This window comes from Pantoea sp. ARC270 (assembly GCF_003236725.1).
Classification (GTDB): Bacteria; Pseudomonadota; Gammaproteobacteria; order Enterobacterales; family Enterobacteriaceae; genus Pantoea; species Pantoea anthophila.
Window position 1 is genome coordinate 1 of record NZ_PUGA01000036.1, and the last position, 52,187, is coordinate 52,187.

Annotated in this window: 37 protein-coding genes, 1 tRNA gene and 1 pseudogene; 28 read left to right on the forward strand and 11 right to left on the reverse strand. The window is 59.2% G+C overall.

The annotated features are described in order from the left end of the window. From CKF42_RS15960 to CKF42_RS15970, 3 genes are all read left to right on the forward strand, one after another. On the forward strand, window positions 1-309 hold a 309-nt coding region (locus CKF42_RS15960; RefSeq protein WP_146239949.1), incomplete at its 5' end, for an aminotransferase class III-fold pyridoxal phosphate-dependent enzyme. 282 nt (window positions 310-591) lie between these two features. Continuing rightward, window positions 592-1,209: a superoxide dismutase [Mn] gene (sodA, locus tag CKF42_RS15965; RefSeq protein WP_009088335.1), complete on the forward strand. Its 618-nt coding sequence runs from the start codon at window positions 592-594 to the stop codon at window positions 1,207-1,209. Between the two features lie 201 nt (window positions 1,210-1,410). Beyond that, window positions 1,411-2,379, forward strand: coding sequence for a VirK/YbjX family protein (locus CKF42_RS15970; protein WP_111208623.1), 969 nt, complete (start codon window positions 1,411-1,413; stop codon window positions 2,377-2,379). Between the two features lie 8 nt (window positions 2,380-2,387). On the opposite strand, the gene CKF42_RS15975 is transcribed toward CKF42_RS15970, so the two are convergent. From CKF42_RS15975 to CKF42_RS16000, 6 genes are all read right to left on the reverse strand, one after another. Then, window positions 2,388-2,750, reverse strand: coding sequence for a YibL family ribosome-associated protein (locus tag CKF42_RS15975; RefSeq protein WP_058957163.1), 363 nt, complete (start codon window positions 2,748-2,750; stop codon window positions 2,388-2,390). 102 nt (window positions 2,751-2,852) lie between these two features. Further along, entirely contained in the window at window positions 2,853-3,398 is a 546-nt protein-coding gene (gene mtlR / locus CKF42_RS15980; protein ID WP_181161962.1) for a mannitol operon repressor MtlR, read from the reverse strand. A 64-nt stretch (window positions 3,399-3,462) separates the two neighbouring features. Further along, on the reverse strand, window positions 3,463-4,611 hold the full coding sequence (gene mtlD, locus CKF42_RS15985) for a mannitol-1-phosphate 5-dehydrogenase (RefSeq protein WP_046100926.1): 1,149 nt from the start codon (window positions 4,609-4,611) through the stop codon (window positions 3,463-3,465). 94 nt (window positions 4,612-4,705) lie between these two features. Next, window positions 4,706-6,640, reverse strand: a complete 1,935-nt coding sequence (locus CKF42_RS15990; protein ID WP_111208624.1) for a PTS mannitol transporter subunit IICBA — start codon at window positions 6,638-6,640, stop codon at window positions 4,706-4,708. Window positions 6,641-7,083: 443 nt separating this feature from the next. Continuing rightward, window positions 7,084-7,800 (reverse strand): DUF3053 domain-containing protein, encoded by a 717-nt coding sequence (locus CKF42_RS15995; RefSeq protein WP_009088346.1) that lies wholly within the window; start codon window positions 7,798-7,800, stop codon window positions 7,084-7,086. A 203-nt stretch (window positions 7,801-8,003) separates the two neighbouring features. Then, on the reverse strand, window positions 8,004-9,602 hold the full coding sequence (locus CKF42_RS16000) for a gamma-glutamyltransferase family protein (RefSeq protein WP_111208625.1): 1,599 nt from the start codon (window positions 9,600-9,602) through the stop codon (window positions 8,004-8,006). 731 nt (window positions 9,603-10,333) lie between these two features. Between CKF42_RS16000 and CKF42_RS16005 the strand changes: the two genes are divergently transcribed. Continuing rightward, window positions 10,334-10,630 carry an HTH-type transcriptional regulator gene (locus CKF42_RS16005; protein WP_009088351.1) on the forward strand — a complete coding sequence of 99 codons (297 nt, stop codon included), beginning with the start codon at window positions 10,334-10,336 and terminating at the stop codon, window positions 10,628-10,630. 37 nt (window positions 10,631-10,667) lie between these two features. On the opposite strand, the gene CKF42_RS16010 is transcribed toward CKF42_RS16005, so the two are convergent. Beyond that, window positions 10,668-11,264: an HD domain-containing protein gene (locus tag CKF42_RS16010; protein WP_111208626.1), complete on the reverse strand. Its 597-nt coding sequence runs from the start codon at window positions 11,262-11,264 to the stop codon at window positions 10,668-10,670. Between the two features lie 61 nt (window positions 11,265-11,325). Between CKF42_RS16010 and CKF42_RS16015 the strand changes: the two genes are divergently transcribed. The 16 genes from CKF42_RS16015 (at window position 11,326) to CKF42_RS16095 (ending at window position 33,744) form a co-directional block, all read left to right on the forward strand. After that, on the forward strand, window positions 11,326-11,790 hold the full coding sequence (locus tag CKF42_RS16015) for a MarR family winged helix-turn-helix transcriptional regulator (protein ID WP_046100928.1): 465 nt from the start codon (window positions 11,326-11,328) through the stop codon (window positions 11,788-11,790). 95 nt (window positions 11,791-11,885) lie between these two features. Further along, entirely contained in the window at window positions 11,886-12,314 is a 429-nt protein-coding gene (locus tag CKF42_RS16020; RefSeq protein WP_009088357.1) for an organic hydroperoxide resistance protein, read from the forward strand. A 306-nt stretch (window positions 12,315-12,620) separates the two neighbouring features. Beyond that, a complete protein-coding gene (gene eptB, locus CKF42_RS16025) occupies window positions 12,621-14,312 on the forward strand; it encodes a kdo(2)-lipid A phosphoethanolamine 7''-transferase (RefSeq protein WP_009088360.1) in 1,692 nt (563 codons plus the stop codon). A 124-nt stretch (window positions 14,313-14,436) separates the two neighbouring features. Continuing rightward, window positions 14,437-14,513: transfer RNA gene (locus CKF42_RS16030), tRNA-Pro, on the forward strand. A 1,135-nt stretch (window positions 14,514-15,648) separates the two neighbouring features. Then, complete coding sequence (gene dppA / locus CKF42_RS16040; protein WP_058957158.1) at window positions 15,649-17,259, forward strand: dipeptide ABC transporter periplasmic-binding protein DppA; 1,611 nt, start codon at window positions 15,649-15,651, stop codon at window positions 17,257-17,259. Between the two features lie 171 nt (window positions 17,260-17,430). Next, complete coding sequence (gene dppB, locus CKF42_RS16045) at window positions 17,431-18,450, forward strand: dipeptide ABC transporter permease DppB (protein ID WP_009088364.1); 1,020 nt, start codon at window positions 17,431-17,433, stop codon at window positions 18,448-18,450. A 9-nt stretch (window positions 18,451-18,459) separates the two neighbouring features. Beyond that, a complete protein-coding gene (gene dppC, locus CKF42_RS16050) occupies window positions 18,460-19,362 on the forward strand; it encodes a dipeptide ABC transporter permease DppC (protein ID WP_009088366.1) in 903 nt (300 codons plus the stop codon). A 12-nt stretch (window positions 19,363-19,374) separates the two neighbouring features. Then, the gene (dppD, locus tag CKF42_RS16055; RefSeq protein WP_009088368.1) at window positions 19,375-20,361 is read left to right on the forward strand and encodes a dipeptide ABC transporter ATP-binding protein; all 987 of its coding nucleotides are present in this window, start codon (window positions 19,375-19,377) and stop codon (window positions 20,359-20,361) included. Beyond that, window positions 20,351-21,373 carry a dipeptide ABC transporter ATP-binding subunit DppF gene (gene dppF / locus CKF42_RS16060; RefSeq protein ID WP_009088370.1) on the forward strand — a complete coding sequence of 341 codons (1,023 nt, stop codon included), beginning with the start codon at window positions 20,351-20,353 and terminating at the stop codon, window positions 21,371-21,373. Before dppD ends, dppF begins: the two co-directional genes overlap by 11 nt. A gap of 453 nt (window positions 21,374-21,826) precedes the next feature. Next, on the forward strand, window positions 21,827-22,441 hold the full coding sequence (gene bcsO, locus CKF42_RS16065; RefSeq protein ID WP_111208628.1) for a cellulose biosynthesis protein BcsO: 615 nt from the start codon (window positions 21,827-21,829) through the stop codon (window positions 22,439-22,441). Then, window positions 22,432-23,235, forward strand: a complete 804-nt coding sequence (gene bcsQ, locus CKF42_RS16070) for a cellulose biosynthesis protein BcsQ (protein ID WP_009088374.1) — start codon at window positions 22,432-22,434, stop codon at window positions 23,233-23,235. The genes bcsO and bcsQ (CKF42_RS16070) overlap by 10 nt, the downstream gene beginning before the upstream one ends. A gap of 52 nt (window positions 23,236-23,287) precedes the next feature. After that, the gene (gene bcsA / locus CKF42_RS16075; RefSeq protein ID WP_009088376.1) at window positions 23,288-25,399 is read left to right on the forward strand and encodes a UDP-forming cellulose synthase catalytic subunit; all 2,112 of its coding nucleotides are present in this window, start codon (window positions 23,288-23,290) and stop codon (window positions 25,397-25,399) included. Next, window positions 25,396-28,470, forward strand: a complete 3,075-nt coding sequence (gene bcsB, locus CKF42_RS16080) for a cellulose biosynthesis cyclic di-GMP-binding regulatory protein BcsB (RefSeq protein WP_111208629.1) — start codon at window positions 25,396-25,398, stop codon at window positions 28,468-28,470. Before bcsA (CKF42_RS16075) ends, bcsB (CKF42_RS16080) begins: the two co-directional genes overlap by 4 nt. Before the next feature lie 11 nt (window positions 28,471-28,481). Beyond that, complete coding sequence (locus CKF42_RS16085; protein ID WP_111208630.1) at window positions 28,482-32,285, forward strand: cellulose biosynthesis protein BcsC; 3,804 nt, start codon at window positions 28,482-28,484, stop codon at window positions 32,283-32,285. After that, complete coding sequence (gene bcsD / locus CKF42_RS16090; protein ID WP_111208631.1) at window positions 32,285-32,728, forward strand: cellulose biosynthesis protein BcsD; 444 nt, start codon at window positions 32,285-32,287, stop codon at window positions 32,726-32,728. Before CKF42_RS16085 ends, bcsD begins: the two co-directional genes overlap by 1 nt. Window positions 32,729-32,736: 8 nt before the next feature. Next, window positions 32,737-33,744 (forward strand): glycosyl hydrolase family 8, encoded by a 1,008-nt coding sequence (locus tag CKF42_RS16095; RefSeq protein ID WP_111208632.1) that lies wholly within the window; start codon window positions 32,737-32,739, stop codon window positions 33,742-33,744. A gap of 82 nt (window positions 33,745-33,826) precedes the next feature. Here the strand turns inward: CKF42_RS16095 and bcsG are convergent, their stop codons facing one another. The 3 genes from bcsG to bcsE are packed head-to-tail and all read right to left on the reverse strand — an operon-like array spanning window position 33,827 to window position 37,213. Then, window positions 33,827-35,491 carry a cellulose biosynthesis protein BcsG gene (bcsG, locus tag CKF42_RS16100; protein WP_111208633.1) on the reverse strand — a complete coding sequence of 555 codons (1,665 nt, stop codon included), beginning with the start codon at window positions 35,489-35,491 and terminating at the stop codon, window positions 33,827-33,829. After that, the gene (locus CKF42_RS16105; protein WP_009088386.1) at window positions 35,481-35,678 is read right to left on the reverse strand and encodes a cellulose biosynthesis protein BcsF; all 198 of its coding nucleotides are present in this window, start codon (window positions 35,676-35,678) and stop codon (window positions 35,481-35,483) included. The genes bcsG and CKF42_RS16105 overlap by 11 nt, the downstream gene beginning before the upstream one ends. Beyond that, the gene (gene bcsE / locus CKF42_RS16110) at window positions 35,678-37,213 is read right to left on the reverse strand and encodes a cellulose biosynthesis protein BcsE (protein WP_111208634.1); all 1,536 of its coding nucleotides are present in this window, start codon (window positions 37,211-37,213) and stop codon (window positions 35,678-35,680) included. Before bcsE ends, CKF42_RS16105 begins: the two co-directional genes overlap by 1 nt. A 195-nt stretch (window positions 37,214-37,408) precedes the next feature. Here bcsE and bcsR point away from each other — a divergent pair, with 195 nt between their 5' ends. From bcsR to CKF42_RS16155, 8 genes are all read left to right on the forward strand, one after another. Further along, window positions 37,409-37,606 carry a cellulose biosynthesis protein BcsR gene (gene bcsR, locus CKF42_RS16115; protein ID WP_009088390.1) on the forward strand — a complete coding sequence of 66 codons (198 nt, stop codon included), beginning with the start codon at window positions 37,409-37,411 and terminating at the stop codon, window positions 37,604-37,606. Beyond that, window positions 37,606-38,325 (forward strand): cellulose biosynthesis protein BcsQ, encoded by a 720-nt coding sequence (gene bcsQ / locus CKF42_RS16120; RefSeq protein WP_111208635.1) that lies wholly within the window; start codon window positions 37,606-37,608, stop codon window positions 38,323-38,325. The genes bcsR and bcsQ (CKF42_RS16120) overlap by 1 nt, the downstream gene beginning before the upstream one ends. After that, window positions 38,322-40,916, forward strand: a complete 2,595-nt coding sequence (bcsA, locus tag CKF42_RS16125) for a UDP-forming cellulose synthase catalytic subunit (protein ID WP_009088393.1) — start codon at window positions 38,322-38,324, stop codon at window positions 40,914-40,916. The genes bcsQ (CKF42_RS16120) and bcsA (CKF42_RS16125) overlap by 4 nt, the downstream gene beginning before the upstream one ends. 9 nt (window positions 40,917-40,925) lie before the next feature. Next, window positions 40,926-43,217 (forward strand): cellulose biosynthesis cyclic di-GMP-binding regulatory protein BcsB, encoded by a 2,292-nt coding sequence (gene bcsB, locus CKF42_RS16130; protein ID WP_111208636.1) that lies wholly within the window; start codon window positions 40,926-40,928, stop codon window positions 43,215-43,217. Beyond that, window positions 43,210-46,677 carry a cellulose synthase complex outer membrane protein BcsC gene (gene bcsC / locus CKF42_RS16135; protein ID WP_111208639.1) on the forward strand — a complete coding sequence of 1,156 codons (3,468 nt, stop codon included), beginning with the start codon at window positions 43,210-43,212 and terminating at the stop codon, window positions 46,675-46,677. The genes bcsB (CKF42_RS16130) and bcsC overlap by 8 nt, the downstream gene beginning before the upstream one ends. Window positions 46,678-46,794: 117 nt before the next feature. Next, window positions 46,795-48,801 carry a biofilm formation regulator HmsP gene (gene hmsP / locus CKF42_RS16140; protein ID WP_111208637.1) on the forward strand — a complete coding sequence of 669 codons (2,007 nt, stop codon included), beginning with the start codon at window positions 46,795-46,797 and terminating at the stop codon, window positions 48,799-48,801. Between the two features lie 225 nt (window positions 48,802-49,026). After that, window positions 49,027-50,316 (forward strand): dicarboxylate/amino acid:cation symporter, encoded by a 1,290-nt coding sequence (locus CKF42_RS16145; protein ID WP_009088401.1) that lies wholly within the window; start codon window positions 49,027-49,029, stop codon window positions 50,314-50,316. 246 nt (window positions 50,317-50,562) lie between these two features. Beyond that, entirely contained in the window at window positions 50,563-52,056 is a 1,494-nt protein-coding gene (locus CKF42_RS16155) for a pitrilysin family protein (RefSeq protein ID WP_111208638.1), read from the forward strand. 2 nt (window positions 52,057-52,058) lie between these two features. On the opposite strand, the pseudogene CKF42_RS16160 reads toward CKF42_RS16155, so the two are convergent. Then, a pseudogene (locus CKF42_RS16160) lies at window positions 52,059-52,187 on the reverse strand (alpha/beta hydrolase); the annotation flags it as partial.

Below are 52,187 nucleotides of genomic sequence, written 5' to 3' on the forward strand. Positions count from 1 at the left end.
CGGGTCGTCGGCGCGAAGCTGCTGGCTGAGCTGAAAACCCTGATGGATCGTTATGAGTGCGTAGGGGATGTGCGCGGTGCCGGACTCTTTATCGGCTTCGAGCTGGTGACCGATCGTCACAGTAAAACGCCGGATAAAACCCTGGCGCTGGATTTAATCGAGAAGCTGCGTGAACATCGCGTGCTGACCTCGGTCGCGGGCCCCTATGGGAATGTGCTGAAACTGCGTCCGCCATTGGCATTCCAGGAAAGTGACATCGACTGGCTGGTCGGCGCACTCGACAGCGCACTGCGCGAGCTGGGCAGGTAGTCCGCAGGTCAGGGCTGACGCGGCAGGCGGGCGGACAGACCGCCTGCTCTGCGTGCGGGATCGGCATCCCGGTCCGGCGGACGGAGAGGGTCAAAAAGGCAGGGTGAGGCACAGCATCTTGTAAAAACAACGGGTTGCTATTGCCGGATTTCTCAATTCCTTAGGTTTTATAGGGCATTGATTACCCTTTTACGCTACATGAATTTAACTATAATGATTCGACTGCTTACGCGGCACGTCCTGAATCCGTCGTGCTGCACCCACTAAATGGAGAGGAAGAACATGAGTTATTCACTGCCATCCCTGCCTTACGCATACGACGCACTGGAACCGCATTTCGACAAGCAGACGATGGAAATCCATCACACCAAACATCACCAGACCTATGTGAACAACGCTAACGCGGCGCTGGAAGGCACTGAATTTGCCAATCTGCCGGTTGACGAGCTGATCACCAAACTGGATCAGCTGCCAGCAGACAAAAAAGGCCCACTGCGCAATAACGCAGGTGGTCACGCTAACCACAGCCTGTTCTGGAAAGGCCTGAAAACCGGCACCACGCTGCAGGGCGACCTGAAAGCCGCGATTGAGAAAGATTTCGGCAGCGTAGAAAAATTCCAGGAAGAGTTTGAGAAAGCGGCAGCCACCCGTTTCGGTTCTGGCTGGGCATGGCTGGTTAAGCAGGGTGACAAACTGGCTGTGGTGTCCACCGCAAACCAGGATAACCCACTGATGGGCGAAGCGGTTGCCGGCGTGTCTGGTTTCCCGATCATCGGTCTGGACGTGTGGGAACACGCTTACTACCTGAAGTATCAGAACAAACGTCCTGATTACATCAAAGCGTTCTGGAACGTCGTTAACTGGGACGAAGCGGCTGCGCGTTTCGCTGCTGCTCAGTAAGTTAACCAAACGTAAACATAATGAAGATAAACCGGTAAATTCTATTTTGCCGGTTTTTTTTATCCCTATTTTATGCAGTCTCAAAGTGAACCAGAAATCGTAAAATATCCGCTTTAATGTTGTCCGATATTAACCTGCCGTTGATATTGGCCATGTTATTTTCAGTGACATCGTTGCTTAACTCTTTGTGTGTCGCTGATTATGTCAATTATAACTACTCATGAATCCACGACCGATTCAACTGCCTCGCTTTTTTTCCAGTTAATCAGTGGGAAATATGTGCCGGATAAACTCTGGCTGAGTAAACGCTTCCGGCTGAAATTTGTGTTAAGAACATTAATATCGCCGCTGACTACGCTGCATTATCTGGATGCGCTGTCGCAATTACCACAGCGCGCCCTGCTGATGAGCACCCAGGGACTGCTGCCAGCCAAGCTGCACCGGCCCTATCTGCGCTCGGGGATGAGCATTGCGGCCCGCGCACAGGCCATTCTCGATCACTACACCCTGATGAATAATCTGGCGAATCCGGCGCTGCGTCAGCTGCTGCAGAGCGCGTCTGATAATCCGCTGGCGACGCTGATCGGTAAAAATGGCGAGAAATTCCTGCTCTCCTGCAGCTCGGGTTATTTCGACCGTGAAGGTGAAGTGACGCTGGTATTGCGTTATAACGACGAAGTGATCGCCTCGCTCTCTTTTTCTATTCTGAACGAGAATAACCAGCGCACCTTATTAATTGGCGGATTACAGGGCCCGCGGAAACATATCAATAATGAGGTGATCCGCGAGGCGACCAAAGCGGCGCAGGGGCTCTTTCCGAAACGCCTGTTAATGGAAGCGGTATTTATTGTGGCGAAGCAGTGCGGCGTGGAAGCTATTCTGGCGGTGGGCGATGAGACGCACGTCTTCCGCAGTCTGCGTTATCGTCACAGCAAAGGGGATAAGTTCTTTGCCAGCTACAGTGAGTTCTGGCTGTCGCTGAGTGGCGAGGCTCGCCCGGACGGGATGTTCAGACTGCCGCTGAGCCTGCCGCGTAAAACGCTGGAGGAGATCGCCAGTAAGAAGCGGGCAGAGTATCGCCGTCGCTATGAACTGCTGGATTCGCTGGCGGAGCAGGTTTATGCCGCCGCCGGCGAACACAAAGCCGATGTCGATCAGGCTGCCGCCTGATCGCGGGCTCAGAATGCGGTTCTGGCGAAGCCGGTCATCACTTTCAGACCCATTTCACGTCCCAGCGCGGTCATTGGATGCACCACGACCAGGCCGCGCACGCTTTTCTTCAGCGCACCCAGATTTGCCTGCTCTTTTTTGGTAATTTCGCGGCTGAAGCCCATCTTTTGCAGCTTCTGCGCTTCTGCACTCAGTTTTTCAACCCGCTGATTGCGCAGACGCTCAATTTCCGTGACCAGCGTTTCTTTCTCTTTCAGCAGCGCGCCCAGTTTTTCGGCATCACCCGATTCCAGTAACTGCGGCTCTTTGCGGTTCAGTGCGTCCAGCTGATCGCTGAGACGTTTGATTTCGTTCTTTTCTTGCTCTTTCATGACAACAACTCGTTGAGGAAAACAGGCCAAGGATACACCAAATCTGGCGCCGGTTCCCGACAGGTTAAGGCAAAAAAGGCGCCGCAAGGGCGCCTGACGGGATTAGCTGCCGGACTTTTTAAACGCCTGCTTCATACTGATGCGGGCGATAAGCTCGGTGAGGGAGAGAACCATGGTGGATCGCACCATCTGCAGATAGCGCTGCTGCTGCATGCTGCGCAGTTCTGCATCGTCAGTGTGAAACACCGGTGCGGGCGGCCAGGCGGTCACGCAGTGCAGCTCGCCAAAGGGGCCCAGAATTTCATCGTCGGTAAAACGATACTCCCCGGTGTCGTGATTCAGCTCTTCGCGGAGCGCCAGCAGCAGCTCAGCATCTTCATATTCGTGCCGGCTGATGACGCCCAGACCGTAGATCAGCTTCAGGCGAACCGAGAGTTCGCCTAAAGGCCCATCGCCCAGCAGCAGCGGTTCTACCGCATATTTGACCGCATAGTCATCTTTGCGGAACACCTGCAGCACCAGCAGATTGACGGCTTCCGCCAATAGCTCAACGGCGGCGATCAGAAAGCTTCTCACCGAACGACCGGCGTTCAGGCGCTCAAGCACCCGGTTCTCAAAAGCTTGCTTCTCTTCCATTATTGCCTGCATGGGTTCAATACCGCCGTTGGGCGCAGGCGAACTGCGCCCGGCTTGCGTCACTAACACGCGCGCATTATGCCATAGCGTGCCAGGCGCTCACCACCGAAGCCACGACCTCGCTGTCAGCATCCAGCCCTGAGATCTCCGCCAGCGTCGCCTGTGGACCTTTCTCTGCCAGCAGCGCAGCCAGCTCCTGCGCCTGCGGGTCCTGGTCGCTGTGATAGTGCATCGCTGCGGCAATTCCCTGCACCAGGCTGGCGTGCGGTAACCCGTACTCCAGCGTCCCCAGCGTCGGCTTGATCAGGCGATCGCCCGCGCTGAGTTTACGCAGTGGCTGACGCCCGACGCGCTCCACCTCATCTTTCAGATAGGGGTTTTCAAAACGGCCGAGGATCTTGCGGATGTAAGCCGCATGTTTCTCTGCGTCAAAACCGTAGCGCTTAATCAGCACGGCGCCGCTCTCCTCCATCGCGCCTTTCACCACGGCCCGGATTTTTTCGTCAAGAATGGCATCGCGAATGGTCTGGTGACCCGCCATCTGGCCGAGATAGGCGGTAATCGCGTGGCCGGTATTCAGGGTGAAAAGCTTACGCTCCACAAACGCCATCAGGTTATCGGTCAGTTCCATGCCCGGAATGGCCGGCAGGTCACCTTTGAACTGGGTTTTATCCACGATCCACTCGCTGAAGGTTTCAACCGTCACCTCCAGCGGATCGCTGCTGCCTGCTTCGGTTGGCGGCACGATGCGGTCAACGGCAGAATCCACGAAGCCAACATGCTGCTCCAGCCAGGCGTGATACTGTTCGGGCAGCGCCTTCAGCACATGCTGTTTCAGCTGGCTGGTGCCGCGCACCATGTTCTCGCAGGCGATGATATTTAACGGACGGGTGTTACCGTTGTCGCTGCGTTTTGCCAGCCCTTTGGCTACGCTACCGGCGATACGCTCCAGGATCTGCGGCCCCACGGCGGTGGTGACCAGATCCACCTCCGCAATCAGGGTGACGATCTCATCACTGGTGCTGTTTACCGCACTGACGCCTTTAACGGTTTCTGTTCTGGCCTGCTCGCCAACCACATGAACGGGATACTCATGACGCGCGTTCAGTGCATCCAGCACCGCCTGATTCACATCAGCAAAAACCAGTTCGATACCTGCATCAGCCAGTAATTTGCCGATAAAGCCGCGACCAATGTTTCCTGCTCCGAAATGTAACGCTTTCATAATTTTTGACCCATATCAAATGACGATGGGGCGGGCAAACCCGCCCCAGGAAATCGGGACGGGCATGACCGCCCCAGGGAAAAACAGCCTTGAATTACGCGAGTGCCGGTTTGCCTGACAGGAGATCCAGCACTTCCTGCACGCTGCTGGTGTTCGCCAGCTTCTCAATCACGCTGTCATCATCCAGCGCATTGGTCAGGCTGGTGATGACCTGAATGTGCTCGTTGTTGCGGGCAGCAATACCAATCACCAGGCGCGCCACATCGTCCGCATCTTCGCCGAACAGGACGCCTGCCGGATACTGGCAGAACACCACGCCGGTTTTCAGCACGCGATCTTTGGCTTCCACCGTGCCGTGCGGCACCGCGATCGACTCGCCGAGGTAGGTCGGCGTCAGTTTTTCACGCGCCAGCATCGCCTCAACATATTCAGGCTCAACGTAACCGCCTTTCACCAGCTGCTCACCCGCAAAGCGGATGGCCTGCTCTTTGTTGCTGGCGCTCAGGCCGAGCAAGACGTTATCCGCGCCCAGCTTAAACAGGTGTGCGTTGCCTTCATCGTAACTGTCAGACAGGGCAGTGTTGACCGTTTCACGATGGAGGTCGCTGCGGTTTGCCGCCACCAGACGCTCGGTCAGGGTGCTGTAGAGCGCGCTGTCGAGGAAGTTGTTCAGCGAAATATGCTGTGCATGCGGTGCCTGGCGAATGGCGCGTTCGGTCAGGTCGCGGTGGGTGATCACCAGATCGACATCGCCCGGCAGAGCGTTGATGGCGGTATTGGTTACCGAAACATTGCTCAGGCCCGCGTCCTGCACTTTCTTACGCAGCACGCCTGCGCCCATGGCGCTGGAGCCCATACCGGCATCGCAGGCGACGATGATTTTACGGACGTGATGCAGATCGACGCTCATGGCATCGCTGGCGATAGCGCCACCCGCTGCACCCTGACCTTTCGACTGCGCTTTCATCTCATGCATGCGCTGGGTTGCCGCTTCGATATCGTCATCTTCTTTGACTTTGCTGGTTTTCAGCAGGATCGCAGAGACCACGAAGGAGACAGCGAAGGCGGCAGCAATCGCCGCGATGTTGGCGAAGTAGGCACCTTTTGGCGTCATCGCCAGCACCGCCAGGATAGAACCGGGTGAAGCCGGAGAGACCAGGCCGCCGTTCAGCACGGTCAGCGTGAAGACACCGGTCATCCCGCCCAGGATCACCGCCAGCAGCAGGCGAGGGGCCATCAGCACATACGGGAAGTAGATTTCATGGATGCCGCCCAGGAAGTGGATAATCGCCGCACCCCCCGCAGACTGTTTGGCACTGCCGCGACCAAAGAACATGTAGGCCATCAGCACGCCCATACCCGGGCCCGGGTTGGCTTCGATCAGGAAGAAAATCGACTTGCCCGCTTCACTCGCCTGCTGGATACCGAGCGGCGAGAAGATGCCGTGGTTAATGGCGTTGTTCAGGAACAGGATTTTCGCCGGTTCAACGAAGATGGAGGTCAGTGGCAGCAGGTTGTTCTGCACCATCAGGTTCACGCCGGCGGCGAGAATGTGGGACAGACCTTCCACCAGCGGGCCGATGGCGAGGAAAGCCAGCAGCGCCAGGATCATCCCGATAATACCGGCCGAGAAGTTGTTAACCAGCATCTCGAAGCCGCTTTTGATTTTGCCGTCGATCGCCCGGTCAAACGAGCGGATGGCCCAGCCACCCAGCGGACCGGCAATCATCGCGCCGAGGAACATTGGCATATCGGCACCCACGATCACACCCATGGTGGTGATAGCACCGACCACGCCGCCGCGATCGCCGCCCACCAGACGCCCGCCGGTAAAACCGATCAGCAGCGGCAGCAGGTAGGTGATCATCGGGCCGACCAGTTTGGCCAGCGTTTCGTTAGGGATCCAGCCGGTTGGAATAAACAGTGCAGTGATGATACCCCAGGCGATAAACGCCCCGATGTTTGGCATCACCATATTACTCAGAAAGCGACCAAAGCTCTGTACTTTGACCTTGACTGATGAGGACATAAACCCACCCCTTATTGAGACGCGCTGCAATAGGAGAGCGCGTTTGTTTTTGTTTAGCCACCCCGACCAGAGCCGGTGGTATTACTGTATGCACGCGGACTCTATCACGCGAATCTGGCACTGCGTAGGGCCCGAAATAAGTGTGATCCACATCACTCATTTGCGGTGGGGACGGGGGCTATTAGCGTGACTTTGATCACAAATACAGAGGCGGGCACGGTGACTTTGCCTGAATTATGACCGGTGCACCGGCTTATCTGTGATGAATATCACATTCGTGATGGCAGGGTTTGTTATGTAAATGTGACTGAGATCACAAACTATTTTTGGTCGAAAATGCGCCAGATCACACTTTAGTCAGCGGGGGATTCAGGGGCAGAAGAGGCGGGGAAAAAAAGGGGCAGGGAGAGGGGCAGGCGATCGGTGCCTGCCCGTAAAAAGCGTTACTGCAGACCCGCCTGAACGGCGGCCTGAGCCTGAGGCAGAGCCTGTGCATTGGCTGACACGGTGCTCATCAGCGCATTGTATTGCGAAGCCTGCTCCTGGGTCGGGAACTGCACACCGCCATCATTGAAGCTGACGCGGGTTCCCTGCGATTGCAGGAAGTCGCCGGCCTGGACCGCGCCCTGACTCAGCGCCTGAAGCTGAGGCAACAGCGGGATCAGCTGATTGGCAGGCACCGTCACCACTTTGTTGTAGGCGCTGTCGTAGACTTTTTTCAGATCATCCTGCTGCTTCAGGGTCGCTTTGCTGCTGTCCGCCTGCATTTTGGCGCTCTCAATCTGCTGCGTGACGATCACCAGGGCGCTGGTGGCCTGGCGGAGTGAGTCACGACGGCTGAGGTAATCCTGCGGCACGCGAATGGCAGACAGCTCATCGACCACCGGGCGCATCCCCTGCTCAACGGCTTTATTCGCCTGCTGCGAGAAGCCATACAGGATGGCGTAGTCGCTGGCGAAGTTGCCAAAACTCTGCTTCTGATTTTCGCTCAGGCTGGGCAGATGCTCGCCGCTGCGCATAACGGTATTCTGGAGGAAATCGATAAATGCTTTGCGCTGCTCGCCTTCTTTATCACCGCACGCGGTGAGTTGCAGCACGATCAGCACGCCAGCGATCATCATGCCGCTGCGTGCCAGGATGCGGGTAAGTCCTGAAGCCATGGGTTCAACTCCTGTCGGTGATACTGTCTGATATCCAGGTAAGAATGGCCTAAAGAATAGAACAATCCCTGGTCACGGCACAATGTGAAACCACACGTGAAACAGAGACTTTCTGCAACCCGCGCCGTCGCATCTCCGCGCCGGGGCGTCGGGGCGTGCCGGGCAGCACGCCCTCAGTGATGCTGAGCAGGCTGAACCTCGCTTCAGAACACCACCGCCTGACCATCTTTGCGGCTCTCGCTGGCCGCAATGTAGAAGCCCTGAGGATCGCGCACGATTGCCTGCGCACCGCCAAAATTGTAATTGCTCAGCGGATCTTCCAGCACCACGTTGTGTCCCATGCGGCGCAGGGTGCTCAGGGTGTTGCGATCGATCGTTGACTCAAACACTACCTCGCGTCCCTGCACCACCCGCCAGCGCGGCGCATCAATCGCCGCCTGAGGATTTTGCCGGTGAAGCATGATGCGCAGCGCCAGCTGGACATGCCCCTGCGCCTGCATCGGGCCGCCCATTACGCCAAACGCCATCAGCGGCTGGCCCTGCTCATCCCGCGCAAAGGCCGGAATGATGGTATGGAAGGGGCGCTTACCCCCCGCCACAAGGTTGGGATGAGAGGGGTCGAGTGAAAACCCGGCACCCCGGTTCTGCAGGCTGATACCCGTGTCAGGCACCACCACCCCGGAGCCAAATCCCATGTAGTTAGACTGAATAAATGAAACCATCATGCCGCTGGCATCGCCGGTGGCCACATAAACGGTGCCGCTTTGCTGCGGCGACCCAAAGCGAAAATCGCCCGCCTGGCCGGGGTCAATCAGCGCGGCGCGCTGGCGGAGGTAGTCTCTGCTCAGCAGGCGGTCAGCCGGAAATTCGAGGTGATCTTCATCGGTGACATAGCGCTCCAGATCGACCAGCGCCAGCTTCATCGCCTCAATCGACAGATGCAGCCACTGCGGAGAATCGGGCGCGTAGCGATGAATCTCCCACTCCTCCAGTATGCCGAGCGCAATCAGGGTGGCGATGCCCTGACCGTTAGGCGGCAACTCCTGAACCGATCCGCCGGCAAACGGATGGGAGAGCAGGGTGACCCAGTCGGCGCGATGATTTTTCAAATCCTCCAGCGTCAGGGCTGCGCCATGCTCGCGGGCAAAGGCTGCCATCTTCTGCGCCAGTTCGCCGCGATAAAAACTCTCTCCCCGGCTCTCAGCGATCGCCTGCAGGGTGGTGGCCTGCGCCGGGTTGCGGAAAATGTCACCCGCGCGCGGCGGGCGGCCCTGCGGCGCAAAGCAGCGGCTGAAGCCAGGCTGATCCCGCAGCTTGTCATAGCCGCGCTGCCAGAGCTGAGCAATCAGCGGTGAAACCGGAAAACCGTCGCGCGCATAATCGATTGCTGGCTGCGCCAGGGTGGTCAGCGGCAGTGTGCCGAAGCGCTCAGCCAGGGTGACCCAGGCCGAGACAGCCCCCGGCACGGTGACGGACTCCCAGCCGGTTTCAGGCATGGTGTCTGAAGCGGCAAAGCGTTCAGGATGCCAGGCGGCGGGCGCACGGCCGGACGCGTTCAGCCCGTGCAGCGTGTGACCGTCCCAGACAATGGCAAAGGCATCGCTGCCGATGCCGTTTCCGGTCGGCTCCAGCACGGTTAAGGCCATGGCCGTGGCGACCGCCGCATCCACGGCGTTACCTCCCTGTTGCAGCATACGAAGACCGGCCTGCGCCGCCAGCGGCTGGGAGGTGGCGACGGCGTTACGTCCCATCATCGGTACGCGATAAGAGGGATAGCCGACATTGAAATCTGTTTCACGCATCGCTTTTCCTTATAGAGATCAGCTCCCGGTCTGGCCGTCATCGGCGTGCCATAGCGCCTGCACTTCTTTCGCGCAGGCGCATCAGCATTGACGGAGCGCTGCACCGGCAGAAGGCAGAGACCGTTTCATCAGGGAGTCTGCTGTTTTATCCGGTGATGTCTGGCCGTGCAGAATAGGTGATTCATCCACAACCTGCTGTGAGCCGCCGCGCGGCCGCGCACAGGGGATTGCCAGGACTATTCTTAATTTCATAAAGGCAGTGAATATAAGTGTTCAGGAAGTAAACCATTGGCGTATATTTTGCACTCACTATCTGAAGAGGCAGAACGCCTCACAAAATTGAGAAGATGTCCGCGAAAAGCATGACGGCACCCGCATAAATAGCAAACAGCATTTGATTTTTTTGTCCGCTATGAGAGCACAAAAACCAGTTGCCTCAGCGTCTTAGAGGCGTCGGAACAACTCCGGCAAAAGATAGTGAAAAAAATAATGAGAAATTGCGCGGCAAATAGTCAGGTCTCTATCCATACTTAGTCTCCCGGCATTTGTTGCATTGAACTGACACCTTTTAAAGCAGTGCACAGCAGGCTGCGTCCCGTAGTGGTTTCAAAAATAACAAAAACAAACCCTTGCGGGATCCAGCCTGTAACAGGCCCGGTTTCAGAGCCCCAGGTTGAGGCTCTTACCTCTCTACTTTCACGTGCTTCATAGCGAGTTTTAAGGAGTTCTCTATGGAATTAAAAGACCCGATGTTTGAATTGCTCAGCAGCCTTGAGCAGATTGTTTTGACACGTGATGATCGCGCCGCCGACTTACTGATTCAGCGTCAGCAACCCGCTCAGCCAGAGCCACAGCGCCTGCGCGAAATGACCGGCATGCAGGTTGATGAGTTTGCTAAAGTGATGGGCGTGAGCGTTTCTTCCGTGAAAAGCTGGGAAGCCCGGCGCACCCGTCCTTCTGCGACGGCACAGAAACTGATGAAGTTGCTACATGCTAATCCCTATCTGGGACGGCAGTTGCTTGACTAAGCCTGTTTCAGAAAAGAACCCGCCGCTGGCGGGTTTTTTATGCGCGTAATTCGCTGTATTTGGCGGCCTGCTTCACGAACCAGCTTTCCGGGACGTTATAGGGTGATTCGCGCAGCTGTGCGATCCCACTCTCTATAATGGTGGAAGCCTGCTGCCATAACTGCGCATCACCCTTTTTCAGCAGCGTAATCTGTATCTGCTTTTCCACCAGATAGACGCGGGCAAAGTCAGGATCGAAGCGCACAATCGCGCGGGTATTGTCGATGATATCGGCCAGTTTTATGGTTTGCGCCTCAGGACTGGCGCTGGCAGTATGGCGAAAGTGCGCCAGTTTACGGGCCGCCCGATTTCTGGCCGTGGCAGGCGCGCTGTCGGTCAGCATTTCTACCAGGCTGGCCACGCGCGCGCCGAAGTGGGCTTCTATATCGCCCGGCGTGGTCGGTGTATCTTCCACGGTGTCGTGCAGCCAGGCGGCTGCCAGCAGGGCATCATCATGGCTGACGCTGCGCACCAGCTCCACGACCGCCGCCGGATGAACGATGTAAGGCTCGTCGGTATATTTGCGGCGCTGACCGGCCCGGGCATGCGCCTCGGTGGCGAAACGACGCGCCTGTTCTTCCAGTGAATTCTGCATGCCTGTTCCCCTGATAAAAGTTTGCTTGCAATTATCTAGTGCGCTACCTATATTAAACACCATGAACAGTGATCAAGATGACAAAAAAGTGAAACCGATGCCACTGTTGGTCGATCAGCAGCTCTGCTTTGCGCTTTACTCTGCCAACCTGGCGATGAATAAAGTCTATCGCCAGTTGCTGAGCCAGCTCGACATCACCTATCCACAGTATCTGGTAATGCTGGTGCTGTGGCAGAAAGATGATGTCACCGTCTCAGAGATCGGCGAGCAGCTCTTTTTAGACTCCGCCACCCTGACGCCCCTGCTGAAACGACTGGAGAGCGCAGGTCTGATTAACCGGCAGCGTACCCGTCAGGACGAGCGTCAGGTTGCTGTGACGCTCACCGAAGCGGGCGAGGCGCTGCGTATTAAAGCCGCCTCTATTCCTGAAGCGGTGAAATGCGCCACAGCCTGTGACGATGAGACCCTGCTGGCGCTGAAAACAGAGCTGGATGGGCTGCGGGATAACCTGAACCAGTCCCGATAAGAATTGCTGACGGGTGCGTGGCACCCGTTAAACCTCATCGCCTGATACCGCACAAATAAGTAGCGGGCGATTAAATAGCGTAACGGAGAAATGTCATGTCTTTAGAACAAGTGGTTTACCGCGCCAAAGCCAAAGCAACCGGTGGTCGTGATGGTCGTGCAACCTCTTCTGACGGTGTACTGGACGTGAAACTGGGTGTCCCGAAAGAGATGGGCGGTGCAGGCGGCGAAGCGACTAACCCTGAGCAGCTGTTTGCTGCGGGCTACTCTGCCTGCTTCATCGGTGCGATGAAGTTTGTGGCGGGCCGTGACAAGATCGCCATGCCAAAAGATGCCTGGATCGAAGGTGAAGTTGGTATCGGTCCTATTCCCAACGGCTTTGGTATCGAAGCGACCCTGAACATCCATCTGCCAGGCATGGATGAAGCAGAAGCGCAGAAGCTGGTTGATGCGGCGCATATCGTTTGTCCTTACTCAAACGCGACCCGCAACAACATTGACGTGACGCTGAATATCATTCGCTAAGCGAACAGCGGGCCTGAGGCTCTCAGGCCCCTCTTTTTTTCCATCCCCGATTCCGCTCTGCCACCCTCTGTTTGCCCGCCACGATCTGTCTTGTACAAAAAATGTGCTAATCAGGTCGACAAAGATTATTTTCTGGTCTATCAAACGCAGCCATGTTTTACTGGGCCACCTCGCGTTATAGCCCATAAACCCGTTCAGAATTTTCCTTCATCTTGTCCGGCCCGCTTATTCAGCGAACTCTGCCGCGATTCGGCAGTCACATTAAAGATTTGTCAGGCGCTTCACACCGGAGAAACCCCCTTTTTCATGAATTACATTAAAACGCTAACGCAGCAAAAGTTATCGCTATTGCTGGCGCTCTATCTCGGTATCTTGCTGAATTTACCGATTTTCTATCGTCGTTTTGACGGTTTTCTGAAGCAATCTACAGTCACGAACTGGCTGACGGCGGTCACCGAGGTCGTGGCGATCGTGCTGCTGACATTCTTCCTGATGCGCCTGCTGTCGCTGGGAGGCAAGTGGTTTTATCGCGTGCTCGCCACGCTGATTGTGCTGATTTCTGTTGCCGCCGCCTATTACATGGCGTTTTTCAACGTGGTGATTGGCTACGGCATTGTGGCGTCGGTGATGACCACCGACACCGATCTCTCTAAAGAGGTGATCGGCTACCACTTCGTTCTGTGGATGGTGCTGGTCAGTGCGTTACCGTTGCTGATGATCTGGCGCAACCGGCTGAGCATGACGCTGAATGAGCAGCTGCGTACGCCGGGACAGCGGCTGAAACCGACCCTGATTATGCTGCTCTGCGTGGCGCTGGTCTGGCTGCCAATCCGTTATTTCGACAAGCTGCAGAAGCATAATGAAGAGATCACGAACATCGATCTGCCGAGCTACGGCGGCGTGGTCGCGCACTCCTATCTTCCTTCCAACTGGCTGGCGGCGGTCGGACTGTTTGCCTGGACCCGCATGGATGAGTCGCTGCAAAGCGAGGAGCTGCTGGATCCGGCGAAGAAGTTTACCTACGTCGCGCCTGCCGGGCTGGATGATACCTATGTGGTGTTTGTGATTGGTGAGACCACGCGCTGGGATCACATGGGTATGCTGGGTTATGAGCGTGACACCACGCCTAAACTGTCGAAAGAGAAAAATCTGGTCGCGTTCCGGGGTGAATCCTGTGATACCGCAACCAAGCTGTCGCTGCGCTGCATGTTCGTGCGCGAAGGCGGCACGATGAATAATCCGGGCCGTACGCTGAAAGAGCAGAATGTGTTTGCGGTGATGAAAGAGCTGGGCTTCACCTCTGAGCTGTTTGCGATGCAAAGCGAAGTCTGGTTCTACGACAACGTTAATGCCAATAACTTTGCCTTCCGTGAGCAGATCGGTTCCGAGAAGCGCAATCAGGGCAAAGCCGTGGATGATATGCTGCTGGTGCCTGAGATGAAGGCGTCGCTGGATCGTTTCCCGAAGGGCAAGCATCTGGTGATCCTGCATACCAAAGGGTCGCATTATCTCTATTCACAGCGTTACCCGCGCAGCTTCGCGAAGTATCAGCCGGAGTGTATGGGGGTGGATGAGACCTGCAGCAAAGCGCAGTTGATCAACGCTTACGATAACTCGGTGCTTTATGTGGATAGCATGCTGGACAGCGTGCTGGATCAGCTGCGTGATAAGAAGGCGATTGTCTTCTATGCCGCCGACCACGGGGAGTCGATCAGCGAGAATATGCATCTGCACGGCACGCCGCGTGAGATGGCGCCGCCTGAGCAGTTCCGCGTGCCGATGATGGTCTGGGCATCTGATAAGTATCTGGAAGACAGCCAGAACCGCAGTAATTTTGAGCGTCTGCAGGCGCAGCAGCGTGTGGGGCGAACCCATCGTCACGTTGAGCTGTTCGATACCATCCTGGGTTGTCTGGGGTATACCTCGCCAGATGGCGGCATTAACCCGGCCAATAACTGGTGCCAGGCACCGGCGAAAAGTCAGGCTAAATCGCTGTAATGGTGTACGAAAGGGGAGGGCAGGCGGCTGATTTCCGGTAACCGCATGCTTTCCAGGCGATCGGCGGCAAAAGCTTAAAAAGCGGTTGACGCTAATCCGGGGTAGCAGTAACATGCGCCCCCATCGGCGAGTAGCGCAGCTTGGTAGCGCAACTGGTTTGGGACCAGTGGGTCGGAGGTTCGAATCCTCTCTCGCCGACCATCTTTAAGAAACCTGTCTGAAAAGACAGGTTTTTTTTCGTCTGTTGAAAGGCAAAGAGTGATTTTTGAGCGGGCTTCAGAATACGTGTTTTCAGCAGCCGCAGATTAACTCAATGCGCAGGTAACCCGGTCAGAAGAGGAAAGCGTCCCACGCCAGGGATGGCGTGGGCCGAGCGTCCAGGGATGGTTTAAGCGACTTTCCGATCTGACCGGGTTTCCTGAGCAGGCTCGATCTCCCTCGCGAATCTGCCCAGTCACCCCGCTGAGCCGGCTTCAGGGAGCATACGCCTTTCGCAAAGACGCAAAACCCGCCATCCCTGGCGGGCTCAGCGCGGGCCATCCCTGGCCCGCTATGCTTTGCTACAGGCGTATGCTCCCTTCGCTTCACGTCCTGCAGTCGCATTCTGTTTCACGAAGGCCGCTGCAGATAAATCCTTAGCAAGCCCAATCTCCCCTACTAACCAGACGCGCTCTCACAGCGAACCGGCTCACCCTGTCCTTCACAGCTTCACGTTTTATCTGTCCTCTTCCAGAAAGTTCCAGAAAAAGGCATTCGCCGCGCCAGATGCTTACCAGCCGTTATTATCGCCGTTTTCCTGCTCGCAGGCCTTGCCACATCAGAGATGCCACCATAATTCGCGACACGTTCTTCTTATGACCGAAAGCAGCAACATGCTGATTTCTTATACATCAAAACCAGCATATTCCGCTGGATGAACGTCATAACGCACGGTGAATCGTTCAGTTATTCAACATTTGCCGGTAAAAGTTTTAAGTTTTTTAGCGGTGAGAATCACTAGCGATAAAGCTGGCATCCAGCACAATGCACGGATATCGGGGCTGCAGCACTGTGCATTGTATGGCTTTTGTGCGGAAACGGTATTTATTACCGTTGCATGCTATTCCTCACACTCTGTGTAAATAAGTAACCCTTGTATTGACGTTCTTTGCAACTGTTGACAAATTGATGCGTCAATAAGCCGCAGTTACGGAATTTTCTGAATGCCCAACCCGCTTCGGAAAAACAAAAAAAACGTAGCGCGATTTAACCACCTGTTCGGTGGTACGCCTGAACCGCATAAAAAAACCAGAGGTCAGGCAATACACACAACATCACATCACAATGGAGCAAAAGCATGATCAACTCCCTGGCTAAATCCGGGATGCTGAAGGTCGGTCTGAGCCTGATTGCTATGACTGTCGCCGCCGGTGTTCAGGCAAAAACCCTGGTCTACTGTTCTGAAGGTTCTCCGGAAGGCTTTAACCCGCAGTTATTCACTTCGGGCACCACCTACGATGCCAGCTCACGTCAGATCTACAACCGACTGGTTGAGTTCACTGTCGGCACGACCGAACTGCATCCTGCGCTGGCAGAGAAGTGGGACGTCAGCGACGATGGCAAAACTTACACCTTCCACCTGCGCAAGGGTGTGAAGTGGCAGACGACCAAAGATTTCAAACCTACGCGTGACTTCAACGCGGATGATGTGGTGTTCACCTTTGAGCGCCAGCTGGATAAAAACAACGCCTATCACGGCGTCTCCGGCGGCAGCTATGAATATTTCGAAGGCATGGATATGCCGAAGCTGATCAGCAAAATCGAGAAGGTGGACGACAACACCGTACGCTTCGTGCTGACCCGCCCTGAATCGCCGTTCCTCGCCGACCTCGGCATGGACTTCGCCTCTATCCTGTCCAAAGAGTATGCGGACAACATGCTGAAAGCCGGCACGCCGCAAAACGTCGACCTGAACCCGGTCGGAACCGGTCCGTTCCAGCTGCTGCAATACCAGAAAGATTCGCGCATCCTCTACAAAGCGAACCCGAACTACTGGGGCGAAAAGCCAAAAATCGACCGCTTAGTCTTCTCCATCACCCCGGATGCGTCAGTGCGCTACGCCAAACTGCAGAAGGGTGAGTGCCAGGTCATGCCTTATCCGAACCCGGCTGACATCGCACGCATGAAGCAGGACAAAAACATCAACCTGTATGAGCAGGCTGGCCTGAATGTCGGCTATCTCTCTTACAACGTTGAGAAAAAACCGCTGGATAACCTGAAAGTGCGTCAGGCACTGACTATGGCCGTCAACAAAAAGGCCATTATCGACGCGGTTTATCAGGGTGCAGGCCAGCCGGCTAAAAACCTGATCCCGCCAACGATGTGGGGCTACAACGACGCGGTCAAAGACTACGCCTACGATCCTGAGAAAGCTAAAGCGCTGCTGAAAGAAGCGGGCATGGCCGACGGCTTCTCCATCGACCTCTGGGCGATGCCGGTTCAGCGTCCTTACAACCCGAACGCACGCCGCATGGCGGAAATGATCCAGAGCGACTGGGCGAAGATTGGCGTGAAAGCCAAAATCGTCACCTACGAGTGGGGCGAATACCTGAAACGCGCCAAAGCGGGTGAGCATCAGACCGTCATGATGGGCTGGACCGGTGACAATGGAGATCCGGACAACTTCCTGGCGACCCTGTTCAGCTGTTCAGCCGCGAAAGATGGCTCTAACTACTCGCGCTGGTGTGATAAATCCTTTGAGGATCAGATCCAGCCTGCGCGCGCCACCGCCGACCAGGCGAAGCGTATCGAGTACTACAAACAGGCACAGGTTGTGATGCATGACCAGGCACCGGCGCTGATGATCGCGCACTCTACGGTATACGAACCGGTCAGCAAGAAAGTCACCGGGTACAAAGTCGATCCGCTGGGCGGACACTACTTTGCTCAGGTAGACATTCAGGAATAATTGTCGCCTTTTCCGGGGCGGCCCTGCGTCGCCCCGGCTTTTTCTCCCTGTTTTACTGGAAACGGTAGAGGCGCAGTCTGACTGCGTCGCGGTCGGACCTACCCGATCGTCAGATGTAAGCAATAACAACCCTCGCGGCGACGGTCGCGCGGAGAAGAGAGAACCCGGATTATGCTGCAGTTCATACTCCGACGTCTGGGCCTTGTCATCCCAACGTTCATCGGTATTACATTACTCACTTTCGCTTTTGTTCACATGATCCCCGGCGATCCGGTGCTGATCATGGCGGGCGAACGCGGGATTTCTCCTGAACGTCATGCACAGTTAATGACGCTGCTGGGTCTGGATCAGCCGCTGTGGAAACAGTACCTGAACTACATCAACGGCGTACTGCATGGCGACCTGGGCGTTTCACTCAAGAGCCGCATCCCGGTCTGGGATGAGTTTGTTCCGCGCTTCAAAGCGACGCTGGAACTCGGCATCTGCGCCATGATATTTGCCGTTGCGGTGGGCATCCCGGTTGGGGTCCTGGCCGCCGTGAAGCGTGGCTCCATTTTCGATCACACCGCCGTGGGCATCTCCCTGACCGGCTACTCCATGCCGATCTTCTGGTGGGGCATCATGCTGATCATGCTGGTCTCGGTGCAGCTCAACCTGACGCCGGTTTCCGGGCGGGTTGGCGACACCGTCTTCCTGGATGACAGCATGCCGCTGACCGGCTTTATGCTGATCGACACCTTCTTCTGGGGTGAGCCGGGCGACTTCCATGACGCGGTCATGCACATGATTTTACCGGCCATCGTGCTGGGCACCATTCCGCTGGCGGTGATTGTGCGTATGACGCGCTCGGCGATGCTGGAAGTGCTGGGTGAAGATTACATCCGCACGGCGCGCGCCAAAGGCCTGACGCGGATGCGGGTGATCGTAGTGCATGCGCTGCGCAACGCCATGCTGCCGGTGGTCACGGTCATCGGTCTGCAGGTCGGCACGCTGCTGGCCGGGGCGATTCTGACCGAAACCATCTTCTCGTGGCCGGGTCTGGGTCGCTGGCTGATTGAAGCGTTGCAGCGCCGTGATTATCCGGTGGTGCAGGGCGGTGTGCTGCTGACGGCAGTACTGATTATCCTGGTCAACCTGCTGGTTGATCTGCTGTATGGCGTGGTGAACCCGCGCATACGTCACAAGAAATAAGGGGGCATCATGTCTGTTGTTGATCCCGGCAGCGTTACCGTTGCACCCAAGCCGATGACCCCGTTTCAGGAATTCTGGCACTACTTTAAACGTAACAAAGGCGCGGTAATTGGCCTGGTGTACATCATCATCGTGTTGCTGTGCGCCATTTTTGCCGATGTGCTGGCTCCGCATGCGCCGGCTGAGCAGTTCCGCGATGCGCTGCTGCATCCGCCGGTCTGGCAGGACGGGGGCAGCTGGAACTTTATTCTGGGCACCGATGATGTGGGCCGCGATGTGCTGTCGCGCCTGATGTACGGCGCGCGCCTGTCGCTGCTGGTGGGCTGCCTGGTGGTGGTGCTGTCGCTGATTTTCGGCGTGATATTCGGCCTGCTGGCCGGTTATCTCGGCGGCCTGGTCGACGTCATCATCATGCGTGTCGTTGATATCATGCTGGCGCTGCCCAGTCTGCTGCTGGCGCTGGTGCTGGTCGCCATCTTTGGCCCCTCGATCGTCAACGCCTCTATCGCGCTGACCTTTGTCGCCCTGCCGCACTATATCCGTCTCACCCGTGCGGCGGTGCTGGTGGAGGTGAACCGCGACTATGTCACCGCCTCCGGCGTGGCCGGTGCCGGTATGCTGCGTCAGATGTTCGTCAATATTCTGCCTAACTGCCTTGCCCCGCTGATCGTGCAGGCGTCATTAGGCTTCTCCAACGCCATCCTGGATATGGCGGCGTTGGGCTTTCTCGGTATGGGTGCGCAACCGCCAACGCCGGAGTGGGGCACCATGCTCTCCGACGTGCTGCAGTATGCGCAAAGTGCCTGGTGGGTGGTGACCTTCCCTGGATTGGTCATCCTGCTTACCGTGCTGGCATTTAACCTGATGGGCGATGGTTTGCGTGATGCACTCGACCCGAAACTCAAGCAGTAAAGAGGCACCGAGATGGCGTTATTAAATGTAGACAAACTGTCGGTGCATTTCGGCGACGACAAAGCACCGTTTCGTGCGGTTGACCGCATCAGTTATCAGGTTGAGCAGGGCCAGGTGGTCGGCATTGTCGGCGAGTCCGGCTCCGGCAAGTCGGTGAGTTCACTGGCGATCATGGGGCTGATCGATTTCCCCGGCAAAGTGATGGCGGAAAAGCTGGAGTTTAACCAGCGCGATCTGAAGCGCATCTCCGAAAAAGAGCGCCGTCAGCTGGTTGGCGCAGAAGTGGCGATGATCTTTCAGGACCCGATGACCAGCCTTAACCCCTGCTACACCGTGGGTTTCCAGATTATGGAAGCGATCAAGGTGCATCAGGGCGGCAATAAACGCACCCGGCGTCAGCGGGCAATCGACCTGCTGACCCAGGTGGGAATTCCCGATCCTGCGTCGCGGCTTGATGTCTATCCTCACCAGCTGTCGGGCGGTATGAGCCAGCGTGTGATGATCGCGATGGCGATCGCCTGCCGGCCTAAGCTGCTGATTGCGGATGAGCCGACCACGGCGCTCGACGTGACCATTCAGGCTCAGATCATCGAACTGCTGCTGGAGTTACAGCGTCAGGAGAACATGGCGCTGATCCTGATTACGCACGACCTGGCGTTAGTGGCGGAAGCCGCGCACCACATCATCGTGATGTATGCCGGTCAGGTGGTGGAGAGCGGTAAAGCGAGCGATATCTTTAAAGCGCCGCGTCATCCTTACACGCAGGCGCTGCTGCGCGCGCTGCCGGAGTTTGCGGCGGATAAAGCGCGTCTGGCCTCGCTGCCTGGCGTGGTGCCGGGCAAATATGACCGCCCGACGGGCTGTCTGCTTAACCCACGCTGCCCCTATGCGACCGATCATTGTCGTCAGGTGGAACCTGAATTGCGCACCATTCCAGGACGCCAGTCCAAGTGTCACTATCCGCTGGACGATGCCGGGAGACCAACGTATGAGTCATGAAACAACCAGAGATCAGTTCCTGTTGCAGGCGATTGATCTGAAGAAGCACTACCCGGTGAAGAAGGGTCTGTTTGGTCAGGAGCGTCTGGTTAAGGCGCTGGATGGCGTCTCCTTTAATCTGGAACGGGGCAAGACCCTGGCGGTCGTGGGCGAGTCGGGCTGTGGTAAATCCACTCTTGGCCGTCTGCTGACGATGATTGAAACCCCGACCGAAGGGCAGCTCTACTGGCACGGTCAGGATCTGCTGAAACACGATCCCCAGGCGCAGAAGCTGCGCCGTCAGAAAATCCAGATCGTGTTCCAGAACCCCTATGGCTCGCTCAACCCGCGTAAAAAGGTGAGTCAGATTCTGGAAGAGCCGCTGGTGATCAATACTCAGCTGACTAAAGCGGAACGCCGTGAGAAGACGCTGGAGATGATGGCGAAAGTCGGCCTGAAAACCGAGCACTACGATCGCTATCCGCATATGTTCTCTGGCGGACAGCGTCAGCGTATTGCGATTGCGCGCGGGCTGATGCTCGATCCGGACGTCCTGATCGCCGATGAGCCGGTGTCGGCCCTCGACGTCTCGGTGCGCGCCCAGGTGCTTAACCTGATGATGGATCTGCAGCAGGACATGGGGCTCTCCTACGTCTTTATCTCGCACGATCTGTCGGTGGTGGAGCACATCGCCGATGAGGTGATGGTGATGTACCTCGGCCGTTGCGTTGAGAAGGGCAGCAAAGAGGCGATTTTCAGTAATCCGCGTCACCCTTACACCCAGGCGCTGCTCTCCGCGACGCCGCGACTGAATCCTGACGATCGGCGTGAGCGGATTAAGCTGACCGGCGAGCTGCCCAGCCCGCTCAATCCGCCGCCGGGCTGCGCCTTTAATGCGCGCTGTCACCGTCGTTTTGGCACCTGTGTGCAGCTGCAACCGAAGCTGAAAAACTACGGCGGACAGGAGATTGCCTGTTTTGCAGTGGATCAGGATGAGAATCAGCCGGTCGGTGTGGCAGAAAAGGTCAGTTAAGGATCGGCAGGCCCCATCGGGGGCCTGCGTTTCCTGATATCGCACGGGCTCAGCCCTTTTCAGCCTGAACCGGCAGAGTCATGGCCTGACGATCAGTCCCCCCGCTTTATTTTCCCCCTCTCTTATCACAGCCCGTCGCTGTTATTCGCCAGCAGCGCTGCATCTTCCTTTAGCGGTGTCATCCTGATATGAGTGCGGCTGGCTGTACCAGGCAATGTCTGAGCCCTCGCTGCTGAAACATTATTCAGACAGGAATAGCCAGTTTAACTTAAGTTTAATTTATTAATTTTAAGTGCCGGTTGGCTATGGAAGGCGTATTTTGAAGATTAGCGAATCTGTATGATTAAAAAAGTTAATTAAATATGCTTTTTTTATAATCAGGTTTTCCTGACTGCGAATAAAAGGATGTGGTATATTCCAGGAAAATTCCCCCCTTGTGGCAGGCCACCTCAAATGAAGAATTATGATGATTTGCAGCGTTTTAAAGAAAAAACACAAACGCTCGACATCGCCTTTAAAGATATGTCTGGCCAGACGCAGGAACCGGCGGAACAGAGTAAATGGGCACTGCTTCGTCAGCTGGCGAAGGAGGAGCATCACACGCCGTTCGGTGGCGGTCAGCGAATAGACCTGCCACAACCGCAGCCGCTGCGCGGTGATGAGTTTACGGCACCTCCGCCAGAGCCACCGCGCCCCGCAACGCTCTCTGCGTCGCCGACAGAGGCACAGCCCCGTTACGCCGCGCTCAGTGCGCAACCGGCGGCGGCCCGCAGTTCGATTCTCGACAGCCTGGCAGGCAGCAGCGTCCCTGCGGCCACGCCAGCGGCTGAGCGGGGCCCGTCGGCCTTATTTCCACCACCCCCGCCGCCACAAAAAGCCATCGTCGCGGAACCTGTCGCCGCGCCGGTCCGGCCCGCCAGCGTGGCCGGACTTCAGCCCGCGGTGGCACCGTCTGCGCCTCATGCTGAGCCGGGACGGTTTGGCGCGCTGTTCCGCTCACGCGAAGTCAGCCTGCCGAAAGAAACCTTACTGAAACCGTTACTGGAGAAGATTGCGCTATGCCGTTAGTTTGTGTGTGCTCGCCGAAGGGGGGCGTGGGGAAAACCACGCTGGCGGCGAATCTGGCCTGGAGCCTGGCGCGATCCGGTAGCAAAGTTCTGGCCATCGATTTTGATGTGCAGAACGCATTACGTCTGCATTTTGGCGTGCCGCTCCACGATGGCCGCGGATTTGTGGCGCGTTCAGAAGAGCAGGCAGACTGGAGTCAGTCGATTCTTACCACCGGCGGCAATATCTTTGTTCTGCCTTATGGCGACGTCACAGAGCCGCAGCGCGAACGGTTCGAAGAGAACCTGATGAAAGATCCCCACTTTATTCAGCGCGGTCTCGACACGGTGCTCAATTATCCCGGCCTGGTGATTGTGGCTGATTTTCCGCCCGGCCCCGGTCCGGCCCTTAAAGCCATGACGGCGCTGGCCGATATGCATTTAGTGGTGATGTTAGCGGATACCGCATCGGTCTCACTATTACCGCAGATAGAAGAGAACCGGATGATCGGTAAACCGCTTAATAATAAACAGGGGCACTATTTTATCCTGAACCAGTGCGATAACCGCCGCAATATTAATCGCGATGTGACGGCCTTTATGCAGCAGCGGCTGGGGGATAATTTACTGGGCGTGGTTCACCGTGATGAAAGTGTTGGCGAAGCCAACGCGTCTCAGCAGTCTGTTTACGATTTCAGCCCCGCTTCCGCCGCGGCATTTGATATTGAACTGATCGCGAAACGCGTCAGCAGCATTCTCAATATCACCGTAGGCAATGGCGAAGTTCAGGCACCTATCCGTACTCACCATTTTTAACCGGCTGGTTTCGCCAGACAGCTGATTTACACAGCGCTTCTCAGGGTGAATCATGAGTAAAATCGGGTTTTACCTGCTGCTGCTGGTGCTTGCACCCGTTGCGGCGGTGATCATAACTACGCCGATGGACAGCCAGAAACAGTATATTTTTGGTCTGATCAGCATCGGCATGATGTTTTTATTGGGTTTCAGCAAGAGCCGCAAAATTACCGTGGTGATGGTGATCCTCTCGGCATTAATGTCCAGCCGTTATATCTGGTGGCGGACGACAGAGACGCTGCATTTTAATTCCGAAGTCGAGGCTATCTTAGGGATTGGCTTATATCTGGCGGAGCTTTACGTCTGGCTGATTTTAATTCTGGGCTTCCTGCAAACCACCTGGCCTTTAAAACGCACCATCGTTCCGATGCCGGACGATACCCGGTTGTGGCCGACGGTGGATATTTATATCCCCTCCTACAATGAAAGCCTGGAAGTGGTGCGCGACACCGTGCTGGCGGCGCAGTGTATTGATTACCCGCGCGACAAACTCAGGGTCTACCTGCTGGATGATGGCAAGCGCAGCGAATTTGCCCGCTTCGCGGCCGATGTGGGGGTGGGCTATATCACCCGCGACGACAACAGACACGCCAAGGCCGGTAACCTTAACCATGCCATGAAAATCACCAAAGGTGAGCTGATCTGCATTTTCGACTGCGACCACGTTGCAACCCGCACCTTCCTGCAGGCGACGGTCGGCCCCTTTCTGAACGACCCAAAACTGGCGCTGCTTCAGACGCCGCACTACTTCTACTCACCCGATCCCTTCGAGCGTAACCTGCGCGCCGCGCGCAGCATGCCAAACGAAGGGTCACTGTTTTATGGCCCGGTGCAGCAGGGCAACGACAACTGGAACGCCACCTTCTTCTGCGGCTCCTGTGCGGTGATCCGCCGTTCCGCGCTGGAAGAGATTGGCGGTTTTGCCGTTGAAACCGTGACGGAAGATGCGCATACCGCCCTGAAAATGCAGCGGCTGGGCTGGGGTTCGGCCTTTCTGTCGATTCCGCTGGCGGCCGGTCTGGCCACAGAACGTCTGGGGCTGCACATCATTCAGCGTACCCGCTGGGCGCGCGGCATGACGCAGATTTTCCGCGTCGATAACCCGCTGTTTGGCCGGGGTCTGAAGTGGCAGCAGCGTCTCTGCTATCTCAACGCCATGCTGCATTTTCAGTTTGGTCTGCCGCGCGTCGCCTTCCTGACCGCGCCGCTGGCTTACCTGCTGTTTAACCTCAACATTATTCACTCCTCGGCGTCACTGATTTTCGCCTACGTGCTGCCGCATCTGGTTATGTCACTCTACGTCAACTCCCGCATGAATGGCCGTTTCCGCTACACCTTCTGGGGCGAGATTTATGAGACGGTGATGTGCTTCCACCTGGTGATCCCGACCATCCTGACCCTGCTGTCGCCTAAACATGGCAAATTTAACGTGACCGATAAAGGCGGCGTGCTGGATCAGGGCTTCTTCGACTTCCATATTGTGCGTCCGCACGTGATCGTGGCGCTGCTGCTGAGCATCGGCATTGTGGCTGGCGTGGTGCGGGCGGTGATGCATGACTACTTTGGCGTCGATCCCTACGTGATTGCCCTGAACGTCGGCTGGGCGATTTTCAGCCTGATCATTCTGATGGCCGCAATTGCCGTGGCGCGCGAAACCAAACAGGTGCGTAAAACCATCCGTATTGAGGTGCAGATCCCGACGATTATTCACTACGCCAGCGGCATTTCATCGCGCACGCTGACCAGTAACCTCTCCATGGGGGGCGCGCAACTCGACGCTCCCGACGGGCGTCACGAGTCTGATGAAATCGAAGAGATCGATCTGCTGCTGAAGTCAGGGGCGATTACGCTTCCGGTCACGAAGATTTCCGGCGATGCGGAGAGCATTCGTCTGCGCTTTGAAGCGATGCCGCTGGCGCGCCGTCGCGAACTGGTGCGCGTGGTGCTGGCGCGTGCCGATGCGTGGATTCAGCCGGAGTATAAACAGGACAACCCATTGATCTCGCTGGGCACCATTATCCGTACCGTGTTTGAGCTGTTCTGGCTGACCTGGAAGGGCCGCCACGATAAACGTAAAAATGTCGACCCGGTTGCCGCGGCGGCAAAAGAGGATGGCGCGGCATGAAGATCCTGACGCAGACATTGCTGGCCAGTTCACTGACGGCGGCATTGTGGCTGACGCCTGCCGGCGCGGAAACGCCAGCGGCGGTGGACAATAGCGGCGCGACCCCGTTAAACAGTTCAGCCCCGACGCCGCCCGGGGCGGCTTCGGTCACGCCGTCTGTCACAGAGGGTACGGCGTCTGCCACGCCGGGAACCGATTCGGCGCAGGCTCCGGCCAGTGAGACGCCGTCAGCCGCGCCAGCTGCGCCAGCCGGGAACAGCGCAGCGTCAGCCGCGCCGGGAACCGATTCGGCGCAGGCTCCGGCCAGCGAGACGCCGTCAGCCGCGCCAGCTGCGCCAGCCGGGAACAGCGCAGCGTCAGCCGCGCCGGGAACCGATTCCGCGCAGGCTCCGGCCCGCGAAACGCCGTCAGCCGTGCCAGCTGCGGCAGCCGGGAACAGCGCAGCGTCTGCCACGCCGGGAACTGATTCCGCGCAGGTTCCGGCCAGCGAAACGCCATCAGCCGCGCCCTCTGTGGCACCAGCGACCGGCGCGGCCCAGCCATCCGCCAGCGATGCGCCCTCTGCCGCACCGGTGAACAGTGCGGCCCCCGCCAGCGGAGCGGTTCCCTCTGCGGCACCACCATCCGCCTCACCCGGTGACACGTCAGGTGAGGCGCCAGCCGCAGCGGTTCCTGCCGCTGAGGCGACAGCCGCTCCGCAGAATCCTGCCGCGACGGGCGATGCTGCGGTCCCGACGACGCACAGCGGAGCCGTCACGCAGGACAGCAGTGCGCTGTCAGCGGTGCCGTTGCCGCAGGGGCTGAGCAGTGCGGACCCGGCGCTGGAAGCGGCCGCCAGCGCGCTGCCCTATGCGCCAGGCCAGGCGACAGCACCGGCGGCAGACGTGCCGTTACCGGTCATGGCGGCGATCAATCAGCCGATCAGCAGCACCCTCTCCGTGGCGCAGATGGGCCAGACGCGCGGCATCACGCTGACCGGCGGCCAGTTGCAGTCAGGCATTACCTTTACCCTGCCCAGCGATGAGGTGATTACCAATGCGCGGCTCAATCTGTCGCTGCGCGTCTCAGCCGCACTGGCAGCGCGGAATACGTCGCTGCAGCTGATGCTGAACGGTCAGCCGCTCGGCACACTGCCGCTGGGCGCGACCGACAGCGATGTCAGCGACTATGAGCTTGAGATCCCGGCGGCGATGGTGGTCTCTGAAAACAACCTGAGTTTTAAAATCAACGATGCGGACAAGTTGCTGTGTGAGAAAGAGAGCGCACAGCAGTATCAGGTCACCATCCTGCCGCAGACCTCCCTGCACCTTGAGGGGCAGCAGCTGAATATCGGCACCCGCCTGCGCAATTTCCCGCGACCGTTCCTCGATCCTCAGCGGATGACCGCCGCCACCGTGACCATCGGCTTCGCCAGCAACCTCTCTCCCGATGCGGTGAGTGCGGCGGCGCTGGTGGCATCCTGGCTCGGCATCCAGAGTGATTATCGCGGGATTCGTTTCCCGGTGGTGCGCGGTGAGCTGCCGGAGAACAACGGCATCCTGTTTGGTCATCCCGGAGAGCGCATCGGCACGCTGACCTTCCCGGCCAGCAACGGCCCGATGCTGCAGCTGGTGGATAACCCCATCAATCCGGTCTACAAACTGCTGCTGGTCAGTGGCAACAACGCGGATCAGCTGCGTCAGGCGGCAAACCGGCTGACGCAGCCCCTGGCGACCGATGAGAGCCAGCTGCCGGTCTCTTCGCCGCTCCCTGACAGCCGTAAGCCTTACGATGCCCCGCGCTGGATCAACACGGACCGCCCGGTGCGCCTGAGCGAACTGCTGCGCAAAGATCAGAGCCTGACCAGCAGCGGCATCTGGCACGACGCCCTGCGCGTGAACTTCCGCGCCGCGCCTGACCTTTTCCTGTGGGATGGCGACACGGTGCCGGTCAATCTGCACTATCGTTTCCCGTCGGAAACCTGGATTGATGAGGAGAATTCGTTTCTTAACGTTATGCTTAACGGCACCTTCCTGCGCAACCTGACGGTGAACAAAGTCGGTCTGCTGGAGAACGCCTGGCACCGTTTAGGCGGGGATGCGCGGCAGGAGCAGTATCGGCTTAATCTCGAACCCTATCTGATCTACGGCGATAACCAGCTGGCGCTCTACTTCAATATTAAACCGCGTGCGGACGCGCCCTGCGGCGTGCTGCTGAATAACAACATCAAGAGCCGGATTGAAGAGGACTCGTGGATCGATCTGAGCCATACCCGCCACTTCAGTATGCTGCCGAACCTCTCTTACTTTGTCGGGGCCTCATTCCCGTTCTCGCGCCTGGCCGACTTCGGTCAGACCACGCTGCTGCTGCCGGAAACCCCCAGCAACGCCGAGCTGTCGACGCTGCTGGATCTGGCGGCGCGCGCCGGGAATGCCACCGGCGTGGCGCTGACGCAGAATCAGGTCATGTTTGGTCTGCCCGCAGGTGGCACCCATCTGGCACGTTTACAGCAGAGCGATCTGCTGGCGGTCAGCACCACCGGCAACAGCGCCTTTAATCAGGCGATGCTGGCGGCGTCACCGTACGACGCCAGCGGCAACACCTTTGGCGTGAAAGAGCCGGATACGCTGGAACAATTACGCGGCTGGCTGACCGGCGACTGGAGTCGGCAGCAGCTGGATGCCGATCGCTACTTCTCCTCCAACGAGGCGTGGCGCGGCTTCCTCAGCTATCGCTCGCCGTGGAACCCCGATCGACTGGTGGTGATGACGGTCGCAACCAGCGACGACCAGCTGCTGCGACTGCACAACGATTTAAGTTCGGCGCAGATCAACGCCGCCGTGCGCGGCGATACCGCGATCATTACCGATGAAAACGGCATTCGCAGTTTCCGCGTCGGCGCACAGTTCCCCAGCGGCGAGATGCCCTGGTACATGATGGTGGTGTGGTACGCCAACCAGCACTCGGTGCTGCTGGCACTGGCGGCGCTGCTGGTCTCTGCGCTGGTGGGCAGTGCGGCCTGGGTGATGCTGAAGCGCCATGCCTGGCGGCGTCTGCATCCAAAGCAGGACCGTGATTCCGGCAGGAAGTAAGGATAAAAAGAATGAAAAAGACTCTGATAAGTGCCGGAATCCGCCATACGCTGCTGCTGGGCAGCACGCTGATCTTCTCTTCGCCGCTGCTGGCGGCGGAAAGCAGCAACCCGGCGTTGCAGGCGCTGTTCGACCAGGCTTCTTACTGGCACCAGAAGGCGCATGACGATCTGGCGAAGGCTTCGCTGCAGAAGGTGCTGATGGTGGAACCCGGCAACACCCAGGCGCTCTACCTGCTGGCGCTCTATTCCCAGCAGGGCGGCGATACGGCGGCGGCGGCGCAGTATCGCGCCCGCCTGAGTCAGGTTGCCCCTGGCGATCCCCATCTGAGCGAGCTGGATAATGCGCGCCAGATGCAGACCATTCCGCAGGCGCAGCTTTCGCTGGCGCGTCAGCAGGCGCGCAGCGGCAATATACCGGCGGCGTTACAGACCTGGCGCAACACCTTCAGCGGCAATGAGCCGCCCGCCAGCGTGGCGGCGGAATATTATCTCACCATGGCCGGCGACCGTACGCTGCTGCCGCAGGCGGTCGAGGCGCTGCGGCAGTTTGCGGCGCAGCATCCGCAGGACACGGGTGCGCAGCTGGCGCTGGGGAAAGCGCTGACTTATCAGGAGTCGACCCGCCGTGAAGGCATTGAAGTGCTGAGCGCGCTGGCGAGCGGCAATCAGGATGCTGACCGTTCACTGCGTCAGGCACTGCTGTGGCTCGGCCCGCAGCCCGCCGATGCGGCGCGTTATCAGACCTGGCAGCAGCGTCATCCGCAGGACACAGCGGTCATGGACTACTACCGTAAGAATGTGGGTGGCGCAGAAAAAGGGGCGGGCTTCAGCGCGCTGAACAGCGGGGATGTCGGCGGGGCGCAGGCCAGCTTTGAAAAAGTGCTGGGTGCCAATCCTCAGGATGCGGATGCGCTGGCGGGCATGGGCTACGTGGCCCAGCGTGACGGACGTTATCAGGAAGCGGCCGATTATCTGCAGCGGGCGGCGCAGCTTGGCGGCGATCAGAGTGCGTCGCGTCAGCAGCAGGCCGACGATGCACGCTTCTATGCGCAGCTGGCCAGCGCGCAGCAGGCGCTGAAAAACGGCGACAGCGCACAGGCGCTGACATTAAGCGAACCACTGATGCAGGCGCAGGGCGAAAAAGGGCTGGCCGCCAGGCTGTTCCGCGCCGACGTGCTGCGCCGCACGAATCAGCCCGTCCAGGCAGAGCAGATCTACCGCGAAATCCTGCAAAGCGATGCGGATAACCGCAGCGCCAAAGAGGGGCTGTTCTACGTGCTGCGCCAGCAGAATCGCACGGCTGAAGCTGGCAGCCTGCTGGGCTCTCTGCCGGAGAGCGTACGCCAGAGCGTCGCACCGCGGGCGAATGAAGCCGATGCGCTGCGCCAGCAGGCGAAGCGTCAGCTGGCCGCCGGTAACAGCGCCGCGGCGATGGCGACGCTGCAACAGGCTATTCAGCGCTATCCCACGGAGGGGTGGCTGCGGCTCGATCTGGCCCGGCTCTACCGCCAGCAGGGGGATACGCTGCTGGCCGCTAACGTGATGCAGCCGGTCATGCGCAGCGGTGCCAGCAGCAGCGAGCTGTATGCCGGCGCACTCAACGCCAGCGAAAGCGGCGGCTGGCAGCAGGCCAGCACCTTACTGTCACGCATTCCCGCCAGCGCACAGACCGCAGCGATGCGTGAACTGGCGCAGCGGGTCAATTTCAACCTGCAGATGAGCACCGCCGATCGCTATCTGGCGCAGGGGGCCACGGCCGCCGCTGCCAATACCCTGAAAGCGCTCACGGTCAATCCGCCCGCGAATCCGGTTGATGCCGGTAACCTGGCGCAGAAGCTGGCGCAGGCGGGCGATCTCCCCAGCGCCGTCTCGCTGGTGCGGGCGAACCTGCAGCGCGGCGTGCAGGGGAATGCGGGCGACTATGCGGCGCAGATGGCGGTGCTGAATCAGGCGGGCCTCGGCAGCGAGGCACAGCGCTTCCTCAGCAACCCTGAGCTGCAGGCGCGCAGTACCCCGACCCAGCTGGCCGGCATTCGCAATGGCTATCTGATTAATGAAGTGGATCGCCTGCGGCAGCAGCGGCAGTATGCGGTGGCCTATGACAAGCTGATTGGTGCCCTGCAGCAGGATCCACAGAACCGCGATCTGATGTTCGCGATGGCCCGTCTTTACCAGGACGGTAAGATGAACCGGGATGCCGGTGTGGTGTATGACTACCTGATGACCCAGGATACTCCGACTCAGGATGCCCGTGTCGGGGCCATCAACGTGGCGCTGGCGCAGAACGATGTGCAGCGCGCCAGTGCGCTGAGTCGTGGCCTTAACCGCACCGCGCCGTCGGCCGATCGCCTGCTGCTGCTGGCGCGCGTCGCGGAAGCCAACGGCGACCATACGCAGGCGATGGGCTATCTGCGTTCCGCGCGTGGTCAGCTGATCGGCCTGCAGGGCGCGCAGCCCGGCAGCGTGCCGACGATAGGCGGGCTGGCGCTGGCGGATAACCCCTTTATCAATCGCCACACTTCGCCGGTAGGACGCACCGCGTCCAGCTACGGCACCGTGCTGCCGTGGCAGGCAGCGCCTGCCGGGGTGACGGCACAGGGCGAACCGGCTGCGGGCAGCGAAACCGCGTCCCGACAGGCGCAGACGCTGCACGAGATCGACACCATGATGGATTCGCTGCAGGAGAAAACCGGCACCTGGAGTCAGGGTATGGTGCAGGTGCGCGGGCGTGATGGCGAGTCAGGCCTGAGCAAACTCACCGAAGCCAAAGCGCCGCTGACGTTCTCTACCGTGCCGTTTGAAAAGGCGCGCTTTGACTTTACCGCCACGCCGGTCTCGCTCACGGCGGGCAGCGGCGCGGCCGATGCGTGGCGTCGTTTCGGCACCAATGCGCTGAGCCAGGGCAATGTGGTCGCCGCAGGCGGTGCTACGGTCAATGATCTGCCGAATGCCACCACCGATTCGCAAACAGCGTCGGGCGTGGAGCTGAATCTGGCGCTGAAGGGCGACCGTTACAAGGTCGATCTCGGCAGTACGCCGCTGGGGCAGGATCTCAGTACCCTGGTGGGCGGCGTTCAGTGGTCACCGAAGCTGACCGACTTCCTGACGCTGATCCTGACCGGCGAGCGCCGCGCCATTACCGACAGCCTGCTCTCATATGTGGGCGCAGAGGATAAGGCCAGCGGTAAACGCTGGGGCCGGGTCACGAAGAACGGAGCTAACGCCCTGTTAAGCTATGACAATGGCGATGCGGGCTTCTATGCCGGGGCAGGCGCTTACAGCTATCTGGGCGAAAATGTTGCCAGCAACAACAGTCTGCAGGCGACGGCAGGCGCTTACGTTCGTCCGTTCCACAGCGACGACCGCGAGCTGAAAGTGGGGATGAGCCTGTCGTGGATGGACTTCTCGAAAAACCTCAGCTATTTCAGCTACGGGCAGGGCGGCTACTTCAGCCCGCAGAACTATGCGGCGGTCTCTTTCCCGGTGGAGTTCTCTCGCCGGTTTAACGATCTGAAAGTGAACATCGGCGGTTCCGCCGGTTATCAGAGCTACAGCCAGGATAAGAGTGCGTACTTCCCGGCCGATGCCCGGCTGCAGTCGCAGCTGGAGGCGCTTGCCGCCGGTGGCAGCGTGAAAGAGGCGTACTATTCGGGTGGCAGTAAAAACGGCGTCGGCTACAACCTGCACGCGGGGGCTGACTATAAACTCAATAAAGATGTGACGATTGGCGGCCAGCTGGGCTATGACACCTTTGGTGACTACAACGAAAGCAGTGCGCAGCTCTATGTCCGCTATCTGTTCGGAGAGAAGTAATGAGTGAGCATTCGGGCGGTTCGCATCCCTGGCAGCCGGGCTGGTTTGACCTGGTCAGCGTGCTGATTGAGGGGATGATCGCCAACGCCGGTCAGCAGGAGGCGGAAGCCTTCCTCTACCGCATGGGGGAGTCGCTGGCGACACGCTATCCGTTGCCAGCGGCACGCACCGTGCAGGATCTGGAGCGCGAGTGTAATCTGCAGCTGGCGCGCTTTAACTGGGGATTTGTGCAGCTTCAGCCGGAAGAGGCGGCGCTGCAGATTACCTGTCACGCTATACCGGCAGGCGACAACATCCTTTCACCGGCTGAGTGGCAGTCGGCGTTTGGTGCGGTGCTGGCCGGTCTTTTTTCGGGCTGGCTGCAGGGGCAGGGCGGCAGCAACCGGGTGCCGGTGACGGCTGAACGCAGTGAAGGCAGTACGCTGTACTATCGATATCAATAGGATCAACTATGAAACGTAAGCCATTCTGGCTGGGCTGGATCTGCTCAGTGTTACTGCTGGCCTGCAGCGCGCAGGCCAGTGCCAGCGGCTGGGACACTTTTAAAAGCCGTTTTGTCACCGCTGAAGGGCGGATCATCGACACCGCCAATAACAATGTCAGTCACACCGAAGGTCAGGGGTATGGCATGCTGCTGGCGGTCGCTAACGATGACCGCGCCACCTTTGATCGGCTGTGGCAGTGGACGCGCACCCAATTGCGTAATCCGCAGACCGAGCTGTTCTACTGGCGCTATGTGCCGGGCAGTGACAATCCGGTTGCCGACAAAAACAACGCCTCGGATGGTGATGTGTTGCTCGCCTGGGCGCTGCAGCGTGCCGCGCAGAAGTGGCAGGCTGAGAGCTATCAGCAGGCCTCTGACCGTATCCAGCGTGCCATCATCCGGCTGGATGTGGCGAATTTTGGCGGGCACACCGTGCTGTTGCCCGGGGCGCAGGGCTTTAACAAAGGCAGCTTTGTGGTGCTGAACCCCTCCTACTTCCTGTTTCAGGCCTGGCATGAGTTTGGCGAGCGCAGCCATCTCCAGGTCTGGGATAAGCTGATCAATGACGGTTTCGATCTGCTGGGTAAGCTGAGCTTTGGGAAAACCGGCCTGCCGCTGGACTGGGTGGCGCTGAATGCTGACGGTACGGTTGCCCCGGCCGTCGGCTATTCCAGCCGCTTCAGCTACGACGCCATTCGCGTGCCGCTGAACATCTGGTGGTATGACCCGCACAGTCTGGCGCTGGTGCCGTTTCAGCGCGTCTGGCAGGGTTACAGCCGGATGCTGACGCCAGCTTGGTTTGACGTGCTGGCGAATACCCCGGCCCCTTACCATCTTGAGGGCGGACTGCTGGCAGTTCGTGACCTGACGCTGAATGAGACGGGCTATCTGAGCGATACGCTGGCGGCGGATCAGAACTACTTTTCGGCCAGCCTGCAGTTACTGACCTGGCAGGCCTTTCAGGAGAAGCGCTGATTGCTCAGCGCCCTGTTGCGGATAGCAGCGGGTTCATTCCGGTTCAGGCGCGTCGCCGCGCCTGAACCCCTCCGTCGCTGCGCTACTGCGGGTAGGCGACCCAGTCGCCGCCGTTAAGCCGGATCCAGGGTTTGCCCTGATACATCATCACCACCGCACCATCATTCTCCGATACGACAGGCGTCTGAGGCAGCTTGTCCGTCAGCACCGACATGTTCACATTCGGCGCATTAAACACCTGACCATCGACCACGCGCGAGACAAGCTCTGAGACAGCCAGCAGGCTGGTTGGTGCATCGATATTCAGGGGCTGCCCCTGATGCGGTGCCTTCATGCCGACAAACTTGATTCCCACCGGCACGTGCGTGATGTCGGGGCTGGGGATATCGCGCAGGCCGGACATCTGCATTTTATCGCCCTGCAGCGCGGCACCATGCTCCGGCACCACCAGAACCATCACCCGGCGGCCCGATTTCTCCAGCTGCGTCAGGAAGGCGTCGATCTGGTCAAACAGCAGCTGAGCGCGCGGCTTCCACGGGGCCGTTTTCGTGCTGCCCAGGTCGCGCGTGCCGTCGTGCAGCGGGATCAGATTGTAGAAGGTGGCGCTGCGGGCATCGCTGCTCTTGCTGCGATCATCCAGCCAGCGCTGCATCACCTGGGCATCGTTAAGCACCGGCGAGCCGTCGAACGAGGTCAGTTCCGGCGCAATACCCGCCTGGGACATCAGCGGAGCCTGAATATCGCCTGACTCGCGTAACTCCTTGAGATAGTTACCGAATACACCGGTATGATCCATCATCAGCTGCTCTTTAAAGCCCAGTTTCGCCAGATTATCGAACAGATAGCAGCGTGAATCGGTGGGCTTATAGAGGTCACTGTGCGAGGTCTGACCGCAGCTGGCACGCAGCAGGCGAATCCCCGCCGGGCCGCTGTAGCTGGTGGCCGAGTTGAAGTTGGTCAGCATGATATCGAAGTGCTGCCACAGCGGATGATTCCGCAGCTGGGACGCATCCATATCAGACCAGGCGAGCGAACAGATATTGATCACCAGAATGTCGAACGGCTGCGAATCGGCTGGCAGGCTGTCAGGGAAGTGGGTGACGCGCTTGCGTTCACTCTCATAAAAGCGGCTGAGCCAGGCGGTCAGGCTGGCGCTGGTGGGGGCAGCCGACTGATCGAGCCCCTCCGGTGCCGCCGCGGGCTGGCTGGCGGCGGCGGGCGTCTGATTCAGAACCACCTGCGGCGTGGCGGCGCGCGTGGGCAGCAGCGACATCGCCGGGCCGGCGATAGTCAGCACGTTGAGCCAGATCATCATCAGCGACACCAGCACGGTGATGCGGATCCAGGGCGAAACAAACAGGTAGATAACCAGCAGCACAAACAGCGCACCTAACATCTGCCAGTTAATAAAACGGTCAGCCAGATCGAGCAGGTAAGCGGCGGAGAAGCCCGCCAGCTGGTCGCCCTGGCTGAGCAGGCTGCTGAGCCCGGGCAGCCAGGTGTCATGCCAGAACAGCCCGATCCCGATGGGGAGGGAGATCCAGTGACGGAGGCGATGCAGGCGCAGCGACGGCAGCGGGAAGAGGAGCCAGGCGAGAAACACCAGATTGCTCAGGGCGTGAAAATTAAGATAGCCGTACCACAGCAGGGCAAACTTCACTAAGAAATAGAAATTCCAGCCGCCCAGGCCGCGCCAGCAGGACCACAAACGGGAAGCGTGGGCTGCAGCGGGTTGATCATTTTTCATTAATGTTGGCATCCGTTTTTGAAGATTGACGCTGCCAGTGCCCCTCAGACTTCAGCGCACGTGCAGGTAACAGGCGATTCAGCAGACCGTTCCAGCGGCGCGGCAGCCACTGCTGCCACACGGGTCTGGCGATCAGCAAAATGAACAGCAGCAGCAGCGCAATCTGCACCCAATCCATCAGGTTCATCAGGACTCTCTCTCCGGCAGTAATGTAATGGGCTGCGGAACCGGGCGCTCCGGCGCGGCCACTGGCGGGATCTCCGCGGGGCGCACCGAATCGGAAACCGGCGTCAGCACCTGCAGCGCCATCGGCGTCATTTTTTTAATGTTGCCGATCTCGGCGAGGATCTGGTTGTCCTCAAACCAGATAATCCGGTTGGCAAACAGCTCATCGTGCGGCAGTGAAAAGATAAATTTCAGCGCTTTATCCAGGTCGTTGTAGCGGCAGGAGGAGAGGAACAGAATCACCCGATCCTCCAGCACCGTGACCAGATCGCCAAAGCGGCGCGGTTTACAGAGTGTCAGAACCTGCTGAGGGGTGAGCTGCGGCACCGGGCGCAGGGCGACCAGCAGACCTTTGTCATTTTCCGGCAGCAGGGTGTTGCTGATTAACTGGCTGACCGCCTCACAGAACGCATCCAGGCGCAGATAACCTTTTTCATGCAGCGGCTGCAGGGAGGCGATCAGCGCATCCAGGCTGGCGGGCACGCGACGACTGAACCGCTGCCCCTGAATCCCTTCAAGCATGGTGAGAAAGCGCGACATCGCCGCCGTGGTGGGCACAATGGTGTTCACGCCGCAGGCCTGCAGCAGGCGCTCATCGCTGTAACGCAGGCTGACGCCCATCTCACGCACCACAATTTTCAGCCCGTTGCCGCGCGCGCGGCGCAGGCTGTGCACCATTTTTGCCAGTTCACCGATCTGTTCACTGTGATTCAGGCTGAAGATCACGGTGGCCGCATGGGCCTGCTGCGCCTGCAACCAGACCTGCTGATTATCGTCAAACAGCTGCCACTGGCGGGAAAGCGGCGGCGCGCCTTCAAGCACGCTTTTATCGGCCAGATAGTGTTGCTCGTCATTCAGGCTCAGCGGTTCCTGCGTTTCTTTTAACGCAAAGAAATGCGCATCTTCATAGCCAAGACGAAGCGTGCGATCGGCAAACAGTCTTTCGCCGGTATACCACCAGCTTATTTGATACAGCCAGCTATCCTGCTCAACGGTTAAATAAGCCAGTCCGTCTATCTGACGATAATAACGCTGAAGCGAGCTGGTCTGATTAAAAAGAGTAATACCGGTGGTGACGATGAGAAGTGTAATATTCCGTTTGCGCAACATTCTGCGCATGCGTGTTATCCAGTCACGCAACTCCGCTTCGTTTAATTTATCCCACTGCGCCGCACTGCTGCTGAAGATCACCAGCCCACTTTTATGACTGAGCGTGCGGGATAAATCCCTTTCCAGCTGCAGCAGACTTTTTTTATTTGCCGGCAGAGAAAAGAGCGGGATACGGTCGGGGCCGCCCGTCAGGTCGGGCGTCAGCAGCTCGCGGGGCGGCAGCCCGGCGCTGATGAGCGTGGCGGCATGCTGCTGGGAAATAACCTGTCGAATAAAGGCACGCATATCCTGCTGACGTGCGCAGGTGACCCAATAAAAACCGGGATTTTGCAACGTTATGACTTCAGGCTGAACCTGTCGCAGCCCCAGTGAAAAAGAATTTTTCATAATGAATTCGATATTGTTCCAGCCCAGGCTAGTTTATTATAGTCAGCACAGGTTGTAACCTGACGAATTAAAAATTACTGCGACAGGCCAATTACGCTTTTCTGATAGCGTCCTTATTCTGGAAACCCCTTTTCAGAAAAAAGGCGAAGAGGCCACTGTCCTCAATCCGACACTGTTTGTTCGTGGCGAAAAATAATGACAAACCCGAATGTTTATACGCCGGTCGCCGTTGAGGGTGGACCTCAGGATGATATCAGCGCACTGCGTGACGCCTTTTCTCTGCACGCGTTCCGTTATATCGATATTGCCCGCGAAGAACGGCTGGCAGAGATCGTATCGCGCTGGCCATTATTAACCGAAACCGTTGCCGCACAGCCGGAGCCGCATCGCTGATGGCGCTGATGGCACTTCAGGGCATCCGGGGCGGTGTCGGCACCTCCTCTCTCTGCGCAGGTCTCGGCTGGGCGCTGTCGGCACTGGGTGAACAGGTTCTGCTGATTGACGGCTCGCCGGTCAGCCAGCTCGGCATGCATTTTAATCTGCCGGTGCAGGCGGAGCAGGGCTGGATGCAGGCGCTGTGTCACGGCGGCGACTGGCTGCAGAGCGCCCGGCGCTATCCGCAGGGGCCGGATCTGCTTCCCTATGGTCTGCTCTCCGCCTCCGCGGCGGTTCAGGACAGCACGATTGCCGCTCCGCTGCTGGCGGCGCTACCGGCGCTGCGGGGGCGCTACGGCTGGATAATTTTTGATCTGCCCGCCGAAAGCGCGCCGTGGCATGCAGCGCTCTATGCGCAGCTGGATGGCCTGCTCGGCGTCATTACGCCCGATGCGAACTGCCATTTGCGCCTGAGTCAGCAACGCTTTCCTGCGGCGACCCGTTTTCTGATCAACCAGTTCAACGCCAACAGCCGCCTGCAGCAGGATCTGCATCAGCTCTGGATGGCGTCGCTGAATCCGCTGATCCCGCTGCTGATCCACCGGGATGAAGCGCTGTCAGAAGCGCTGATGATGAAGCAGCCGGTCGGAGAATACCGGCCCCACGCGCTGGTCAGCGAAGAGCTCACCACCCTGGCGAACTGGCTGCTGCTTCATCTGAAAGGCGATCGCGTATGAACCCGCTGCGCTGGCTGCTGACCCGACCCGCCTGGCTGGCGTTGCAGCGTCGCTACAGCACCGCCCGGAACAACGGAGCATCCCGCTTCGCCAGCGCGCTGCATCTCTTCTGGTGCGGGCTGGCGGTGACGCTGTTGCGCCTGGAGGCACCGGGCTGGCAGCAGATTATTCAGCAGCGCCGCCGCCTCTATCCGCATATTTCGCCCGAACGCCCGCAGCCGCTTGATCCTGTGCGCTATCTGATCCAGACGCTCTGGCTGGTGTTTATCCTGCCGGGTGATGGCCGCCGCCGCGTGAACGGCTTCGCCACGCTGGCTGGCTGGCGGCAGCGGGTCTATCGCTGGCTCGACAGGCGTGGCAGGCAGGCAGAGGCGCAGGGGCTGGGCGCGCGGGCGGAAAAACGGCTGAAGAGACTGCCGCCCCTGCTGCGTTACGCCCTCCTGGCCGGGATGGGCGTGATCGCGTCGGTACTGGCGCTGCTCTGTATCAGCCAGCCCTTTGACCTGCTGACGCAGTTTATCTTTGTGTTGCTGCTCTGGAGTCTGGCGATGGTGGTGCGGCGCGTGCCGGGCCGCTTACCGACCATGATGCTGATCGTCCTGTCGCTGACCGTATCCTGCCGCTATCTCTGGTGGCGTTACACCTCGACACTCAACTGGGATGACCCGCTCAGTTTGGTGCTGGGTCTGCTGCTGATCGCCGCCGAAACCTATGCCTGGGTGGTGCTGGTGCTGGGCTATTTCCAGACGCTATGGCCGCTCAACCGTCAGCCGGTTTCGATGCCTGCCGATCGTGCGCTGTGGCCGTCGGTGGATCTGCTGGTTCCGACCTATAACGAACCGCTGAGCGTGGTCAGGCCGACGCTTTACGCCGCGCTGGGTATCGACTGGCCGAAAGATCGGCTTAACATCTATCTGCTGGATGATGGCAACCGGCCCGAATTTCGCGCATTCGCCGCCAGCATTGGCGTTAACTATGTGGTGCGTCCCTCAAATGAACACGCCAAAGCGGGCAACATCAACCATGCGCTGAAAAAGCACTGCCGCAGCGACTTCGTGTCGATCTTTGACTGCGACCATGTGCCGACGCGCGCCTTTTTGCAGATGACCATGGGCTGGTTTATCAAAGATCCCCGGCTGGCCATGCTGCAGACGCCGCACCACTTCTTTTCGCCCGATCCGTTTGAGCGCAATCTGGGCCGTTTTCGCCGCACGCCGAATGAGGGATCACTCTTTTACGGCCTGGTTCAGGATGGCAACGATACCTGGGATGCGACCTTCTTCTGCGGCTCCTGCGCCATTCTGCGCCGCACCGCGCTGGAGGAGATTGGCGGCATCGCGGTCGAAACCGTAACGGAAGATGCGCATACCTCGCTGCGCCTGCACCGGCTGGGTTACACCTCGGCCTATATCCGTATTCCTCAGGCCGCCGGACTGGCGACCGAGAGCCTGTCGGCGCATATCGGACAGCGAATCCGCTGGGCACGTGGCATGGTGCAGATCTTCCGTCTGGATAACCCTCTGTTCGGTAAAGGGCTTAAGTGGGTGCAGCGACTCTGTTATGCCAACGCCATGCTGCACTTTCTCTCCGGCATTCCGCGGCTGATCTTCCTGCTGGCTCCGCTGGCGTTTCTGCTCTGCCACGCCTACATCATCTACGCGCCCGCGCTGGCGATCGCGGTCTATGTGCTGCCCCACATGCTGCACACCAGCCTGACCAACTCGCGTATTCAGGGGCGCTGGCGGCACTCGTTCTGGAGTGAAGTCTACGAAACGGTGCTGGCGTGGTATATCGCCCTGCCCACGACCGTTGCGCTGATCAATCCCCACAAAGGCAAGTTTAACGTCACCGCCAAAGGCGGGCTGGTGGAGAAGCGGCATCTGGACTGGGTCATCACCCGGCCTTATATGCTGCTGGTGTTGCTTAACCTGGCGGGGGTAGGGATGGCGTTCTGGCGCATGCAGCACGGCCCGGCCAACGAGGTGTTAACGGTTTGGGTCAGTTTGGTGTGGGTCATCTACAACATGGTGATTCTGGGGGGCGCGGTAGCGGTCTCGGTTGAAGCCCGGCAGATCCGTGAGGCCCATCGCGTGGAGATTGCGATGCCTGCCGCCATTGCGCGCGAAAACGGCCACATGCTGCCCTGTACGCTGCGGGACTACTCCGATGGCGGGGTGGGTCTGGAGCTGCGCGAGCCGGATGCGTTGCGGGAGGATGAAAAGGTCTGGCTGCTGCTGCGTCGCGGTCAGCAGGAGTTCAGCTTCCCCTGCACGGTGCAGCGCGTCTTTGGCCGTCGGGCGGGCGTTCGCCTTGAGTCCCTGACCACCCGGCAGCACATCGATTTTATCCAGTGTACCTTCGCCCGTGCCGATACCTGGGCGTTGTGGCAGGACGGTTTCCCGGAAGATAAACCGGTGCAGAGCCTCACCGATATCATGATCCTCGGCTTCAAAGGTTATCTGCGCCTGGCGGAATATGGTCCGCCGCAGTTACGTCGGTTGTTTAACCTGCTTACCGCTGGGGTAAGCTGGCTGGCTTCGCTGTTGCCGCAAGGCATCGGACGCGTGCCCGCCTCAAAAAATCTGCATTGAGTTGATGATATGACGACAACGAGAATAAACAGGTGGGTCGCTGCGCTGTTGCTGGGTTCCGCAACATTAAGCTGCGCTGCAGCAGAGGAAAATGCACCGGTCAGCGCGGCCGGAGAGACGGCGCAGCAGGCCGTGCCGCAGCCGTCGGCTGCGCCGCTGCGAAACAGCCAGCTGAGCTTTGCTAAGCTGGCACCGCCGCCAGGCAGCATGACGCTGCGCGGAACGCGCACCACCGGGCAGATTGAGTTTGGGGTGCGCAGCGACGAAGTCGTCACGAGTGCTATGCTGAACCTCAGCTATCGGCCATCGCCTGCGCTGCTGCCGACCCTGTCGCAGCTGAAGATCTATCTCAACGATGAGCTGGTGAGCCTGATTACCCTGACGCCGGAGCAGATCGGCAAAGAGAATCAGACGCAGCTGGCGCTGGACCCCCGGTTTATCGCCGATTTTAACCGCGTCCGCTTTGAGCTGGTCGGTCACTACGCCAACATCTGTGAAAACCCGGCCAACAGCACCATCTGGCTCGATATCGGTAAAGCCAGCAGCCTGGATCTGTCGCTGCAAAAGCTGCCGCTGAAAAATGACCTGTCACACTTCCCGGAGCCTTTTTTTGATGCGCGCGACACGCGGCCGCTGACCCTGCCGATGGTGTTTGCCGCCCAGCCCGATGTCGCGCAGCAGCGGGCTGCCGCCATCCTCGCCTCCTGGTTTGGCAGCAAAGCCGCCTGGCGCGGCCAGCGCTTCCCGGTCCTCTACAACCAGCTGCCGCAGCAACAGCACGCGGTGGTGTTTGCCACCAACGATGCGCGCCCGGCATTCCTGAAAGATCTGCCGCCGGTGAGCAAACCGACCGTAGAGATCGTCAGTCAGCCTGACAATCCCTATGAGAAAATGCTGCTGATTCTGGGCCGCAACGACGACGACCTGCTGACGGCCGTGCAGGGCATTGCGCAGGGCGAGTTACTGCTGCGGGGCGATACCTCCACCATTGACCGCGTCACGCTGCTGGCCCCGCGCCAGCCTTATGATGCGCCAAACTGGGTACGCACCGATCGCCGCACGACCTTTGCCGAGCTGACGCAATATGAAAATCAGTTGCAGTCTGACGGTCTGCAGCCTAATCCGATCAGCCTGACGCTGAATCTGCCACCCGATCTCTTCCTGGTGCGGGCGCGCGGTATCGATATGGATCTGAACTATCGTTACACCTCGCCCACCCAGCCGGACGGCTCCAGGCTGGCGGTCAACCTGAACAATCAGTTCATTCAGGACTACCCGCTGCAGCCAAAAAACACGGCCGGACAGCAGCTGCTGCACCTTCCCCTGCTGCAGGGAACGACAGACAAGAGTCATGAGCTGAAAATCCCGGCGCTCCGTCTGGGCGTGATGAATCAGCTGCGTTTCGATTTCGACTATGCCACGACCTTTATGGGCGGCACGGCGGACGGACGCTGCGAAACCGTCACCCCGGTGAGCAATCATGTGGTGGTGGACGACAACTCCAGCATCGACTTCTCCGGATATCGCCACTACATCGAAATGCCGTCGCTGCAGACCTGGGCGAATGCCGGCTTCCCGTTCAGCCGCTACGCCGATCTCTCCCAGACGCTGGTGCTGGTTCAGCCGGATCCGGATGCGCAGCAGGTCGCTACCCTGCTGAATGCGGTGGGCAATATCGGCGCGCAGACCGGGTATCCGGCGCTGCGCGTGCAGCTTACCGACGACTGGCGCACGGCGCAGAAGCAGGACGCGGATCTGCTGCTGATCGGCGACATCCCCAAAGATCTTCAGGACGACCGCCGGATCAGTGCGCTGGTTGACGCCACCGCCAGCTGGCTGAAAATCCCGGCGCGACGGGCATCTCTGCCGGCTCAGACTCTCAGCGAGGCGGAACGCAGCGCAGAAAGCACCACCGCCATCGGCTCCCGGGGTCCGCTGGCGACCGTGATTGGTTTCCAGTCGCCGTTCTACGATCAGCGCAGTGTGGTTGCGCTGCTCGCCGATGGCAGTCCGCGCAGCTGGCAGCTGCTCGATGAGGCGCTGGCTGACAGCGGCAAACGTGCGGCCATCTCAGGCTCTACGGCAATTGTCCGTGAGTCGGGTGTGAACAGTCTGCGTGTCGGCGAGACCTACTATGTGGGCCACCTCCCCTGGTGGGAGCGGCTCTGGGCTGCGCTGGCTACCCATCCTTTCTGGCTGGCGCTCTGCTCGGTGGGTGTCGTGGTGCTGTTTGCCATGCTGGTCTGGCGTCTGATGCGTCTTATCTCGCGCCGCCGTCTGCTTGATGATGAAGATGAATAAGTCGCTTCTGCTGCGGGCAGGTGTGCTGATCGGCCTGCTGGGTGCGCTGCCGGGGCAGGCTGCGCCTGTCGCCGGTCCGCAGGTTTCACCGGTTGACTGGCTGCTGACCCAGGTGCGCATCGGCGAATCGACCAACAAGTATGAGCTGGTGCAGCAGTCGCTCTACCGGCTGGAGAAGATTGACCCGGAGAATCCCCAGGTGCTGGCGGCGCGTCTGCGACTGGCGCTGCATCAGGGCGATCTCACCACCGCACAGACCCTGCTGGATCAGCTCAACCGGCTGGCGCCCGACTCCGCTGCGGCGCGGGAATCTGCCGCCGGCCTGCGCATGATGTCGTCTGACGGACGGCAGCAACTGCAGCAGGCGCGGCTGCTTGCCACCTCAGGACGACTGGCGGAGGCGAAAAGCGCCTACGATGCCCTGTTTAACGGCGTCTTCCCCGATCCTAACATTGCCCTGGAGTACTGGCGGCTGGTGGCGCGCCTTCCCGGCCAGGAGGATCTGGCCTGGCAACAGCTTCAGGTGCTGGAGCAGCGCTATCCTGGCAACGTCGGGGTCGGATTACAGATCGCCCGCATGGCCTTTGCGCGTCAGCAGCCGGAGCAGGCAATTACACAGCTGAAGCGGCTGGCGGAGCGCGGCGGCGGGCGTGAGGCCGCCGCCGACCTCTGGCTGCAGCAGATCACTGACCAGCCGGTCAGCGACAGCAGCGTGGCGCAGCTGAAGGCCTATCTGGCGGTATTTACCGACGGCGAGCCTCATCAACAGGGTGTGGACGCGTTATCGAAGCAGCAGAGCCAGCTGGCCGATCCCGCCTATCGTGACCGGATGCAGGCGCTGGCGCGGGTCGATGCCGGTAACGCTGACAGCGCCATGCGCGCCCTTGAACGGGCGCTGAAGAGCAATCCCGGGGATGCCGAACTGATGGGCGCAATGGGGCAGATTCAGGCCCGCGCGGGCCATCGTGAGGTGGCCATTCGCTGGCTGGAGCGCGCGATTCAGGCGGGTCAGCAGAGCACGCTGATTGGCAAATGGCAGTCGCTGCTGCAGACCAGTCGTTACTGGCTGGCGATTGAGCAGGGCGATAAAGCGCTGGCGCAGCACGATATCGACGGGGCTGAAAAGGCCTACCGCGCGGCGCAAACCTATGACAGCAGTGACAGCTACGCCCTGATTGGTCTGGGTGATGTGGCGATGGCGCGCAACGATGCGCCCGGCGCTGAACGGCTCTGGCAAAAAGCGCGCCGGCTGGATGGCACCAATATTACCGCGGTGCGGCGGCTGGCAGGATTTTACCGGACGGTATCGCCCGCCCGCGAGATGGCATTTATCGATACGCTGCCCGCCGACCAGCAGCGCGCTCTGGCCGACACGATTCGCACGCTGCGCAGCGACAGCCTGCGCGCGGAGGCCGATGCGCTGGCGCAGCAGGGGCGCTGGCCCCAGGCCACCGATCGCTATCGCCAGGCACTGGCGCTGACGCCGGATGACGTCTGGCTCAGCTACCGGCTGGCGGGTGCGCTGCGTAACAGCGGTCGTGCGCAGCAGGCGGAGGCGGTGATGCGCGGCGTGGCGCAGCAGCACCCGCAGGATAGCACCGCGCTCTACGCCGCCGCCCTCTGGTTCTCGGGCAACGATAACGCCGCTGAGGCCAGCGCCACGCTGCATCGTCTGCCGGAAGCACAATGGAGCAGCGATATGCGCCAGCTGGCTGACCGCCTGACGCAGGATCAGCGCTTTGCCGAGGCCGATGCCCTGCGCGAGGCGGGCGATGAGCCTGCCGCAATCGCGCTGCTTCGGCAGCAGCCGGATTCCAGCCGCCGCGATCTGACCCTGGCGGACTGGGCGCTGGCGCGGGGGGACGCGCAGCAGGCGCTGCAGGGGTATCAGCAGGTGCTGTCGCGCCAGGCGGACAACCGCGATGCGGCGCTGGGACGGATTGAGGCGCTGGTGGCGCTGCAGCGCAACGGCGAAGCCCGTCAGTCGCTGGAGACGCTGCCGCCGCAGCAGAGCACGCTGAATGCGGATCGCCGCGCGGCGCTGGCGTGGCAGGCGGTCGGTGAAACCACGCGGGCCGCGGCGCTGTTGACCGATCTGAAACAGCGTGCCGCCTCGCTGCCCCCTTCGCAGGATAAAGCGCTGGTCTATCGTGATGTGGCACGGCTGGAAGGGGCGCAGCAGCAGCCTGAACAGGCACTGGCAGACTATCGTCAGGCGATGACGGCCAGCGGCATCGCGAGCAGTGGCAATATCAGCCGCGCAACCCGCAACGATCCCCAGGATGACTGGCTGAAGCGCAGCCTGCGCAGCGACACGGCCGATCTCTACCGTCAGCAGCAGACCACGCTCACGGTGCAGCAGGACTATTCACGCAACAGCGGCACCGGCGGCATCTCCGATTTTACGGCGCACACCACCATGCTGCAGGCGGAACATCCGTTTGCCGATGGCCGGGGCTTTTTCCGTCTTGATCGGGTCGATGTCTCCGCAGGCACCTTTACCACCCGAAACGGCAGCATCGACGCCCTGTTTGGCAGCTGCGACGATGCCAATTCTGGCGGCTGTAATCGTGACAACCGCCAGCGCGATAGCGGGACGGCGCTGGCCGCGGGCTGGCATAACGCGACCTGGTCCGCTGACCTCGGTACCACGCCGCTGGGTTTTGAAGTCACGAACTGGACCGGCGGCCTGAGCTGGAAAACCGATGTGAAACAGCTCGGCGTCACACTGACGGCCTCACGCAGGCCGATCGCCAGTTCGCTGCTCTCCTATGCCGGGACGCGCGATCCCGCAGCCAGCGGCGGCAAAAGCTGGGGCGGCGTAGTGGCCACCGGCGGCAGCATCGGGCTGAGTTACGATCAGGGCGGCGCGCATGGCGTCTGGGGCGACATCAGTGCGCATCAGATCACCGGCAAAAATGTCGCCGATAACAGCCGCGAGCGCCTGATGGGCGGCTATTACTATAAGCTCATCAACAGCGACAACCGCCGGGCGACCGTCGGGCTGAACAGCATGCTCTGGCACTATCAGAAGGATCTCAGCGATTACACCTTCGGCCAGGGCGGCTACTACAGCCCGCAGCAGTATCTCTCTTTTTCCGTGCCGGTCACCTGGCGGCAGCGGACAGAGAACTGGTCGTTTGATCTGGGCGGCTCTGTCTCCTGGTCCCATTCGCAAACCCATGCCCAGCAGCGCTATCCGGTTAATCCGGGCTATACCCTTGCCAGTAACCCCTCTTCTGCCAGCAGTTCCGGCGGCGGTACCGGCTATACGCTGCAGGCAGTGATTGAGCGACGGCTGACGTCGAACTGGTTTATCGGTGCCGGTGTGGATATCCAGCAGGCGAAGGATTACACCCCGAGTCATGGTCTGCTTTATGTGCGCTATGCTGCCGGTGGCTGGGAAGGGGACCTGGATATGCCGCCACAGCCGCTGACCCCTTACGCGGATTTTAAATAATCCTGACCGGGAAAAAGCCGGACTTTTCAGACGGTAAAAAAGTCAGTTTATGGGATATACTGGCTGGCATTGTACTGTCTGCTATCTGGGCTTTTTTCATCGTCAGGAGAGAATTTTTTGCGCGTAAGCCGGTCACTTACGATAAAGCAGATGGCGACGGTTTCGCTGGTTGCGGTTATCACCATCAGTATTTTTATCGTCATCCAACTGTTTCATTTTGTGCAGCAGCGCAGGATTGACTACGCCCAGCAGATGGAGAATATCGCCCACACCGTTCGTCAGCCGCTGTCGGAAGCGGTGCTGCGGGCCGATATCCCCCGGGCCGAACACATTCTTCACTCTCTGAAACCGGCCGGTATCCTGTCGCGCGCCGATGTGGTGCTGCCCAATGCGTTTCAGGCGCTGCATGCTGACTTTGAGACAGAAAAACCGGTGCCGCGTCTGGTGGCCCGCCTGTTTGAGCTGCCGGTGCAGATTACCCTGCCGCTCTACTCGATAGAAAATACCAGAATGCCAAAGCCGCTGGCCTATCTGGTGCTGCAGGCGAACTCAACGCGCGTCTACCAGTTTATCCTCAGCACGCTCTCGACCATGATCATCACCTATCTGCTGCTGGCGCTGATCCTCTCCGTGGCGATCAGCTGGTGCATCAACCGGCTGGTGGTGCATCCGCTGCGTCATCTCTCGCGCGAGCTGCAGGAGCTGCCGCCGCAGGCGATTCTGACCCATAAACTCTCCCTGCCGCACAGCCATCATGATGACGAGATCGGCATGCTGGTGCGCAGCTACAACCGCAATCAGCAGGTGCTGGAGTCGATTCATGATGAGATGAGCCGGCTGACCACCCACTTCCCGGTCACCGACCTGCCCAACCGCACCCTGTTCCTGGCGCTGGTCGAACAGTTCATGTGCAATCCTGAACGGTCGCTGGGTCTGATGGTGATCCGCATCGAAACCCTGCAGGAAGCCAACGGCATACTCAGCGATGAGCAGCGCGACACGCTGATGCTGACGCTGGTGGAGAAGATCCGCCATACGCTGGATGACCACACCCTGCTGGCGCAGACCGGCGTCAGCGATTTTGTCCTGCTGATGAAGCGCGCCAGTAATCCGTTCCGCGCCCTGCGTCTGGCGCGCAATCTGATGATTCGCCTTAATCAGCCGGTCAGCCTGCACCAGCTGCAGCTGCGCCCTAACGTCAGCATCGGTCTGGCGCTGCGCGACGATCAGCCGCTGAGCGCCAGTGAACTGCTGGACAGGGCGATCTCGGCGATGATGTCGGCCCGTCATCAGGGCAAAAATCAGATCCTCTTCTTTGACGCCGCGCTGACCGAGCGCGCACAGAAACGCCTGACCCAGGAGCATGACATTCTGCAGGGTCTGCACGATGAGCAGTTTGCTCTCTACCTCCAACCGCAGGTCGATATGCGCACCGGGGCACTGGCGGGCGCGGAAGCGCTGCTGCGTATGCGCCAGCCGGATGGCAGTTACGGCCTGACGGAAGAGTTTATCGCCAGCGCCGAAGAGATAGGCGTGATTAGCGCAGTGGGACGCTGGGTGTTTGAAGAGGCGTGCCGCATTCTGGCTGGCTGGCAGCGGCAGGGCATGATGCTGCCGCTGAGCGTGAATATTTCTGCGGTACAGTTGCGCGATACGGGCGTGGTCTCCCATCTGCAGTCTCTGCTGACCCGTCACCGCATCGCCCCTGGCACTTTTGTGCTGGAAGTGACCGAGACGGCGCATCTGGATGATGCAGAACAGGCGATAGCGATGCTGCGACTGTTGCAGCAGGCCGGGGTGGCGGTGGCGCTGGATGATTTCGGCATGGGCTACTCCAATCTCAACTATCTGCATCAGCTGAAAGCGTTGCCGGTCAACAAGCTGAAGATGGATCGCAGCTTTGTGGCGGCGCTGCCGGATGACGACACCATGGTCTGCATCGTGGCGGCGATCGCCGAGATTATCCACCTTGAGGTGATTGCCGAGGGCGTGGAAACCGCGGAGCAGCGTGACTGGCTGCTGGCGCGCGGCATTCACATCGGGCAGGGCTACCTCTACGCGGAAGCGCTGCCTCTGACCCGATTCAATCAGGCCTGGATAGAAAACTCCTCACTGCCGCAATAATTGCCTGATTCATTGATTTTGCGAGAATTTTAGTTACAAAACCCCTTGCTGAAGCGTTTCAGTTCAGAATTACGATCCTGACATTTCCTGGGGGTTTGTCGCCCTGTATTAATCACGTAAACACAGTGTTATTTTCGGGTTACTGTCAGGCGCCACCTCTGTTGCCCGCCAGTCACAATAACGAATCCGACAACATCACCTCACGGCGTTAGTGGACACCTGTTTATGAAAACCTCACTTTTTAAAAGCCTTTATTTCCAGGTGCTGATGGCGATTGGCATCGGCGTTTTGTTAGGCCATTTTTACCCGGAGCTGGGGACCCAGATGAAGCCGCTGGGCGATGGCTTTGTTAAGTTAATCAAGATGATTATCGCCCCGGTCATCTTCTGTACCGTGGTGACCGGCATCGCCGGTATGGAAAGCATGAAAGCCGTCGGGCGCACCGGCGCTGTCGCGCTGCTCTATTTTGAAATTGTCAGTACCATCGCGCTGATCATTGGTCTGATCGTGGTTAACGTGGTGCAGCCAGGCGCAGGAATGAACGTTGATCCCGCCACCCTGGATGCCAAAGCGGTGGCGGTCTATGCGCAGCAGGCGGAACAGCAGGGCATCGTCGCATTCCTGCTGGATGTCATTCCTAACAGCGTGATTGGCGCCTTTGCCAGCGGCAACATCCTGCAGGTGCTGCTGTTTGCCATTCTGTTTGGTTTTGCCCTGCATCGTCTGGGTAACACCGGCACGCTGATCTTCAACGTGATTGAGAGCTTCTCGAAAGTCATTTTCGGCATCATCAACATGATCATGCGTCTGGCACCGATAGGGGCCTTCGGCGCGATGGCGTTCACGATCGGTAAATATGGCGTGGGGTCACTGGTGCAGCTCGGCCAGCTGATCGTCTGCTTCTATATCACCTGTGTGCTGTTTGTGGTGATTGTGCTGGGACTGATTGCGCGTCTGTTTGCCGGATTCAGCATCTTTAAGTTCATCGCCTATATCAAAGAAGAGCTGCTGATTGTGCTGGGCACCTCCTCGTCCGAGTCGGCGCTGCCGCGCATGCTGGATAAGATGGAGAAGCTGGGCTGTAAGAAGTCTGTGGTCGGGCTGGTGATCCCCACCGGTTACTCCTTTAACCTCGACGGCACCTCGATTTATCTGACCATGGCGGCGGTGTTTATCGCCCAGGCGACCAATGCCCACATGGATATTTTCCATCAGATCACGCTGCTGGTGGTACTGCTGCTCTCCTCGAAGGGCGCGGCAGGGGTGACCGGCAGTGGATTCATCGTGCTGGCGGCGACGCTCTCGGCGGTCGGCCATCTGCCGGTGGCGGGTCTGGCGCTGATTCTGGGTATCGACCGCTTTATGTCCGAAGCGCGTGCGCTGACTAATCTGATCGGAAACGGTGTGGCGACCGTGGTAGTGGCGAAATGGGTCGACCAGCTGGATCACAAACAGCTCAATGACACGCTCGCCGGCCGGAATAAAGAGAATAAAGCGTCCGAATCTTCAGTTTAATCATTGAATTTCACTTAAATCCCCTCAAATGCCCGCTGTCGCTTGCCCTGACAGCGGGCATTTGCATAATAAACCCCACTTGTTTTTTTTGACGTTTTTCACTTCGTTGCGCGACATCCTGAACTTCCTGTGGTCAAACACGTTGTTGTTGGATAACAGCGCGATTCGGCGCCAGCCGATTCGTTAATAACAGCGGCACGTCGCGCCAGTGATAACGATATTTGAATTATTTGAGTAGGGGTTCACATGCAGGGCACCAGAATTCGGCTTTTGGTTGGTGGATTAGTGCTGGCAGCAAGCAGCTATGCTCTCCAGGCAGAAACGCTGCAACCGGATCCGGCCTGGCAGGAAGGCAAGCTGGATAACGGATTTAACTGGCAGTTACTGGCCACACCGCAACGCCCCAGTGACCGCATCGAACTGCGGCTGGTGGTCAACACCGGCTCACTGGTGGAGAGTGCGCAACAGACCGGCTTCAGCCATCTGCTGTCGCGTCTGGCCATGGTGCACAATACCGCGCTCGACACCCAGCAGCAGCGCGCGCTATGGCAGCAGGCGATGGATCCTCAGCGCCCCCTGCCGCCCGTCATCGCCTCTTATGATTCCACCCAATATAATCTGAGCCTGCCGAACAACCGCCCTGAGCTGCTGAAAGAAGCGCTGAACTGGCTGGCGGCCACGGCGGGCAATATGGCGATTACCGAACAGGTGGTGAGCACCGCGCTGACGGCCTCCGATCCGGTCGCCACCTGGCCGAAAGATACGCAGGATGTCTGGTGGCGCTACCGCCTGAAAGGCTCGGCGCTGCTGGCGCACGATCCTGCGGCGCAGCCACGCGCCCCGGTTGATTTAACCCAGCTCAACGACTTTTATCATCAGTGGTACACCCCGGATGCGATGACGCTCTACGTGGTCGGCAATGTCGACAGCCGCAACCTCTCTGAGCAGATCAACAAAACCTTCTCGGCACTGACCGGCAAACGCGAAACGCCTGCGCCACTGCCCACCCTCTCCCCGCTGCCGCACGAGCCGGTGAATCTGGTCAGCAGCAACATGACGCAGGATCGCCTGTCACTGGTGTGGGATACGCCGTGGCAGCCGATTCGTGACTCGCAGAATCTGCAGCGTTACTGGCAGGGCGATCTGGCCCGTGAAGCGCTGTTCTGGCACGTTCAGCGCGCGCTCAGTGACAGCAAAGCGCAGGGCATACAGGTGGGATTTGACTGCCGCGTGCTCTATCAGCGTGCGCAGTGCTCGATCAATCTGGATGGACGCAACGACAGTCTGGCGCAGAATATGAATCTGGTGGCTCGCGAGCTGGCTAATGTGCGCGATAAAGGCTTACCGCAGGAGGAGTTTGATGCGCTGATGGCGCAGAAGCTGCTGGAGCTGAATAAGCTGTTCACCACTTATGCCCGCACCGACACCGATGTGCTGATGAGTCAGCGGCTGCGCTCCCAGCAGAACGCCGTGGTCGATATTGCGCCTGAGCAGTATCAGAAGCTGCGGCAGGCCTTCCTGGCGGGTCTGACCCGCGAGCAGTTAAACCAGGAGCTGCGCCAGCAGCTGACCCAGGAACTGATGATGGTTCTGATCCAGCCGGAAGGCGAAGCGGAAACCAACGTGAAAAGCCTGCAAAACAGCTGGGACAAAGTGATGGCACCGTCAGCGGCACCGGCGGCCAGCAATGAAGCCACGCCGCCGGACAGCAACGTCAAAGACGTGCCGCCTGCGGCTTAAGATCAGGTCTTTGCCCTGAGCCACTCGGTCACTAACATCGGCCAGCTGGCGAGGGGCAAATCTGCCACACCGCGGATACCGAATCCGTGCCCGCCTTTCTGATAGAAATGCACCTCTGCCGGGACCTTATG

What these genes read in the sequence shown, in the direction of transcription:
- CKF42_RS15970 (WP_111208623.1), top strand. Translation starts at nt 1,411, where the DNA reads ATGTCAATTATAACTACTCATGAATCCACGACCGATTCAACTGCCTCG.
- CKF42_RS15990 (WP_111208624.1), bottom strand. Translation starts at nt 6,640, where the DNA reads ATGTCCTCATCAGTCAAGGTCAAAGTACAGAGCTTTGGTCGCTTTCTG.
- bcsB (WP_111208629.1), top strand. Translation starts at nt 25,396, where the DNA reads ATGAAGATCCTGACGCAGACATTGCTGGCCAGTTCACTGACGGCGGCA.
- sodA (WP_009088335.1), top strand. Translation starts at nt 592, where the DNA reads ATGAGTTATTCACTGCCATCCCTGCCTTACGCATACGACGCACTGGAA.
- dppF (WP_009088370.1), top strand. Translation starts at nt 20,351, where the DNA reads ATGAGTCATGAAACAACCAGAGATCAGTTCCTGTTGCAGGCGATTGAT.
- CKF42_RS16085 (WP_111208630.1), top strand. Translation starts at nt 28,482, where the DNA reads ATGAAAAAGACTCTGATAAGTGCCGGAATCCGCCATACGCTGCTGCTG.
- CKF42_RS16015 (WP_046100928.1), top strand. Translation starts at nt 11,326, where the DNA reads ATGAACAGTGATCAAGATGACAAAAAAGTGAAACCGATGCCACTGTTG.
- mtlR (WP_181161962.1), bottom strand. Translation starts at nt 3,398, where the DNA reads ATGCAGGCAATAATGGAAGAGAAGCAAGCTTTTGAGAACCGGGTGCTT.
- bcsQ (WP_111208635.1), top strand. Translation starts at nt 37,606, where the DNA reads ATGGCGCTGATGGCACTTCAGGGCATCCGGGGCGGTGTCGGCACCTCC.
- dppA (WP_058957158.1), top strand. Translation starts at nt 15,649, where the DNA reads ATGATCAACTCCCTGGCTAAATCCGGGATGCTGAAGGTCGGTCTGAGC.
- mtlD (WP_046100926.1), bottom strand. Translation starts at nt 4,611, where the DNA reads ATGAAAGCGTTACATTTCGGAGCAGGAAACATTGGTCGCGGCTTTATC.
- CKF42_RS16005 (WP_009088351.1), top strand. Translation starts at nt 10,334, where the DNA reads ATGGAATTAAAAGACCCGATGTTTGAATTGCTCAGCAGCCTTGAGCAG.
- dppC (WP_009088366.1), top strand. Translation starts at nt 18,460, where the DNA reads ATGTCTGTTGTTGATCCCGGCAGCGTTACCGTTGCACCCAAGCCGATG.
- bcsD (WP_111208631.1), top strand. Translation starts at nt 32,285, where the DNA reads ATGAGTGAGCATTCGGGCGGTTCGCATCCCTGGCAGCCGGGCTGGTTT.
- bcsQ (WP_009088374.1), top strand. Translation starts at nt 22,432, where the DNA reads ATGCCGTTAGTTTGTGTGTGCTCGCCGAAGGGGGGCGTGGGGAAAACC.
- CKF42_RS16020 (WP_009088357.1), top strand. Translation starts at nt 11,886, where the DNA reads ATGTCTTTAGAACAAGTGGTTTACCGCGCCAAAGCCAAAGCAACCGGT.
- bcsG (WP_111208633.1), bottom strand. Translation starts at nt 35,491, where the DNA reads ATGAAAAATGATCAACCCGCTGCAGCCCACGCTTCCCGTTTGTGGTCC.
- CKF42_RS16155 (WP_111208638.1), top strand. Translation starts at nt 50,563, where the DNA reads ATGCAGGGCACCAGAATTCGGCTTTTGGTTGGTGGATTAGTGCTGGCA.
- bcsR (WP_009088390.1), top strand. Translation starts at nt 37,409, where the DNA reads ATGACAAACCCGAATGTTTATACGCCGGTCGCCGTTGAGGGTGGACCT.
- CKF42_RS16010 (WP_111208626.1), bottom strand. Translation starts at nt 11,264, where the DNA reads ATGCAGAATTCACTGGAAGAACAGGCGCGTCGTTTCGCCACCGAGGCG.
- CKF42_RS15975 (WP_058957163.1), bottom strand. Translation starts at nt 2,750, where the DNA reads ATGAAAGAGCAAGAAAAGAACGAAATCAAACGTCTCAGCGATCAGCTG.
- eptB (WP_009088360.1), top strand. Translation starts at nt 12,621, where the DNA reads ATGAATTACATTAAAACGCTAACGCAGCAAAAGTTATCGCTATTGCTG.
- dppB (WP_009088364.1), top strand. Translation starts at nt 17,431, where the DNA reads ATGCTGCAGTTCATACTCCGACGTCTGGGCCTTGTCATCCCAACGTTC.
- dppD (WP_009088368.1), top strand. Translation starts at nt 19,375, where the DNA reads ATGGCGTTATTAAATGTAGACAAACTGTCGGTGCATTTCGGCGACGAC.
- CKF42_RS16145 (WP_009088401.1), top strand. Translation starts at nt 49,027, where the DNA reads ATGAAAACCTCACTTTTTAAAAGCCTTTATTTCCAGGTGCTGATGGCG.
- bcsO (WP_111208628.1), top strand. Translation starts at nt 21,827, where the DNA reads ATGAAGAATTATGATGATTTGCAGCGTTTTAAAGAAAAAACACAAACG.
- CKF42_RS16095 (WP_111208632.1), top strand. Translation starts at nt 32,737, where the DNA reads ATGAAACGTAAGCCATTCTGGCTGGGCTGGATCTGCTCAGTGTTACTG.
- CKF42_RS16105 (WP_009088386.1), bottom strand. Translation starts at nt 35,678, where the DNA reads ATGAACCTGATGGATTGGGTGCAGATTGCGCTGCTGCTGCTGTTCATT.
- bcsA (WP_009088376.1), top strand. Translation starts at nt 23,288, where the DNA reads ATGAGTAAAATCGGGTTTTACCTGCTGCTGCTGGTGCTTGCACCCGTT.
- bcsB (WP_111208636.1), top strand. Translation starts at nt 40,926, where the DNA reads ATGACGACAACGAGAATAAACAGGTGGGTCGCTGCGCTGTTGCTGGGT.
- CKF42_RS16000 (WP_111208625.1), bottom strand. Translation starts at nt 9,602, where the DNA reads ATGCGTGAAACAGATTTCAATGTCGGCTATCCCTCTTATCGCGTACCG.
- bcsA (WP_009088393.1), top strand. Translation starts at nt 38,322, where the DNA reads ATGAACCCGCTGCGCTGGCTGCTGACCCGACCCGCCTGGCTGGCGTTG.
- bcsE (WP_111208634.1), bottom strand. Translation starts at nt 37,213, where the DNA reads ATGAAAAATTCTTTTTCACTGGGGCTGCGACAGGTTCAGCCTGAAGTC.
- bcsC (WP_111208639.1), top strand. Translation starts at nt 43,210, where the DNA reads ATGAATAAGTCGCTTCTGCTGCGGGCAGGTGTGCTGATCGGCCTGCTG.
- CKF42_RS15995 (WP_009088346.1), bottom strand. Translation starts at nt 7,800, where the DNA reads ATGGCTTCAGGACTTACCCGCATCCTGGCACGCAGCGGCATGATGATC.